Below are 55,502 nucleotides of genomic sequence, written 5' to 3'. Positions count from 1 at the left end.
GCCCGGCGCATTGATCCGCATCAATGCGTCCGCGGAGGCGCAGGTCATCTTTGTGCCGCGTACATGGAGAGGAAAAGTGAGCGAGAGGATGATCGTCTGCAACCAGTGCGGCAGCGTCAACCGCCTACCTCCGGTGCGGTCCGCGACTTCGGCAAAATGCGGAAAGTGCGGAGGCATTCTTTTCAAGGCACGTCCGCAGGACGTGGACGGCGCAATTCTCAGGCGTCATATGGAGCGGACGACCTTTCCCGTGCTGGTGGATGTGTGGACACCGTGGTGCGGCCCCTGTCAAATAATGACCCCCGCCTACGAGGCGGCAGCACGGGAACTGGAGCCGGACGTCGTTCTGCTGAAGCTCAACTCCGACGTCGAGCAGTCTGCCTCGACAGAACTCGGCATCCGCAGCATACCGACGATGGTTTTGTTTTGCGGCGGTAGGGAACTCGGGCGCGTGTCCGGAGCCATGTCGGCCGGGCGGATCATCCGCTGGGTGCGCGAGCGGCTGCCAACCGCGGCAGCCTGACTGCTGCACACGCCCTTGCCCGAGATTCACTTGGCTCGGGCAATTGACGGTGTTCAGAGGACTAAGTCGACTTCGATAGCAAGGCATGCCGGTGCGGCCGCCGAAGCGTCGGCGAGAGGCCTCGCCCGGGCCGCCCGAAAAGTTTGATCTGACGCAAGGCGGGCTCGTTTCCGACGGTCAATATTCTCTGGACAGCTCGGTGCCGACATTTCCGCCGGGTTCAATCTTATGAGGCACGATTCGTTGCGGGCACACCGTGCTTGTAGGACTGGCGCGAAGGTCCACACGTTTCTTGGCGTAGACGCGCCGTCCTTTGACGGCCGATCGCGTCGAACGACCGGTTGCCGATGAGAAAGGACGCTGCAATGCAAGCCCGAGACATCATGACCACGGCAACCTTGACGGTCACCCCACAGACCCTGGTTGCCGATGCCGCCCGCTTGATGCTTGAACATCGCGTCAGCGGATTGCCTGTCATCGACAACGACGGTGCTCTTGTCGGCATTGTTACGGAGCGGGATCTTCTTTGTCGACCGGAGATCGGCACGGCGCCAAGGCACGCAAACTGGATCAACCTGTGGCTTACGGCGGACGAATCGGCAGAGGAATATGCGCAAAGCCGCGGACGTAAGGTCGGAGACGTAATGACCCGGCAGGTCTTCAGCGTTGCACCGGATACTTCGCTACATGACATCACCGCACTGATGGTCCGCGAAGGTGTAAAGCGGCTGCCCGTCACCCGAGACGGAAAAGTGATGGGGATGGTTAGCCGAGCTGACTTCCTGCGCCCCCTCCTCGGCCGCCTCGACAATGTGCAGGGTCCGAGGGCCGAAGACATCACCATCCGCCGAGAGATCCTGCGGGAAATCAGTGGCAAGAGGTGGTCGCCTCGGCCGGTGGTTGACGTCTCAGTATGTGATGGCGTCGTAGAATTGACCGGAAGCGTGGCGAGCGAACGTGTGCGGGCGGCTATCCGAGTGGCCGCGGAGAACACGTCGGGTGTCAAGCAGGTGATCACTCATCTCCGGCTGGCCTCCGACACCTCCGGTGCGGGGGACCGAGATGCGCCATCACATTCTCGATGACGCGAATGCTCGTTTCCGGTTCTTTTTACACTCGTGCTCCACCGGTGATGGTTCTGGGACACGCAGAGCGTTCTGTCATGATGTGTTGATTGCAACTTGCGCATAACGCTACCTCCAAGAACCGAGCATAACGTCGGCCATTGGAGTTGCCACTGCGGCGATCGAGCCGTCGCCTCCGCCCTGTGCCTTGGGGCTGCCCCAGGGGTCACCGCGCCCGGAGGACGGCCCCTGCTGTTTCACCTCATTGATGCGAATCAAAGCGGGACCGATAGGTTTCGCTCAAACCGGATCGATGATCTCGCAGGCAAAAGGCAACTGGTATCCGCTCCTCCGGCCGCGTGTCCCGCGCTTCCGTTGTGGTGCAAAGCAGATAGTATCAGACACAATCCCGTCAGCAGGAGAAAACGATGTACAAGCATGTATTGATTGCAACCGATGGCTCGGAGCTAGCTCAAAAGGGAGTCGACCAGGGACTGGCGCTCGCCGCAAAGCTTGGCTCCAAGGCAACCGTTCTCAGCGTCACCGAACCCTTGCAGCCGGCCGCAGCGCAGGCGGCGGTGGAAGGAGGCATCCACGATCCCGTCGCCCGCTACGATCAGCAGATCGACGATGCCATGAAGGAACGCTATCAGAGCATCGAGCAAGCTGCCTCGCGTCACGGGGCGACCGTAGAACTGATACATGACGTGGACGAATTTCCTGCAGAAGCCATCGTCCGGGTAGCAAGGCTGAAGGGCTGCGACCTTATCGTGATGTCGTCGCATGGTCGGCGGGGCATACAGAGGATGCTGCTCGGCAGCCAGACGGCGGAAGTGCTTGCGAGCACGACGCTTCCCGTGCTGGTGATCAGATAGGGTTTGCCCCGAGCGGGCTCGGCGAGACCATGTCAACGAACGGCCAGCTGCAGGTCCAGCCTGCAGCCCAGCTCTTCATGTCCGAGTATCCGCTTGTTGACCCCGATCAAATCATTGCCGGACGTCCTGGTATAGCCTCGAACCAGAATAGGCATCGTCGGCACGACTCGCTCGGTTTCGGGTCGGCCGTGGGTCAGGAGAGAGGTCAACATGGCATCGGCAAGCGAACTGAGCCCCGGTTTCCGGCATGTCAGGCTGTTGCTGGCACGTGAGCGGGACAATCCGGCCGGCAGCAGGGATGAAGGCTATGACCTGCTCGTGCCCCTGGATGCCGATGGCCGCATAGACGCCGCCGAGTGGAAGACCCAGCAGGCCCGCTGCCGCGTGCGCCGGTTCGGCATTGGCGAGGACGAGCGCATCGGACGGCTGCGGCGCAAGCCCGGCGGCCAATGGTATTTCGACTACGAGGATGGCGAGCGCGACGACGAGATCGGCTTCCGCCTCGGCGAGGAACGCTTCGTCACCGGCGAATATGTCTCGCTAGGCCGCCAGGGCAGGATGCATACCTATCAGGTCGCGCGCGTCGAGAAGCCCTGAAAAACGTTGCGATCGGGCCCTGTGTAGTCCTGCTTCGGCACAGCAGGCCCGACCTTGACGCCGCAGCCACGCGTATCTTTTGCCAAGTGTCAGTGCGACAGAAGGACTGGCATCAACAGGTCGGAGAGCACGCCCTGCGTCGCGCCGCCAAGGATGAAATCGCGCAGGCGCGAATGCCCGTAGCCGCCCATGACGAGCAGCTGGCCGCCCTTCTCGATGGCCGTCTGCTGCAGCGTCTCGGCGATGGGGCAATCCTGCGCCATGATCTCCGCGCCTTCGGCGTTCAGCCCCCGCTCGCGCAAGGCGGTGGCGAGCCGCTCGCCGGCCGCCTTCTCCTTCAGCGGTTTCTCATCAACGACGGTGAGGACGGATATGCGCGCCGCACGCTCTAGGAACAGCCGGGCGTCGGCGACCGCACGCGCGGCGACACGGCTGCCGTCCCAAGCGATGGCGAGATGATCGAAAGGCGAAGGCTCCCATAGCTCCGGCAACAGGATTGCCGGCCTTCCCGAACCGAAGACGACGGCTTCGGCGATTGCGCGCGAGGTCGTGTTGCCGGCCTCCCAGCCGACCAGGCTGAGGTCGCTATAGCGGGCTTGCAGCGCCGCGGCCTCTCCCAGCGCCGCAATCGGGGCGTTGACGACAGCAATCGTGAGGTCGACACCGGCCAAGCCCGACTTCTCCTTGACGAGCGCAAGCAGATGCTGGCCCTGTTGGCGGCTCGCCGCTTCGGCTTGCCGGATCAGTTCCGGCGTGTCGAGCAACAGTTTGGAAAGCGCATTGGACACATCGGGGATGTCGGCATTGATGGCCACCGCCCGGATGACCGCGCCGATCCCGGCCGCCACAGCGGCCGCATGGGCGGCGAGCGCGTCCGCGTTTGCTTCTGGATAGGTGGCGAAGGGAACGAAGGCCTGGAGTTTCAAAGGTGTCTCTCCTCTGAGGAGCACGAGAGTCCGGCTGACCCGGCAGCCGTCATCTCATTTTATATCATGATCGGCTGGGTGGCTGCCTTGATCTCCCTCAAACCGTATGGCCAAGGAATTGAACGATCGCGGGGCTACGCCGCGTCGTCCTCCGTCATCTCTGAAGGCTTTCGATATAGGCAATGATCGCACCGATTTCTTCCGGTTCGGCCCTGAATTCGGGCATGTCCGGATGGCCTACCGAGATACCTTCGGCCAATGCTTCTGCGAGCGCCTCTATCGGGTAACGTTGCGAGAGGTTGCGGAAGGCCGGCGCCTCCGGATGTGCACTCTCGTCGGTCAATGCCACGGCGTGGCACCGAGAGCAGTTCTGCTTGACCGACATCTCGCCGTAGGAGCGCTGACGGCCGTCGTCAGCGCTCGCAGAACCGGCGAAAAGAACGGCGATGGCGGCCACGAGGAATTTGCACATGCATCATGTCCCACGGTAGACGGCCCCCTTTTCCAATGAATGGCATCGCTGCGCCTTGATCTATCGCAAGGCAGCCGCACGGATGCCATCGATTGTGGGAGATGAATGGAGACGATCACTTTGGCGACAGCAACTTCCGGTTCCCGCGGCGCAATGGCAAGGATGGCCCAAGGCAATGCCAAGACGCAGCTCCTATTCTGGATGCCATGTTAGGACCCAGGTGTAGCTGATCCGGATAGGACCACGGGTATATCCAGGGCGCGAAGGCGGACGACCCGGACGCTCTGTTGTCACATGACGATCATAGGGAGACAACATCCCTGACCCCGTCAGTTGGGTATAATTTGACCGACATCAAGGCCACTGCCGCCATTTGGTGATGAGCATAATGAACCGAACAGAGGCCAAGACGATGATCTACAACACAATCATGGTTCAACTCGATATCGATGCACCGGCAACGCCACGGTTAACTTTTGCCTGGGAGCTTGCCCAGAACCTCGAAGCTGATCTGATCGCATTTGCTGCGGCCGAACCATTCCTGGTGAGACCGGCGGACGGCGATGGAAGCATTTCAGCAGAGGCAATGCGCAACCAAGTCGAACAAATCGAAGAGCGACTGAAAACTCTGAAATCCGAGTTCCATGATCTCACGCAAGACAGTAACCGCGCGTCATGGCGGGGCACGGTTGGCGAGCCGACACGGTTTCTTGCCCTCTATGCCCGCGCTGCTGACTTGCTGGTCGTCGGTCCCGTCGGCCATTCACCGAAAGATCGCCTACGCACGATAGATCCGGGTGAGCTTATTCTTTCGGCCGGCCGGCCGGTCCTCTTCGCCTCAGATGGCTATCGGCCGCTGACCGCGGAAAACGTCCTTGTCGCATGGAAGGATTCGCGCGAGGCGCGGCGCGCGGTCGTCGATGCGATGCCGTTTCTGACCAACGCGCGCCAGGTCCTGGTCGCGTCGATTGAGGAAAGTGATCGAGCGCAAACGAGGGAAAGCGCCGCTGACGTTGTGCGTTTCCTGATGAAGCACGGGGTCAAGGCACGTTCGCAAATGCTGGAGGCCGGAGGGGCCAATATTGCCGAAGCGCTGTTGCAGGTAACCGTGGAAACCGGTGCAGACCTGATCGTCTCAGGCGGCTATGGCCACAGTCGGTTGCGCGAATGGGCGTTTGGTGGGGTAACACGCTCACTGCTACAGGACAGTTCAATCAACCGCTTGATCGCCAACTGAAGTCTAAGGATCGATGCGATTGCAACGGAGCCGACGTAAGACTTCGCGCTGTCCACGCAGAGTCCCATTCTTGACCGGGGATCAAAGCGTCCAACCTCGGCGCTGCCCGGCATGACCAGATGAGATACCACTAGCAAGTCGCGATGCAGCTACGATTTCGCGCAGGGCACCATTAGCGCCGGGATGACAAGGTGATCGCCCGGACGCTGTCGTGATCGTTCCGGATCCCGCCGGATCAGCCCGCCCGCTCTCCAAGGGTACGCACGGCCGCAATCCATTTCTTCCGCCTTGCGTCGCTGACGGCCTCCACCAGTCCATAAAGGGTTTCCCGCACAGGGCTGATGCCGACGAAATTGAGGATGTTGCGTCGCATGCCGGCAATGCCATGGCCGAGATACCAGAGCCGGTAGATCGGCGCCGGCATGCCCATGGTGACGAGGACGCGAGCCGAGCGACCCTTCAGCAGGGTCTTGGCGAAGCCGTCCTTGCCCGTTTCCGGATAGGCGAACGCCAGGCCGGGGCGCATTATCTGCTCCAGGAAGGCCTTGAGCAGCGCCGGCATGGTGCCGAGCCATAGCGGGAAGACGAAGACGATGTGCTCGGCCCGCTTGATTGCCTCGGCGGCATCCCGCAAGTCGGGCGGGATCATGCCATGCTGGAATTCTTCCACCGAGCGCAGCAGCGGAATGTCGAGCTTTGCGATGTCGATCTGGCGAACTTCGTGCCCGGCCGAGCGAGCGCCCTCCGCATAGCTGTCGGCGAGTGCTCGGCACAGGCGCTTCGGATTGCTGTCGGGATGACCCACAATGACAAGAATGCGACGCGGCATGGCAATTCTCCAAGTAATGATGTCACATTAGACAGTCTTCGCTTGTGCAAAAAGCCATTCTCCAGTGTCGCCGACCGCGTGACGGCACAAGAAGTGGTACCAAAGCAACGAGAGGTGGACAGCTGACCGTTCCACCTCCCGAACCTGTCGAGTTTCTGCGGACAATCATCAGCCGATGGTAATGCGATCCTCGACGGTGCTGACACCAGGCGCCGACCATGCCGCCTGCTCTGCCGCTCTGCGCTCGGACCAGGCATGCACCCGACCTTCCAACCTGACCTTGCCGCCATCCAGCACATCGACCGTGATCGCCTGCGCCTCGGTTTCCGCATTGCGCTTCAGCGCATCTTCGATACGCTTTTTCACATCGAAAGCGGAGGCGCGCTGCTTGATCCCGATCTGGTTGGATACGCCAATCACGCCGGCAAGATCACGCACCGCATCCGCGGCTGCCATCTTCTGGTACTGCCAGTCGACCGTGCCGTTGAGCGTCACCCAGCCGCTCTGGACTTTTACCTGCACGGCGTTGTCCGGGACGGATGTGTTCCAGCTGATCGTGTTGACGGCTCGCTTGGCGATTTCATCGTCGGCCATTCGGTTGGTGCCAAAGGGGCGAACCTCGATTTCCTGCGCGATGCCTTTGACACCTTTCACCCTGCGCACGACATTCTCGACGGTCACCTTTTGGGCGTAGGTAGGGACGTGCCCGGTCAAGGTGGCGACGCCATTTTCCACCGCCACGCCGATGTCGGCCGCATCGATACTCGGCTCGAATTCAAGCTCGTCGATAATGTATTGTCTCAACGTGATGTCGCTCATGCTCGCTTACCTCACTGCTCGACTCCGCCCGCCTGTAGATAGCATCGACGGGACAGCTGTCATGGTCCTTGATCCGCGTCAAATCGGATGGGAATCGAAGCCCCTGACCGATTCTGGTGAGGTGCCGGATTCTATGAACGCAGGCGCTCGCTCCACACAGGCTTGAGCAACTCAAGCATGACGAGTGCGATCAACCCGGTCACAACAGCCAAGGTTACGTTGTCCCACTGTAAGGGCGCGAAACGGAACAGCGCGCTCAGCGAGGGAATGGACAGGCTCAGCGTCATGATCGCGGCGACGGCGAGCACAATCCAGGCCAGCATGGGATTGGGGCTGCGGAAAGCGGTGATCAACGAGGCACTGAAGGTTCGGTTGACCAGAATCAGACTGACGATCGAAACCACCAGGGACAAGAAGGCGACTGCGCGCGCTTGGTCTTCCGGCATGCCAATCTGCAGCGTCGACACGAAGACGCCGGCGACGAGCACGAGGACCAGCGTGCCCTGCAGCAGGCTCCATCCGATCAGGGCCGGCGAAAACAGTCGATCGTTCGGGGGCCGTGGATGTCGGTCCATCACGTCCTTTTCTTCCGTTTCAGCCTCGAAAGCCAACGAGCAGACCGGGTCGATGATCATCTCCAGAAAGGCAATGTGGATCGGAGTGAAGATAATGGGCAGCCCGAAAATCAGTGGTAACAGAGCCAACCCGGCAATAGGCACGTGGACGGCAAAGATGAAGCCCATCGCCTTGCGGAGATTGTCGTAGATGCGCCTGCCTAAACGGACGGCTTTCACGATGGAACCGAAGTCGTCGTCGAGAAGCACGAGGGACGAGGCTTCCCGCGCGACATCCGTGCCGCGGCCACCCATGGCAATGCCGATATTGGCTGCCTTTAGCGATGGCGCGTCGTTGATGCCGTCTCCGGTCATGGCGACGATATGGCCGTCGGCCTTGAGCGCCTGAACGATGCGCAGCTTCTGCTCAGGCATGGTCCTTGCAAATATGCCCGTGCTGCGCAGGAGGCGTGCCAAATCGGCATAGTCGAGATTATCGAGTTCACGCCCAGAGAGAACCTCCTCGGCGTCGAGGCCCACCTGACGAGCGATGGCGATGGCGGTTGCCGGGTAGTCGCCGGTGATCATGATGATCCGGATGCCGGCCGAACGGCATTGGCGCACCGCTGCGGGGACGCTGGGGCGCACGGGGTCGGCAAGGCCGACGAGGCCGAGGAACTCGAAGCTTAAATCCCGCGGAGACTCCGGCAGGGCGGCTTTCGGACAGCTGACTTTCGCCACGCCCAGCACCCGCAATCCATCAGCCGCCATGGTCTCAGCCGCTTCCTTCACGCCAGACACCTCTTTTGGTCCGAGATGGCAGAGTTCGGCGATGGCCTCGGGCGCTCCCTTGGCAGCGCCGACAACGTCGGAACTCCCTTCGAGAGGGGCCCACACGTTTGTCACCGCGAGAAGCTCCGGCCGGAGCCCATAGGTGCGCACCAGTTTCCAGTGCGGCGACAAAGACGCTCCTGCCATGCGATCGCGCGCAAGATTGTGAAAAGCCTTCTCCATCGGGTCGAAGGGCTCTGGCTCGCTCGCCAAAAGGCCATATTTGACCATTTCACGGAACTCGTCCGCAAAGGGTTCGTGCGGTTTCTCCCGCAGGTGCAGGGCACGCCCGCTTCTGGTACGCAGCGCGGCAACCGACATGCGGTTTTCGGTCAGCGTGCCCGTCTTGTCCGTGCACAACACTGTCGCTGATCCGAGCGTCTCGATTGCTGTAGCCCGGCGGGTAAGGACGCGCGCTTGGGAGATCCGCCAAGCTCCCATCGCCATGAAGACAGCAAGCACCAAAGGGAATTCCTCAGGCAGCATCGACATTCCGATAGTTATTCCGGCCAGGAAAGCATCCAGCCATCCACCGCGGAGCAGTCCGTAAAGCACCACCGCCATGGTGCTGACGATGCCGCCCGCGGCGGCCGAGAGCCACACCAAGCGGCGCGTCTGGGCGCGAAGCCGTGGCGGTTCGGTTTCAAGCTGGTGGAGCGACTGGCCTATCCTCCCGATCTCGCTGCGGGGACCGGTCGCGATCACCTCTCCGAGACCGCTGCCGCTGACCACCAGCGAGCCGGCGTAAACATAGGGCAGACCATCACCGCCTGGACGGGCCCCTGCCGTATGGCTGGCGTGGGCAGCAATCTTGCGCACAGGCATCGATTCTCCCGTGAGCAGCGATTCGTCGGCCAGAAGATTGCGGCTTTCCAGCAGGCGGGCATCAGCGGGGACGCGGTCCCCTTCGCCCAGCAGGACAATGTCTCCGCGCACGACTTCACGCCCGGCGATACGTTTCTTCTCTCCCTCGCGGATGACCAAGGCCCGCGGACTGGTCAAGTCGCGCAACGCCTCGAGGACGCGCTCGGTTCGCGCCTCTTGCACCAGCGTTATCGTCACGGACATGCCGGCGAACACGATCAGGATAAGGGCCTCTTGCAGGTCGCCGAGCAGGAGATAGATCGCGCCGCCAGCTAGCAAGAGGGTGAGCATCGGCTCCCGCAGGACATCGAGTGCAACATCCAGAGGCGTTCGATGGCCCGAGCGGGGCAACTCGTTGAAGCCTTCCGATCTCAGCCGCTCATCGGCTTCTGCGTCGTCGAGGCCGGGCAATTCAGAGCTGAGAGCTCTCGTCATGGCTTTCGGTACCCCAATTGCGCGTTTTCGGCATTGATCGACCTCAAGGCGCGGCTTCTTGAGCACGCGAGCGGCATCGGGCGAGGAGGTCGCAACTCCTGGATCGGGCGGTGGGTCACTCACGGCTGGCAAAGCGGCATTATCGGCAGCCTACGGTTGACGGCACTCACCAGGGACAAAACCCGTATCCACGGTCACTAACCTTGAGAAGGCTGGCGGCCAATGCTATTTTTCGAGTGTCGGTCCTTTCGCAAGGCGTATAGGTCTCCTGCAGCAAGCACCGATAGAATCCACCGGGGTGTCCACCGTCCTGCGTTGGATAGGAACGCCGAATGGCATTCACGCTAGAGCTTGAAGTATGGACAAGCTGATCGCGCGTCTGAATATCGAGCATTTTCAACAGCGTTTGGCCGAAGAGCGGGACGAGGAAACGCGCCGGGTTCTGATGAAATTGCTTGCAGACGAGGAAGAAAAACTCAAACGAATTCTGCGGAGGGAGATCTTGAAGGAGCCTGAGAACAAGGAAGCATAGCTTCAGACAAGATCATGTGTCGACACCGTTCCAATCACGCCAGTGCGTTGGTGAGACCTCGATCTTTTCACTCGTGTTCGCACGCACCCAGCCTTCTGACATGCGCCGACAGGGGAAAACGAGTGCATGTATGCCGTCGCGGTTGATGACGGCCAGTTCCAGGTCCGCGCCGTGGGGGGCGGTGGTTATCAGCTGCCAATTGTGCTGTCGGGTAAACATGGAGGATAGGGGCGCAACAGGTTCGCGAGGAGTCAAATCCATGATTGTTCAATCGATCATGTGCTGTAAGGCCTGCCATTTCATCACCTCCACGGTGCGCAGGCCTGTCAGTCTGATGACGCCTTGCTGTCTGAGCCTGGAGAAGACCCGGGATACGGTCTCGATGGTCAGTCCGAGATAGTCCGCGATATCCATCCGCGACATCGGCAATTCAATGTTGCCCAGGTCATCTTGGCGCTCAAACATTTCCGCCAGGAACGCAGCCACACGCTCCATGGCATTTTGACGCCCCAGCACCAGAAGATGCTCCTGCGCTCTTACGAGGCTCTGGAGAGCCATCGACAGCAATTCGCCGGAAAGTTCATTCTGACGGGACGATGTGCGCAGCACGCGAATGTTCGTGGCGCAAATCGCTTCCGCAAAGAAGTGATGTATGGCATCAGCCTCAAACCCGAACACCTCGCCAGCAAAATGAAAGGCCGAAATCTGGCGGCGGCCGTCGGCAAGCAAGCGATAGACACGCACGGCCCCAAACTCGATCTTGTAGTGACTGTCGCTTCTTTCACCTTGAGCATAAATCTCGGCCCCAGCCGGAAAAAAGGCAACTGCCTGCAAGCTGCCCAGCGATGAGGGTGCTGTTGGGCGAACGATCCGTGGATCGCGGGAATAAGCTGAAGTTCCGGACGTCTCAATCAGTGCCATGACGATCTCCCAATGCTGGTGAGCCATCTTGGCTCAAACGGGCGCGGCCTGGAATCCGGTGACAACCGTAAGGGAATCTACGTAGCGGCTCTTACTCGAGGTCGGTGATTGCGTTCCGCACCGCCTTGATGAGCGGCGCGCCCAAATACGGCTTCATCAAGGGCGTTATGGCAGGTAGCTCGGGTGCTTTGCGGAACTGGTCCACCAGCAGGATGACGGGCTTCGCGAACCGGCTGAACTGCTCCTGGACTTGATCCCAATCTCTGACGGCATCGTCGTCGATGACGGCACACGCCGCTTTATGAACGTAAGCAGACACAAAGGCGTCTTCTGCATACCTGAAGGCATGCACGCTGTAGTCGTCGCTTTCCAATGCGAACACTAACGAATGTCTGAAGCTCGCATCCGGGGCGGCAACCAGGATGAATGTCGTGCCACGCAGAACCATTCGCTCGTTTTCCTGCATGCCGACGCCAGCATCCGCCGATCGGTGGTGGGAGGCATTGCGCAGGATCAAAGGGGAACCAAGCGCGAGGAGAAATCGATGTAAGGCGATGATCGAAGTGCAATCACAAGCGTTATCAGAGCTCGCTGTGGGTTTATTCGGCAAGACCCAGGGCAATTGCCATGCGGACGAGCTCAGGCAGGCTGCGGGCCCGCATCTTCGACATGATGTTGGCGCGATGGACTTCCACAGTCCGCGGGCTGATGTCGAGGTCGTAGGCGATCGCCTTGTTGGGGAGCCCGGCAACGATGGCGTGCAGGACCTGTCGCTCCCTATCCGACAGTTCGCTGAGCCGGGGCCGCAACGCCCCAACGTCCTCGCCTGACCCGGCAATCTTGTGCAGTCTCTCGGCGGCCCGTGTGATCGAGCTGATCAGGACTTCGTCTTCGAATGGCTTCTCGATGAAATCGACAGCACCCGCCTTCATAGCTGCCACTGCCATCGGGACGTCTCCGTGCCCCGTGATGAGAACCGTCGGCACCAACGCACCTATTTCGTTGAGTTTCTCCAGCAGCTCCACCCCATTCATATCCGGCATCCTCAGGTCAGTAACCAGACACGCCTTGCCGACGGCCGATGGCGCGACAGCAAGAAAGCGCGTCGCGCTGTCATGGACGCGCACGGTGAAGCCGGTTGCGGTCAGCAGAAATGCAAGCGACCTGCGTACCTCTTCCTCGTCGTCCACGATGTGAACAGTGTACTCACCGATCTGCATTGTTTGCCTCCCTTGGGGCGACAGGCAGAGAGATGCGGAAAGTCGCTCCGCCTTCGCTGTTAGGGCTCGCCGATATGCTGCCGCCATGGGCTTTGACGATGCGCCTGGAGATCGAGAGGCCGATGCCCATGCCATTGGCCTTGCTGGTGACGAACGGCTCAAACAGGCGACCCGCGATTTCGTCCGAAATCCCTGATCCCGTATCGGCAACCTCAATTACGACGTGGCTGTCGCCGTTGCTGCTTGTCCGCACGGTCAACTCGCGGCGGTCGCCATCGCGCATGGCATCCATGGCATTGCGGATCAGATTGATAATGACCTGCTGAATCTGGACTTTGTCGACCAGCACGTCTTCCGTATCGGCAGCAAATCTGAATATCGACCGCACGCCTTGCTCGTGCGAGCCAATGAGAGCCAGTGCCCCGGCCTCTTCGATGAGCTTGCGGATGTTTACCAGCGACCTCTCGCTGTCCTCTCGCGTGACAAACTCGCGCAGGTGGCGGATGATGCCGCCTGCCCGCAGAGATTGCCGCGCCGTTTCCTCAAGCGCCTGTCTCATCTGGTCGGATGAGGCCCCGGGCGGCCGGTCTAAGAGCCGCACGCAACCTTGCGTATAGTTGGCGATTGCTGCCAGTGGCTGATTGAGCTCGTGAGCCAGCATGGACGCCATCTCCCCAAGCTCGCTCAGGCGAGCCAGCCTTGCCAGTTCGTTCTGAATGCCTTGAAGACGCTCCTCGGACTGTTGGCGCTCAGTGAGGTCGCGAATGAACCCGGTAAAAAAGATTCGACCTTTTGACTGCATTTCGCCGACTGCGAGTTTCATTGGAAATGTCGAGCCATCCTTCCTCCGGCCGACGACAACGCGATCAATGCCGATTATCCGTTTCTCCCCGGTGGTCAGGTATCGGCTCAGGTAACCGTCATGCTCGCTGTGGTATGGTTCGGGCATCAACATGTTTACATTGGATCCGATGGCTTCCCCTTCCGTGTATCCAAACAGCCGAACCGCTACAGCGCTGAAGGATGTGATGAGCCCCTGCTCGTCAATAACCACTGTCGCGTCGGGAACGGTGTCGAGGATCGAACGCAAATGCGCCTCGCTGGCCCTCAAAATATCTTCTGTTTTTTCGAGGGCTCGGCGCCCTTGGTGCAGCATCTCGCCCATCCAGGCGATCACCAGGCCGACGAGAGTGAAAACCGCGACCTGCAGCCAAAACGTAGGATCGGTGCCGACAAGATAGAAAGCGCTCGCCAGCGCGAGGATGAACGCGAACAATCCCGGACCGATGCCGCCCGCAATCGCCGCTACGAGGACAGCGGGAACGAAAAGAATAAAGACGGCGGCGTTTCCGAGGGAACCCTGCAGTGAAAACCTGATGAGAAAGGCAACGGCAACCGCCGCTGCCGCCACCAGATAGCCGATCCACCCTTCAAAGCGGCGCGAGAGGACCGCGTGAAGAAAGCGTCCTTGCAGTCCAGGTATCTCTTGGGCAGGCATAGCCTCTCCCGTCCAGATCGCAGCAGACAGGCCTGCCACGTCGCCAGCGATTGCGAACGTCGGTCGCAACGTATGCCCGCTCCGCATGGCCACGACGTTGTTGGCCATCAAAGATACATCTGAAGAGGTGTGAATAAAAGTTGATGGAGTGCCGCAGATTTGTCCGAGTTACCAATCGAGGGATCGAAAGCCCAGCTCCAAAGCCGTCTACTTCGTCCTCGCCTTGTCCCGACTTGGGAACTTCCAGTGGCTGGCATCCCGCGATGTCGTTCAGGTTCCTTATAGCGACCCGGGGGTTGGCGAAGTTCCCTTCACTCTGCGTTGCGGAGGTGGAAGCATTGCGATCATCGTTTCATCGGTGAGCTGGGGAAAGTCCCGGTAATGGTATGTCAGCGCGAAAAAGCGGGCAGGCTGGCTCAGGCAGACGACCCGGTCCGCCTCGCACGCCAGTTCCTCGACGGTCTCAGGCGGCGCGACAGGAAGAGCTACGACGATCTCGCGGGGCGATCGCCTCCGCAGGGCGCGGATCGCCACCTTCATCGTGGTCCCCGTGGCCGCACCGTCGTCGACGATGAGGACTGTCTTGCCGGCGATCGGAACAAGCGATCGCCCTGCCCGGTATACGCGCCGCCGACGCTCCAGTTCAGGACGCGCGCGAGCGACAAGATCGCGCAATGCGGCATCATCGAGATCGTAAGCTTCCACAATCTCGCGGTTGAGAACGACATCCGGAGGGTCGCCGTCGACGATGGCCGCGACAGCCAGTTCCGGGTTTCCCGGCGCACCGACCTTGCGCACAATGACCAGGTCGAGCGGTGCCTTCAGTGCCCTGGCGATCTCGGCGGCGACTGGCACGCCGCCCCGTGGCAACGCCAGCACGACCGGATCGGCAATGCCGAGCTTCTCCAGTTCGTCCGCCAGCTTGCGCCCTGCATCCTGCCGGTCACGGAACATTGTGTCAGTCCGCCGGCCACAGATCGCGCAGCGTCTTCTTCATCGAGTTCCTGACATCTTCGATCTCGCCAGAGGAGACATGGCGATCAAGCAGCCGGAAGACGGCCATCACGGCCGCATCGGGGTCGTTCAGCAGGTCGTCGGAGAAGGCACCCTGGATGCGCGCGATGAACTCTTCCTTGCTGCGATCCCAAACGGGCGCTTCCAGCGGCTTCCAGCCTTCAAAATAGATGCCGCGGATGAGGGCGGGAAGCTGCGCCGACAGGTCGGCCATCTCTTGCTGCGGCAGCCAGTCCCGGAGCGCCTGCAGAACGCAACGCAAGAGGTGATACGAGCGCCGCTCATCCCAGTTCAGGCCGCCGGCGAGTTCGTTGACCCACTGCTGCGCCTGTTGCGCTGCGTGCGTAAAGTTGGGGATCGATGTGCCACCCATGCGATTTCTCCATGGCTCTGGATCGTTACCGATCCGATTAAAAACAGGGCCCCTCGCAGGAACTCCGAAAGAAAGCACTCGCGACGAAAGCTCATGGCACCGACGCGTCGTACGCCTCGCTGCCATGAGTTGTTCACGCCGACTTGACCGCGATCTTCTTTTCCGCATTCTTCGCCTCGGCGGACTTGGGCAGGTTCACCGTCAGCACGCCCTTGGCGAAGGATGCCTCGATCTTGGCGACATCGATGCCCTCAGGAAGCTGGAAGCTCCTCTGGAACGAGCCGTAGCGACGTTCGGAAAGATAATAGTCCTTGTGCTTTTCTTCCTTCTCCTCGCTCTTCTCCCCTTTGATGGTCAGCGTGTGGTTGGAAAGCTTGATTTCGATGTTTTTTTCATCGATGCCGGGGAGCTCGGCGGTGATCTCGTAGTCGGTGTCCTTCTCGACCAGGTCCACGGCTGGCGCGAGCTGCCACTGTGCGCGGATGCGAGGCGCTTCGAGGCCGAATACTCTCGACGGTAAGCGCCAACTGAATGGGCGGAAGTCATCGAACAGACGGTCCACCTCCCGGCGGAGGCTCTCGAAAGGTGTCCACTCTGCGGCCTCGGTCGGGGACGGAGTTTTCTCGATAGGCAGTTTGGTTGTGGCTTCGGCCATGGCTGATCTCCTTGCTTTTTGACGTTTCTGCAGAACGCCGTGGCTCACCCTCTTGCGCCTCTGAGTTGCCCCAGAAGGAATCAAAGCCGGAGGACGGCGGACCGCCTGCCGGACATCATTGCCGATCCCGGTTCATCGCAACGCCGATAGCTTCGAATGTCTCGTTCGCGCCGCTTCGCCTGGTCAGGTCTGATCCGTCAAGGACTTCAGCAAACCCCTTACGCCAATTCGTCTCATTGATGAGGATCAAATCCCACAAAAAACGTTGCGGCCCAGCCAACTCAAAGATGCTCGCTCGCAAAATCGACACAGGCGGCCGATGGTATCGAGGCCCGCGGTCAGATGACCCAAGCAGCCGCTCGCCCTTACTCAGGATCGTGACCGTAGTAGTGAAGAATGGAAGCATCGTTGTCGTCAATGGGATTGGGACCGACGTGAGGCCCGGCCCAGCCCCAACTGAAATGTGGATAGCCTTGGGCTGATCAAGTTGTCATCCCGAGGCTTTCCGTAGACGGAGCGCCTTGCCTCCGTCGTCATCATGGCCGCCGTCAGAGGCGGCATCTCGGCTTGCTCAGGGCTTCATGGATCGAAAGGAAGCGGACGAATTATACGATGACCCACTCCAGATCATTTGTCGCCTTCCACAGCCATCCTCCTTGCTACTCGCGATGAAGTTGAAGTAGGTCCGGAAGATCGCCGGCAATTTTCTCGACCATTTCGAGCGAGTAGAACCCCTGGAGATACCACCTCCGCCGCGCCCGGCACGTTGTGTCTGGCGGGGACAGTTCACTGAGCCATAACCGAAATTTCGGTTATCACTTCTACAGACAGGACTACTACTCCTGTGCCGGGCATGAGGATGCGCCAGCCCCAGCTGTCGTCGATCCGCATGAAGATGCCGTGCGTGCCGCCGCCTTCAAAGCTCGCGACATCGTATGAATTGTAAGCGGCAAGGTAAGGACGTTGAATGTCGTCGATGCCGAGCGACCTTGCAGGAGTCTCCTCTCTCGGCGGCTGAATTGATGCCGATCAACGCGGCACGCCCCCGAAGGATTCAATTATCTCACGTATATAATGGAAGGTCGGGCAAATGCGCATCCGTTCGCTGAGCACCCTCGAATGCACCAATGTGTTGAACGCTAACCGCCTTGGATGCCTGGGTTGCGCCAAGGACGGGCATCCCTATGTCGTGCCGTTCTATTTCGCCCATCACGACAATCATCTCTACGCCTTTTCCATGGTCGGCAAGAAAATCGGCTGGATGCGGCTCAATCCGCAAGTCTCAGTCCTCGTCGAGGAACACGTGCAAGGACGGGAATGGAAAAGCGTCATTGTCGACGGCCGCTACGAAGAGCTGTCGGACCGGATCGGTCAAAAACGCGAAAGGGATCATGCCTGGTTACTGCTCAGCCGGCATTTCGACTGGTGGGAACCTGGTGCCCTTAGGACTGTCATGCCGCCCCTGTCTGATCATTCCGATCACGTGTTCTTCCGTATCTGGATAGAACAGCTGTCTGGGCGTGAAATCAAGGAAGATGAGTAGACAAGCTTAGGTACCGATTTGATGCAACTCAAAGACCGCATCGGCGTATGTGTTAGTAAGAATACTCAACCGCAGCATGGGGTAAGCCAATGACGATCAAGACAGTGCTCACCGTGACAAGCCCCGACCTCGGGGATGCCGACCTGAAATTGTCGGCCACGCTTTGCGAGGAAATCGAGTCACATCTTGCCGTGTTGATCGTCGCTCTTGCCGCACCGCCGCCGATAGGCGAATACGCGGCCGTAGTGTCAGATGTTTGGCTTCAAGAACGGCAAGCCGATCTTGCGAAGCTCAAGGAGCGTAGCGGTGCAGTATCCACGTGGCTAGCCTCAAGCCGCGTGTCAACCGACATCTCGAGCGAATATCAGGAAATCGCGTGGTCTGACGAAGCGATCGGCCGACGCGCACGCTATGCCGACATCACTTTGCTTGGGCCTGACATGCTGTCCCATGACACGCTGAAGGAAAAGGTGGTCGAAGGCGCGCTATTCCATTCGGGAAAGCCGCTGCTGTTGGTTCCGGACGGCGCTACCGCGACGCTGAAGCCTAAGCGGATCATGGTAGCCTGGGATTCCCGAATTGAGGCATCCCGGGCCGTCGCGCAGTCGCTCGACTTGCTGACCGCCGCCGAAGAAGTTCGGCTGGTGCTCGTCGACCCCGTTGAGGGCGAGGAGGCACACGGCGCCGAGCCGGGCGCGGATATAGCAACCTTTCTGGCCCGCCATGATGTCAAGGTTGCGGTGGATCGCTTGCCCAGCCAAGGCAAAGCGGTTGCATCGGTCCTTCGCCAGTACGTTTCCGACATGGCCGCCGAACTCCTGGTCATGGGTGCGTACGGCCATTCCAGACTGCGGCAGAGGATCTTTGGCGGTGTCACCAGTTCAATGCTCGACGAGCCACCAATTCCGATCCTGATGGCACGCTGAATAGCCAATCTCTTTTAATCATCAGGCAAAGGACATGTGATGGGGAAGTATTCCCGGTAAGCCGGGTCGGCCAGCGAGCCAGCGGCACGTTCCAGTTCCTCTGTCCCGTGCGCGCGGTCGTCAGCCAAGTTCGAACGCGCGGTCATCGTTTCATCGTTTCGGCAGTCGCGGTGATTGATGCGGGTCAATGACATCGGTACTCGCCGTTAGAAAATGATCTCCCGGTCCGAAATCTGGAGATGTTCCATGCAGCGACTAACGAGACGACTGTTCCTGGCCTCCGTGCCTCTTGCCAGCGGGTTGATCTCTCGCGCAAGCCTTGCGGATGTCGCCGGGCTGCCTCCGGCTGCGAAAGGCGATGGCGGAAGCCTAATCGAGGCCTTGTCGCGCCGACGTTCGACGCGGCTCTATTCCGATCAGTCGATCGACGTTGCGACGCTCTCGACGTTGCTATGGTGCGCCTTCGGCATCAACCGTCCGGAAAGCGTCGGACACACCGCTCCCTCGTGGCACACGTCAATGGAAACGGACATCTATATCGCCGACGCTGGTGGGGTCGGGAAATTTGACCCTGCCAGTCATCGGCTTCTGCCCGTATTGGATGAAGATATCCGCGGCAAGGCAAGCCCGCAGCCCTTTGTCGGGACCGCACCACTAGTGCTCGTCTATGTCGCTGATAGGGCGCGCATGTACAAGGCGAGCGATGAGGAGCAAATCCAGGCGGCGCATGTCGACGCGGCGATCATTGCCGAGAACGTCTATCTCTACTGCGCGTCGGTCGGACTCGGCACCTGCCTCGTCGGGGGCGCCGACAAGGCCGGTCTGAAGCACATCCTGCAACTGCGTGATTCTCAGATGGTCACCTTCGTGCAACCGGTCGGCCATCTGAAAGAGGCGGCCGGAGCCGCCTAACCAAAATGTGGGACTCGATGTCCAATCCTCGATGAAACCAGTGGGCCACAACGGCTTGGAAGGATTCGATTCCTGCGAGAACTAGTGAGTTCGACCTTTGGCCAGCCGAAAAGATCGAACAAGCATTCAGCTAAGCGTCTTGTAAAAACTCGCTCAGCAAACGCGCCAAAATTTCCGGATTTTCCCAGTGCAAATTATGACCAAGACCAGGAAAAGACATGATTTTGGAGCCGACGATCCCGCTTTTCAATTGGTTTTGATGTCCGGCGGTTGCGATCAGGTCTTTCTCCCCGCGAAGGATGAGCGTCGGCGCTTAAATATCCCGCAACAGTGGGGCCGGGTCATAGGAAAGCTGTTTATAGTGGATCGAGTACCAGACCCGAGCCGGAACTGAGGCGCATTCTCGGCGAACGTAGGCGAGGAATGTTTCGTCAACGGGTATCGAGACGGAGCACCACTCCCGAATGAATGCACCTTCTGGATCGATAGGATCCCGCAGACCCTGAATGTGCTCCCACAACCACCCTTTCCTTTCCCGTGGGACGGCGGAAGTTGATATCAGGACGAGTTTCCTCATGACGTGCGGCCAGCGTTCAGCAAGAGCTTGGGCGAGCCGTCCCCCGAGCGAATGGCCGACCACATGGATGGGTCCGAGACCGAGTTCCTCGACTAACAGCCTGACATCGTGCGCCATCTCAGGAATAGTGTAACAGCCTTCAGGCTTGTCGGAATGCCCGTGGCCGCGCAGGTCTGGCGCTATTAGCCGAAGGTGGGTGCCAAGATGCGGCACCATTAAGCTCCAACTGCGCGCACATCGGTGAAGCCGTGCAGCAGGAGAACGGGGAATGCGTCGGCATCGCCCAGCGCAAAATACGCGAGCCGAATGCCGCTCGGCAGCAGAATGCTTCGCTTTCGCTCCGCGAAGGTTTCCTAGAACAGTGGTATTACCAAGACCGGCGTGCCTTTCCAGTTCGGCACAGTATTCCGTCTAGCCTCGTGCTTCAATGATCGCCAAGCTGGCTCGCAGCGGCATTCGGTTTTGGATCTTGCGGAGCAGTTCTGCTGCACCGGCACGGTGGTGACAACGACGTTGTCCCACCCGCGCGAAGCCCCTTCGATCTCGGTCCACTGCTGGTCTTCGCCATTCTTTTCGCGATCGTGGCAACGGCCAACGCCATTATAGCTACTTATGTCGGAGCACGGGGCTTGTTGGCAACCTCGGCGATTTCCGGTGCGGTCGATGTCGATGTCGCGGTGCTGAGCGCGCTGAGGTTGGTGGAAACCTCCACAACGGCGGCGATGGCTGCGAACGCGGTGCTTATCGCCCTTGCAGCCAATGCGCTGTCACGGCTCGTCATTGCGGCTGCCTCTGGAAGAGTGCGCTTCTGGATGCCGCTACTCGTCGCCACAGGAATTGCCGCCGGCCTCTCGGCGTTTGTCTTCTCCTTGACCCCAGGCTTCTAGCATCCGTGTCATGGGCAAATCGCGGGTGGGGTCCTCCCTGACAGCGCACGCCGAATAGCGATAGGGAGCAGTTCGTTGTAGTCAGATTACTTCGGCCTCGTAGCTAGCAGATAACTTCAATCGAACCTGCAGGGCCAAGTTATTGGAATGGATAATCCCGACGGCAGCTTCGTCGCAACATCGCCGCAGGCGGCATCGATCTGAGCTTGCTGCAGACCCCTTGCGTCCGAGAGGTCCAGTCCCTCAATCCTGGTCAGGAATAGGAAAGCGCGGTCGAATTCTATTGGGCCTTGGATAATTGCGCTGCTGAGATCGGCGCGTGAAAGATTGGCGAACGAAAATCGGGTGTTCCTCAACACAGCTTCGTCAAAATTGGCGCGCCCGAGTTCGGTCTTTTCGAAATTGGCCTCGGTCAAGCGCGCCCGACTGAAGTCAACGCGCTGCAGTTCTGCACTTTCAAACGAAGCACCTTCCGCAGAGACCTCTGCAAAGTTGGCCCGGTAAGCTTCAACCCGGGCGAAGTTGGCTTTGACAGCGTTTGCGCCGGCGAGCCAGGCGCGCACCAGGGTCGCCTTTTCGAGATTTGCCGACTTGAGGTTGGCGTCTCGAAGATCAGTAAAACTAAAATCGGTGCTAAAAAGGTTGGTGCTTTCCAGGTCGCTGCCACCGAGCATGAGACGGCTCTTATTGCAATGGCTCCAGTCCAGCCCAGCCACTGGCGAGCTCTTGCAATGCGCGGCCTCCGCCGAGCCCGCAAAAATCAGGGTAAAAAAGGCAAGGCCAAGCGTTAGGGTAAGCGTTGCTGGAACCGAAACTTTGCGAGCTGCGGCAGACGCCGAGCCGACAGGGCAACTTCGCAGCATGAGGCGGCCTAAGCCCTTAAGCTTCTCACCATGCATATTCATCGACTGTAGCCAAGATTCCCTTCTAACTCCAAATTCTTCCAGCCTACTGTTGGAAGAATTTAGAATAGAGCATTCCCACCGCCATGGGTTGACTCAGGTCAACTGTCGATATGAATGGGAACCCCTATCTGGCACAAATGGCCGAGGTTCCGCGCAGGCCAATCGAACGCGCTAGGCGGATGGCGATCACCGTATTGCGCGACGAATGTTGCTCTGGCAGCTCGTGCTGCAGCTCGTTCACCATCCGCAGCGATGTGTAAAATGATTTTACCGATGGTGCCAGTTATCGGTTTGCGGATGCCTTTGGCCGGCTTTCCCTGTGTCAATCGACCAAGCAAGGAGCGGGAGCACTTCCGTCGACAGCCAAGGGGCCAGTTCCCCGCGGGGCAGCTGTCGCGCCCGCCCGAATCCAGAGGAGTTCCGCCACGCTCTGCCATTTTGCTGCCGCACCAACTGATCTCGTTCCACCGCCGAGCCGGTGCGTTCTAGCCTGCATTTGCGTCCTCGATCCGCAGGCGTCGCACATAGACCGCTTCTCCTACAAGGAATGCCTCTGATCAAGGGCCGGGAACAGTCAAGGGGGAGGAACGATGCCGCATTAGGTAGCAAACGCCACCAACCCTCAGTTGCCGCTTTGCGTCAAAATATGACTAGCCGCTCCGGGCCAATATATTCCGTTTTCAGGCCCTCAGTGCGCGCGTTATGGACCAGGAGATTCACGCCAGCCAGATCGGTTCGAATATAGCGGCCAGTGTTCTCGAACAGAAATGGATCCGTCCTCTTTTGTGTCCACTCATAAGCACCTCTGGACACGATCTCGACCATCCAGCCTACGCCCTGGGAATATCTCACACGAAAGTCTGGCTGCGTATCTGCTTCAATTCGATGCTCTCCCTGATGGAACCGATCCTTGGGCTTTCGCTGTTCCTTCATAGTACACGTCATCCACTTGCTGTGCTCCGCCCGAAGCTTAAATCACTAAGGTAACTCGTTTGGGCCGTAATTGATCTCCATCAAGCACTGCCTTTCGGGCCTGTAACGCCTCGCCGCCAAGTAGGGTTCAGGTGTCGGCCGAAAACCACCGAGCTATGCAAGCCCGTCGTTTCACTGCCGCGGGTGTGCCGGACTAGCCGTGGTTAGTGCATGGATACAACCTCTTGGCCGAGCTCGCGATTTTTGGCGCTGAATGCGGAATGGTGCGGTGACGGCCAACCAGATCCTCATTCCGTGGACGGCCGCCCGTGGGCCGGCGGGCTCGCACCACGCTGTGGAGGGGCCAGGACATTCTTCAGGTGCCGGCTAAAAAGCTCGGTGACACCCGCGCGGTTCAGATGATCCGTATCGGCGTAGAAACGTGGCTCGGCGATCGCATCCGAAAGGTCAGTAAAATCTGCGCGGTGACTGGCGGCGAGCGTTCGCAGTGCAGCATCGAACTCGGCTTCGCCCTTGAGCAGTGTCTGGAACCGCGAGGGGAGCGGAAACTTGGTAATCGTAACCATCGTCCCATGCGCTTGAGCAAGATCGAGCAGGCGGCCCAAGACCTCCAGGTAACGCGCCTGCTGCCCGGCCCCATCCGGGACATCGTGATAGAGATACTCAACCCGCTTCTTTTCGGCCAATGCCGAAGGTCTGAACACGTGGTGGAAGGACGCTTCGCCTTCCCAGGTGTCCAGACGGAAACGGTCCCGGTTGTTGATCTTGGAAAAGCCGGTCGCGTAATCGGCAGGCGCGCGCGGATCGATGCCTTCATGCCGGACATAGGTCCATAGAAGCCCGATCAGGGCCGGGTGGAACGGCATCCAGCCAAGCAGTTTGGGATCGGCGATGCGCTCCTCGTTCCACACTGGGGACTGGAAGGCAAAACCATCGGCGACATAGAGGATGTTGCGGGTGCGATGCTCGCGAAGGAAGTATTCGAGGACGAAGCGCTGGTGGAGCGGACCAGTGCCGGGGCCAGCCAGATTAAGGATTCTTGTACCGCTTTCCTGCTCCATCATCATGTTGAACCCGTCGAAATCAAGCGGCATGGCATGGGAGGCGCCGAGGATCACCCAGTCGAAATCATGATGGGTTGCAGCGTCGATCTTGAAGACGGGGTTCATGTGGCCGTTGCGGTGGACAAGCCATTCGGCTCCGGCGAAAAGCAGCACGTAAAGGGCAAGCCCGATCACCGTGAAGCGCATAGCCGATCCGAGGTGGATACCTGTCCTGATCGGGATCGTCCGTTCCATCGCCGCCTCAGAACTGCATGTAGATGAACTGCTCGGACTGCCACCGCCCGAGAATGAGAAGGCCGGCAATCCCGGCATACCATGCGCTCCAGCGGAACACCGTAGGGACGGCAGCGAGACGGTCCCGAAGCGGCCGCCTCTCATCGAGGATTTCGACTGCGAGCAGGAGCAGGATGAGGGCAGCCCCAAGCGCATGGTCGGCCGCGAACGGATAGTGCATGGCCAGCGCCGGCAGGCCCGGCAGCGCGTTCCAGATGCGCTGCAGCACCGTCAGCGCCTGGGCCATCGAGTCGGCGCGAAAGAAGACCCAGCTTATGAGGATGAGATGGAAGGTGAACAGGATGCGCAAGACACGCCAGAGCTGGCTTGTGGCAGCAATGGGAAGTGCCGCGCCCATGCGCTGCCAGAAGGGATGGGTTGCCAGCGCCACCCATTGATAGAAGCCGTTGAGCGCCCCCCAGGCCAGGAACGTCCAGCCGATGCCATAGCCCAGGCCGGCATGCCAGAGGCCGCTGACGACGAATACGGCCATCAGGTTGAGGTATCGCCGCAGGGTCCCTGCCCGGCTGCCGCCCAGAGGGAAGTAGAGATAGTCGCGAAACCAGCGGCCAAGCGAGATGTGCCAGCGGGAAGACCAGAATTCTGCCGTCGTCACGGAGAGATAGGGTCGGCGGAAATTCTCCATCAGCCGGATGCCGAAAAGCAGCGACAGGCCGATGGCGATATCGGAATAGCCGGAAAAGTCGCAATAAATCTGAAAGGCAAAAAAATAGACGGCGATCAGAAGCTCCATCGGCGAGGCATAGGGCGCGATACGGAACGCACTATCGACGACGGGAGCGAGATTGTCGGCGATCACCACTTTCTTGAAGAAGCCCCACAAGATGAGCTGAAGCCCGCTTGCGGCAAGCACACCGTCCCATCGCAATTTGCTTGGAACCTGCGGGAGGAAGGCTGGCGCACGCTCGATCGGCCCGGCCAGAATCTTTGGAAACCAGGAGACATAGAGAGCGAGCCGACCGAAGTTCCGCTCCCCTTCGCAGGTACCGCGATAAACGTCGATCACATAGGCTGCCGCCATGAACGCGTAGAAGGAAAAGCCAACCGGCACCGTAAGGCCGAGACGTGGCAGGTCAAAGCCGCCGCCAACGGCGCGTTCCAGTTCTCCCGCCAGGAAGTCGTGGAACTTCAACGCAAAAAGCGAACCGAGGACGGCGACGAGCCCGAAGGCTAGTGACGCCCCGCGCATGAGGGCCGTCGCCGCAGTTGCGATCCCCAGGCCGGCGAGCCAAGCCGCGAGGGCAATTGCAATCAGGAAGGCAAGGTTCGCCACGCCGAAGCTGGCATAGAAGACAAGGCTTGCCGCAAGCAGCCCCAGGGTGCGCCAGCGGCCGGGAAGCATGGCAAAGCCCGTAAGGGTGGCGGCAAGGAAGAGGAAGAAGGAGAGCGAGGTGAACAGCATGGCACTCCTTCCTGTCGAGCCCGCTCCCCGCTCAATAGGTGGCGCCGCCGGCGCGTAGTTCCTCCGGCACGTCGTCGATCGGGATGCCGCCGTTTTTCACCAGATAGTCGGCAAGCGCCTCGCGCTCGGCCTGCGTGGTATCGATCTCGACATGGCTGGGCTTGTTCATGGTGCCGAGCCAGGCTTCGCGGGTGCGATCCTGAGTCACCACCACCGTTATGATGTGGCAGGACTGGCAATATTCCAGCGCCAGGTCGCGCCCGTCGCGGGGGAGCGCCACCCCGTTCGTGTCGATCAGCGTCCCATCGGTTTCGCTGGCGGGCATGGTTGCAGCCAAGTAGGCGGCAAGCGTTTCCTGCTGGGTCGGATCAAGCCCCGCTCCCAGCCCTTCCACATAGGACAGCCACTCGCCCTGGCTGCGGCGGGAGGAAAGGATCTGATCGGCTGAGACCTTCCCGCCACCGATGAGCTCGCCGAGCAGCGTGCGGCCGCCCGGAGGAATGAAGGAGAACAGGTCGTCTTCCTGCGCGCTCACCAGCAGCGGCGCGCCGACCGAAAGCATCAGGGCAAGCCCTAAGGAAACCGTCCTGAACACCGACATTGTCATGATCCTTGTCGTTGGCCGGGGCGGTCGAGCCCAAACCCGGCGGATCTCTTCAAAAGCGCAGCTCCTCCGGCACTTTTTCGTAGGGAATCGGCATGTTGATTGCCGAATAGCGGGCGAAGGTCTCACGTTCGCTGGGGGTCATCGGCAATTCCCGGTGGAACGGAGACTTGAAGACGCTACGCCACCCTTCCGCATCCCGGTCATGCGCCAGATAGCCGGTGAAGAAACCGTGGCAAAACTGGCAATTGGCGATCGCCAGTTCCTTGCCATCAGGCGGCAATGCCTGCGCTAGTTCCTCCATTGTCGTTGCTTCCCGGGCGGCATCACCCGTCACCGGCATGTTGACCGCGAGATAGGAAGCGAGCGTTTCGACTTCTTCTTGCGGAAGAACGGGGGCCTCGGCTGTGATTTCCGCCGTCCACTCGGCTTCGGTTGCCTTGCGGGCAATCGCCGCCTTCAGATCGAACGTATGCGTGCTGGCAAGGCGCAGCAGCGTCTGGCGTCCGCCTTCCGGCATGAAATCGAATTCCGGCTGCGCCAGCAGCGTGCCTGCAAACATCGTGATCATGCTTCCGAGCAGGAAAGCCTTTGGCACGCGGGGCTTCATTCCTGATCCTCCGCAAGCCCGCTCGGAATGCGTTGCGAAAAGGAAAAAACCGGTACGGACAAATGTTCCGTCGCCCTGTCGGCAGGAAAGCCGCTCCCCTGCATCAAGTCCAGAATAGTCGCCGTGGTGTCGTCATAGAAGCGTTCGCCGCAGGCCTCGCAGACGATCGCAGGGATGTCCTTGACGAGCACCAGCCGCTCGCCGTGCCACAAGGCCGATTTCACCAGATGTCGGCGAAGCCGTGTGCTCTCGCATTGCGGGCATCGAGGCTGCACATCCGGGTTTTCATCCGATGCTGTTTCAATGGGCATCGCAAAGTTCCCCTGCCCGGAACCGGGATTGAAGACCCGGTTCCGGTCTGATCGGCCAAAAGGAGGATGGTCAGCCGATCAGCTTGCGTGCTGCGCCGACGATATGATCGGCATTCGGCCGCATCCAGACGAACATCTCCGGCGACGCGGGCGGCGGCGCATCCGGGAAGGCGACGCGCCGGTAACGTGCGCCGTCGACATTCTCCGCCACCCGCGCGATCACTTCCGCCCCGGGGCACAACGTGTAGTAGGACTGGTCGACGGTAAGCAGCCGCTTCGTCTTCTGCACTGAATTGACCAGCGTCTCGGTATCCATCGGTTTGAGGCTGCGCAGGTCGATTGCTTCGACGTTCATTCCCTGCTCTTGGAGCGCCGCCGCCGCCTTCATCACCTCCGGCATGCTCGCGCCGGAGCCGACGATGGTGAGGTCACTGCCTTCCTGCCTGACCACCGCCTTGTCGAGCGGCACCTCATACTGCTCGTCGGGCACCTCCTCGATCAATTCGCGCAGACCGGCCGGATAGAGATAGACGACCGGATTGGGGTCCCTGAGCGCTGACACCATCATGCCCTTGGCATCGGAAGGCGTGGAGGGAATGACCGTCTTAACGCCCGGTATGTGGGCATAATAGGTGTCGATCTCGTAGTCGGAATGCTGACCGGCAAAGCCTGGTGTTTGACCCGTCATCTCCATGACGAAAACCACGGGCATCGAGGCCCTGCCGCCGGTCATGCTTCTGAGTTTGCCAGCATGATTCTGGATTACCTGGAAGGGCATGCAGGCGCCCTGATAGGGAACGTAGGTCGCGGCTCTCGATCCGGCGAGCCCGGCACCGAGGGTAGCGGAAACCATCCAGTTCTCGTCGATGCCGGTGTTGACCACCCGGCTGCGGCCGAATTCCTTTTCCAGGTTGATGACCGGCTTGCCCGGATTGGAGGCGACCGGCGGTGTGAGTTCGAAAATCCAGACCATATTCGGGTCTTCGCGCATCTCATACTGAACGGCCTCGAGGACCGAATACATCCAACTCTTGCGTGCCATTTCTCGTAACCTTTCGAACCGTTGGGGAAGAGAGGTGCGAGCGCCAGCCAGCTAGCCGAACTGGCGTGCCTCTACGGTCCCTTCAACGAAGACGTGTTTCAGCCCGTCTTCCGGGTTGCACAATGGTTGCGCAGCCGCCCAAGCGAAGGCGTCGGCCACCTCCTGCTTGACCGAAGCCTCGATCTCGCTAGCCTTGGCCGCATCCACCACCTTCCAGTCAATAAGGATGTCGCGAGCGATATCCACTGGGTCGCGCTGCATCCAGGCGCGCACTTCGCGTTCCGGCCGGAAAGAAGAAATGGCAAGCGGATCGTAGCCGAAGGCGCCAAGTTCGCCGGGCTTGGCCCCTGGCGCGCCCCAATGGTTGTAGTAGCGGTAGGTCTTGGCTTCGATCAGCGTCGGCCCCTCCCCAGCACGAGCACGATCAACCGCTGTCTTCGCCGCGTTGTAGACTTGGATCACGTCCTGTCCATCCACCACGACGCCAGGAATGCGATAGGTCTGCGCAGCGTCCGCGATATCCTTCATCGGGCACGAATAGGAGTAGTGCGCATACTGGTGATAGAGATTGTTCTCGATCACGTAGATGAAGGGCAGCTTCAACAGGGCGGCGTTGTTCAGCGCCGAATGGAAATGCGGCGTCGCGTATGTTCCGTCGCCGCCGAAGTTCACGACGACCTGGTCGGACCCGCGCGCCTTGATGGCAAAGGCCGACCCTGTGGCGATGACCGGCCCTGGACCGATCATGCCGTCGGCACCCATGAAGCCGACTTCGGGGTCGGAGATATGCATTTCCGCCGCGTAGCCGTTGTTAAGCCCAGTGGCGCGGAAATCCATCTCCGCAACCATCTTCTTCAGGTCGATGCCCTTGGCAAGCGCATGGCCAGCGGGGCGATGGGTGGAGTAGATCAAGTCCGCCTTTATTACGCCGCCCTGATTTCGCAGGGTCGCGCAGATGCCCGTGGCGACTGCCTCCTGGCCGGCGTAGAAGTGATTGTAGCCGCGGTAATTTGGGTCCGTCAGCATCTTGTCGGCCATTGTGCGTTCGTGCCACCGGATGCGCAGGACCGTCGTGTACATATCGATGAGCTGCTGATCCGTGAGATCCTTGGCCCAGAAGCCGATCTCGCCCTTGGCACGAGCAACGCCGCCGCCGAAGGAAACGGCCGCACCGGCCAGTGCGACAATCTTCAGGAAACCCCGACGCGAGGTGTCGAGTGCAGTTCCTGTGCTCTCCACCGCCCGGTCCTGCCCATGGATTTTATTGTAGAGCATGACGGTTTCTCCCGTGAGGCGTTCTGGCCACGCCATAGGCTAGCCAGAACGGGTTTGTGAGATGATCCACCTGTTGCACCGATTTCTCATTGATTTTGGTCAAATCGCTCAACAAAGGGGCACACTGATCCAGCCAATAACGGCATGATCTCTGGGACTGAGAAAACATTTCGATAGATTCCACAACAATCATCGGCCAACCTTCACGTGGTACCGACTGGCTGCCCTTGGGTAGGGAATTTGTTGCACGCGCCCTCGATGCGGCGCGTTCGCCAAAGGCTGACTTAAAGTCGGCTGGCGCTTCCAAGTGCGATAAGAACGCTGGATCCAACACTCCACCAAGAATCAGCTCCACCCCCGCGGAGCGACTGCCAGCCTTCAGGCCCCGAGGAGCTTCCGCCGCTCCTCGAACTCGTCCTTGTCTATCTCCCCACGGGCGAAGCGCTCGGCAAGGATGTCCTGAGCAGTCTTGTCCGGAGCGGTCCGCCCGGCGCCGCTCCGGTCGCCCATCCATCGCGCGGCCATCGCGGCCACTACGAGGACGAGGACGAGCGTCCCGATCATTGCGACAGGACCGAAGAACCACCCCCAGCCCCACATGTGCGGCCCATAGTAGTAGCGCTCCGTCTGCTGCGCGAGCGCCGGGGCGGCATATGTCAGCGCCGCTAGGGCGGCAAAGCCGAAGGTCCGGGTGAGCTTCGCTGTCACGTTCGGCCTCATGGCCTTTCTCCATCCGCTTGTTGCCGTGGCAGCATGCTGGCTAACCGGCGGGGAGAGTGCCTTGATTTCGGTCAATTCCTCGGCAATTGGTGAAGCTTAGCTGATCAGAAGCCAACGGCGCGCGAAAAGCTCATTTGCGACCAGCAACGGGAGGGACGACCCGGCGGCGTAGGCGACGATGCCTTACTCCCACGCCTGGCTCTCAGCAGCTTCGTTATCGCGAATGCCCATGGCGAAGGGTAACGATTGCGGGCCAGGATGGTGGCGCCTCGTTCGGCACGGACCTCGTCTTAGTTGCGTCACTTCTCAGCGGCCCCTCTGGCTCTCTGATGCATCAGCAGCGCCACGACGCATCCGGACAGGAACGTCAGCGCCCCGATCGCACCTATCGCCGAGGCGAGGCCAAAAGAGTCGGCGATAAGACCCGCTGAAAGGGCACCGATCGCGTAACCAAGGTCGCGCCAAAACCGATAGACGCTCAGCGAACGCGCGCGCCAGGAGGGATGCGAAGCGTCCGAGACGGCGGCGATCAGGCTCGGATATACCATCGCCGTGCCCAGGCCCAGCAACAGGCTCGCCGTCAGCCACCATCCGAAGTCTCGAGTGAATGCCGTCAGCAGCAGCGCCCCCGCCTGGATCCACATTCCGGCGACGATCAGCCCCTTTCGCCCCCAGCGGTCGCTGAGCGGGCCCGTGAAGACCTGGAGCATTCCCCAGACCGCGGGATAGACGGCCTTCAGAACGCCGATCCGCTCAACTCCCAGCCCATTGGCGGCGAAAAAGAGCGGAAATATACCCCAGCTCATGCCGTCGTTGAGGTTGTTGACCAATCCCGCCTGCGAGGCTGCAAACAGGTTGCTGTCGCGGAAGGAGGCCAGCGCGAACACTTCGCGGAAGGTCAGCGGTTCGGCTTCCTGCTCATGGCTTGCCGCTTCAAGCCGGACGTGCTCGCGCGTATCTCGCACGAGCAACGCCGACAGCACCGTGCCCAGAACGGCATAGCCGACGCCCAGCCACAGCGGGACAGGGCGCAGGCCATACTGCGCGGCCAGATACCCGGTCAGGAACGCTGTGACGCCGACAGCCAGATAGCCGGCGAATTCGTTCAGCCCCACCGCCATCCCGCGCCCCCTGGGCCCGACAAGATCGACCTTCATGATCACGGTCATCGACCAAGCGAGCCCCTGGCTGATGCCAAGCAGCGCGTTGGCCACGACGATCCAGGTCCAGGAGGGAGCCCACAGAATCATGAACGGCACGGGCAGACCGAAGAGCCAGCCAAGCACCAGCACGCGCTTCCTGCCCCAGAGGTCGGCCAGCTTGCCTGAGACGAGGTTGGCGCAGGCCTTGACCACGCCGAAGCTGACGATGAAAGACACCACCAGCGTCGTGGAGGCGATGCCGAACTCCTCAGTGCCGATCAGGGGCACCACCGTGCGCTCGATGCCCACCATCCCGCCGACGAACGCGTTGATTAGCATCAGCAGGGAGAATTGGCGCCAGTTCTCCCTCAGGCCAAGCCGGATGCTCCCACCCATCGCGGCCGTAGTCTGCAACCTTTGCAACCACGCAAGAGTCCTCGTCCGCGATCTCAGTGAGGCCAGGATCGCAGACGACCGGTGCATGTTTTGTCAGCACAAACCAGGGTGCCAAAGACGGTGTGCGGTCAGTGACGACAAGGAAAACGTATTCATGCGAGTGGTCTGGCACCTTCCCGAGTTCCAGCTCCTTGTCGCAGTCAAAGCCGCAGAACGGGAACTTCGCGTCCACTTCGGCGAACAGAAGGTGTTCGGCGCCCGCTAATTCGGCGAGCGTGTCACCTGCCGAGAAATGGTCGATTTGAAGGTGCGGGTCGATGGCGTAGAAGAAGCGTATAAGCGTGGCCCCGGCCGTCTCCAGGCAGGACGGGACTTCGCCCACCGAATTGACGACTGCAGCAGCGGCCCTGTAGCCAAATCCACTCAGGTGGGACGCAAGCCGCGCCTTCTCTTCTGCGGACCGACGGCGCGGTTTGCGGCGCGACCGCACGGGCTCGGCCGTCAAAATCTCAAATGTTCGATGCTGATTCACACTGTCGTTCATAGGGATTCTCCGCATGACTTATGTGGAGCGCCGATCAAGCCGATCAAAGTTCCAACATACTCGATCGCCTGAACCGATCACAGAAGCGGATACCTATGACCATATCGGAACCGTAACGTGGTTGACTCGTCTTGCCGCTGGCAATCAAGTTTCTGGAATCATTAAAAGAATTATTAAGTTTTGTCGGAAACATCGACACGCGTTTCTGACAGGAGGGGGCGATGACGATCATCGAGAAAGTACGCCACGCGCTAAAAGGCAAGAAGGAAGGAACCATTATCAGCGCTCGACCTCTCGAACGGATTGCCGCTCGTGGCGTGATCGACCAGACTTTGTAGCGCCTTGCGAAGGCCAGCGAAATCATGCGGATTTCTCGGGGAATGTACGTGGTGCCAGTGCGCGGCAAATTCGGATCATATCCGCCGTCGCCGGAGAAGGTTTTTCGTGCTTATGCCAAGGCCAAAAGGAAGCGGGTCGTGCCGCACGGAGCCGTGGCCGCGAACCGTTTCGGGCTGACGACGCAGCAGCCGATCCGCTAAGTATATCTGACATCTGGTCAACCCGGGCGCCTCGACCTGGGAGCCAATCCGGTCGAAGTGCGGCAGGTGTCGGAGTGGCAGACCGTTCTACCTAACCAGCCCGCAGGAGAAGCAGTCCGGGCCTTTGCCTACATGGGCAAGAGAGGAGCCAAGGAAAATGCGGTGAAAATCCGCCGTGAACTTGGGCAAACGGAATGGGCCAAGATCGAGCGGGTAAAATCGAGATTTCCGGAATGGCTGATCAAGGCCGTGGATGAGGCGGAACGCGGTGCCTAAGGCATTTTTTCAGCACTCCCTCAAGGATCGGCGGGATGCCTTCGGATAGGCGTCTATGCACCCAGAGGGAATTGGACAGAGTTAAAAAGGATGGGCCGGACATAGCAGTCAATTCCCTGTCCCACTTTAAAGCGGTGTTAAGCCGTCCAGAGAACATTAATTGGAGCGATGTCTGTCAGCTTGTATGCGCCTCAGGGGCGACGCTTTGTTATCGTACCTGGATGACCAGTAAACATCTTCAATCAGGACATCCACTCTGGTTCCTTCCGCGACGGTCGTTACAGATATTTCTGGGAGGACAATCGGCGGCAACCTCATCAAGTGATGGGCCTGCATACCCGTGTGGCGCTTGCTCACCTGATAAGTAAAATCTGATCACGTCGGCAACGCGCCACGCCGGCTGCGAACTCAAATTTCGCTGCTATTCCAGTGCGTCATGTCTCTCGCGAAGAAGGCCCGAACATCGCGTCATTCGGGCCTTATTCGCATTTGACGTCACGGTGAGCAGACTTCGTGTGTCGGATGAGCTACCTCGACAGAAGCTGCAACTTTCACGTTTCGGATGTTTCCAGCGACTTAACCGAAGTCTCCAGCACGAACCTGCTCGATGGTGATGTTCCAACCCTCTGCAGCGCGTCGCCTGCGTCACCCAGCGGTCCCCTTGGGTCTTCGCCCCAACTCGAGCACGACGCACTTCAGGCCCGGCTGGTCAGGCTGGTGGGCCATCGAGAAACCGAACTCGCGGCACATGCGCAGCATTCCTGTGTTCTCCTCCAGCACGATGCCTTCGACCCGGCCGATCCCCTCGGCCCTCGCATAGGCCACGATCTGCTCGAGAAGCCGCCAGCCGATTCCATGGCCCTGCAGATCGGTGCGGACGAGCAATGCATATTCGCCCCTCTCCCGGTCGGGGTCGCAGGACAGGCGCCCTACCCCGGCAAGCGCGTCGGTTGCCTCCTCCAGCGCCACGAACGCGATGTCACGGTCATAGTCGAGCTGGGTGAGGCGCTTGAGCATCTCGTCGGGGAAGCTCTTTCGTGGTGCAAGGAAGCGCAGCCGGATGTCGTCGGGCGAGACCTTCGCCAGGAAATCGGGATAAAGCTCGATGTCGACCGGCTTGATCGGGCGGATGCGATAGCCGGCACCGCCGCCGATGAATTCCCTGTCCCAACCTGCCGGATAGGGGCGGATCGCCAGAGCCGGATTGGGCCCTTCCTCCTCGACGGTCAACGGGTCGATCTCGATGCGCGCATCGAGCGCGATGGCACCATCGGCATCGGCGAGCAGCGGATTGATGTCCACCGACACGATGCAGGGGAAATCGACGATCATCTGCGAAAGTCCATTGAGCGCCGCTGCAATCGCCTCACGATCGGCCGGCGGCCGGTCGCGAAAACCGGCAAGCAGTTGCCCGATGCGAGTGCGCTTGATGAGGTCGCCGGCCAGCACGTCATCGAGCGGAGGCAGCGCGACCGCGGTGTCATTCATGACCTCAACAGCCACGCCGCCAGCGCCGAACAGGATGACCGGGCCGAAGATCGGGTCGCGGCTCATGCCGAGGATCAGTTCCTGCGCCTGCTTGCGCACCACCATGGGCTGCACGGCGTAACCTTCGATGTCCGCTTTCGGCATCAGCGTGCGGACCCTGTCCCTGATGGAGCGCGCCGCTTCCTCGGCCCGTTCCGCAGTCTCGATGTCGAGGACCACCCCGCCGACGTCGGATTTATGCGAGATCGCCTTGGAGAGCAGCTTCACCACCACCTTCCCATCTGTTTCCAGCAATTTCGCCGCTGCCCGCCTTGCCTGCGCCGGTGACCTTGCAATGATGGTCTGCGGAATCGCTATGCCATAGGCGGCGAGCACGGCCTTGGCCTCCGGCTCGGTCAGCATGCGCCGAGCCTCCGCCGCCGCCTTGCGAAAGATGGCAAGCGCCGCATCGCGATCGCCATCAACGTCCTCGCTGCGGCTGGACGGGACCCGCATCAGCGAAACCTGCGCGCGTGACCAGTCGGCAAGGTAACACACGGCGCGCGCCGCCTGCGCGGGTGTCTCGAAGCTCGGTATTCCCGAACCCTGGAGGATATGGCGTGCGTGACCTGCGGTATGCTCTCCAAGCCAGCAGGTGAGCAGCGGCTTGCCGGCCAGGCGCCCGCCCTCAGCAAGGGCGGCAACGGCCTTGGCCGCCTCTGCTGGCGAAGCGAGTCCGGTCGGGCAATTCAGCACCATCACCGTGTCGACATCGACATCGGCTGCGACGGACGCGACCGCCATCCGGTACCGTTCGGCGGGGGCATCGCCGATGATGTCGACCGGATTGGCCTGCGACCAGGTCGGCGGCAACTCCTTGCCAAGGCGCGCGATCGTGGCGGGCGACAGTTCCGCCAGACTGCCGCCGCCCTCGGCCAGCCGATCCAGCGCGAGGATGCCGGCGCCGCCGCCATTGGTGACGATGCCGACATTGGCGCGCTCGAGCGGCCGGAATTTCGCCGTGATCTCGGCGGCATCGAACAGTTCGGCGAGCCCGTCGACACGCAATATGCCCGCACGCGCCAGAGCGGCATCGACCACGCGGTCGGCGCCGGAGAGCGCGCCGGTATGGGTCGCGGCGGCTCTGGCCGCAGCCTCGTGGCGACCCGCCTTGACGGCGATGACCGGCTTGATACGGGCAGCCGCGCGCGCCGCCGACATGAATTTGCGCGGATTGGTGATGGTTTCGAGATACATCACGATAGCACGCGTCCGGCCGTCGCCGGCCAGCATGTCCAGCCAATCGCCGACATCGACATCGGCCATGTCGCCAAGCGAGACGATGTGCGAGAAGCCGACATCATTGTCGGCTGCCCAGTCGATCAGCGAAGTCGCAATCGCGCCCGACTGCGACAGCAGCGCCACGTTGCCGGGCTTTGCAGCCATATGCGCAAAGCCCGCATTTAATTTCGCCGGCGGGATCATCAGCCCGACTGTGTTGGGACCGATGATGCGGAACAGATGGGGTTTGGCCGCATCGAGCATCGCCTGGCGCAGACCGTTCTCGCGGGTCAGGCCGGCAGTGATGACGACGGCTGCCCGGCAGCCCCTCGCGGCAAGGGCGGCAATGATGCCCGGCACCGTCCGCGGCGGTGTCATGATGACGCCGAGATCCGGAATTCCGGGGAGTTCTTCGATGCTATGATAGCAAGGATAGCCCGCCACCTGCTCGTATTTGGGGTTGATCGGCCAGATATCGCCCTGATAACCGCCATCGACGATATTCTTCATGACGATGCGGCCGACCGAGCCCTCGCGGTCCGAAGCGCCGAAAACGGCAAGGGACCTGGGACGGACGGCATGTTCCAGATTGCGTATGGTCACGGCATATGTCCATTGAGGAGAACCCTCGGGCAGCTTCTGTGCCCAGGCCCAGGCCCTGCGTTAAACGCTGCTTTTGTGATTCCATATAAATGAGCTAAGACCCTTCAAACACAGGCAACGATACGAACGAGCATATACCACGGCAATGCCGAACTCATTGCATGGCCGCCTGATGAAGACGCACTGTCGTACGCTGCCCAGCGCGACGCAGTGAGCCGATGCTCCGCCATCGCCGCAGCACATCGCCCCAGCCCATCTGGGATGACCAATCTTGGCGGAGCTGTCCTTCATTCCAAACAGGCGTCGCGTCCAAGCGTCCTCAAGCGTCTCGCTGTTCAGTCGGGCCGCTTGCGTCCAGTGATCATAGCCTTCGCGAGGTTCTCATGATGAACGAAACTGGCCAGAAGCACGCCGACAATGTGGAAGACCACCAGGCCAAGCGTGATGTTAGCGATCACTTCATGAGCCTCGCCCAAGGCACTCTCGCGCCCGTGCCGTTCGCCGCGGTCCTCTTTGCCATCCACGGCCTGTATTCCCGCCATGGAGGACGTTTGGGCATAAAGCGGCGCCAGCGGTCCTGCACGTTCCTCCTCGGCGTAACGGACGAGTCCGGTCACCACCGTCGCGGCCAGGAACACAAGAAGCGCGATAACCATGACACCACCTGCAGGGCTATGCCCGATATAGCGTCTGGTGCGCGCGCACATGAGATCCCAGAGGTAGCGGGCAGCGGTCATCGGACCGGTCGCGAAGTCAGAAAACCGAGCATGGCGGGACCCGATAAATCCCCACACGATGCGGGCGAGGACCAACGCGCCGACGACATAGCCCGCCCAGACATGCACGGTCATCACGTCTTCCGTGAGATATGCAACGAACCCAAGGGCGACAGTCCAGTGAGCAATCCTGACAAAAGGGTCCCAAACTTGAATTCCGGCACGCATGCTGTCCGCTCCCTTGCTGGAAGTGACTCATAAGAGGCCAACCCGGCCTGTCATGCGTTGACCTGGGACAAATTCGGGTGGCCGCGCTCACCACGTCTCGCTTGGCTGCCCTTCGGCGATTCTACTGGAGCCTTATCCTGTTCCCATCGGCAAGCGCAGCGGGGGGATAGAGGATGACGGTTTCCCCAGGGCGTATGCCTTGAGCTACGGCGGCGACGCGTGCCGAAAGACGCGCCACCTCGAGCTTCCGAACATACGCGCGCCCTTGCGCAACCACAAAGACGTTCCAGGCATCGCCGCGGCGAAACAGCGCTCCAATCGGCACGACGATCGCCTGGTCGGCTTGGTCAACAACGATCTTGACCTCGACACGGTAGCCGTCTCCCAGGCTGGTCCACGTACCGCGCGGCGAACTTATGTCGACGACGACCCAGACGCGCTGTTCTTCAACGCCAAGCGCGGAGATTTTGGTGAAACCCGACGGCTCGACTCGTCGCACAATCCCTTGCAGATCACTGGGGCCGCCCCATCGCTCGATGATCACCTTGTCGCCGTCCTTGATGCGGGCAGCATCGGTCGTCAAGACGTCAACCGCGATTTCAAGATCGCGCGGATCACCCAACTCGAACAATGGCGATCCCTGCAAGACAACGCCCTCGCTTTCCTGAATAATCCTCAGAACGAGGCCGTCGATGGGAGACAATATCGGGAAAACTTCGGTGGGATCGGAATCGTTTGCGGTTTTCAAGGCGGCGCGGGCCTGTTCCAGAACATGGGTCGCCGCATGCCAGCGGCGCTCTGCGGCATAGGCTTGGCGTTCTGCCGAGCGGGACAGGAATTCCTGACGTTCCAATTGCGCCGCCGCCGCCACGTTCCGCTTCGACAGCTCGTTGATTCGCTTCAGATCTGCACCGGCCTGAGCCAGGAGCACCTTGGCCTGCTCATGAAGCGACTTGGCCTCCTCGACTGTCGCCTCGGCGGTGCCGACCTGCGCCTCCAGTTCCAGCCGCACGCGCGGATCAAGCAGAGGCGAAACAGGCGGTGTAACGATAGCCAGCTTCTGCCCCGCCCCCACGGCATCGCCGGCCTTGAGCGCAAGCCTTTGAACGCGCCCGGACAACGGTGCCGATACCAGGTAACGTTCACGTACACGCGTGCGGCCGTCCTCTTCAATCGTGTCTTGGAATGGCGAGTTCACCACCCGAGCCGTCTCGACAAGAATCGGTTGCGGCATGAGCAGCCAGTAGAGGCCGAGCGCCGCAAGCGCCAGCACCAGCAGCGTCCCGACGATGAAAGTCATTCGACGTTTCATGATCAGTCTCGCGTCTTCAGAACAGCCACCAGATCCAGCGTGTCGATCCTGCGGCGGATGGTAATAAAACTGGCAACACCGGCGCCGATCACCAGAAGCGCCGCGAGGGCATAGCTGCCGGGGTCGATCACCGCAGGGACCTGGAACGACTCGCTTGCACGTGCGGACGCAATCACCTCGATCAGATAGCTTCCGACCAGAAGCCCGGCGGGAACAGCCACAACCAGTTCCACGGCAAGCTCGGCGAAAATGACCCCGGATACCTCGCGCCGTGTCAGTCCCACTATCCGGAGGCTGGCCAGTTCCCAGGCGCGCTCCTGCAGGGCGACGCGGGCGCTGTTGTAAACCACCGCTATCGCGATCAGCATTCCAAACCCCGCCAGGATCAGCGCGCCGATCAGCACCATTCCGCCGATCGTCTCGCTGAACAGTGCAAGCCAGAGTGCCTTGACCGAGCTGCCCTCGATCCTCGGCATCGACCTTATCCTGGACCAGATCGGTCCGGATTGATCCGGATCGATCCTCAGGGCCGCGACATTCGCAACAGGCCCCTCCCGCATCAAGCGATTAAGTGCGGCGCGCTCCATTGTCACCGACGTGCCCAAGATATCGTCCGAAATCCTGCGCACGGCAACTTCCCTTACCGAACGGGGTCCCTCGAGCACCTCGATCGTGACATTGTCACCCAGCCTGATATCGAGCTGCCGTGCAATCGTCCGGCTGAGCATGATGCCGTCGGAAGGTACAGCAATCGGCCTGAGCGCACGATCCCTTAGGACCTTGAGCTCGGATGCCGAATCCAGGCCAGTGGCCGAAGTGCGATAGGTTCGATGTCCCGCTCGCAATCTGACAGGCACGATTCTCTGGAGTTCGGCCTTCAGGATGCCGGGGATCGCCTGCAGTTCATGAAGCGCATCCGCCGAGACCGGTTCCGTGAAGGTGAGAAAAGCGTCGCCACGTTCGATGCGTCCGAAACTGACGTCTATCATGTAGTCGATGGCATCGAACCAATAGAGCCCGAACAGAACCAGCGGAATTGCAAAGGCAATGCCAACGGTCGTAAGGAGCGTCCTGACGGGCCGTCCCAGGATCGTTCGCGCGGCAATGATGTATTGAAGCGGAATGCGTCGGTTTCCAATTTTTTGCAGCCAACCGAATCTATGCAGCGCAGGCGGCGTCTCGGGCCGGATTCCTTCGGCGGGAGCAAGCGTAGCGATCCGATACACGGCCGATGCCGCCGCCAGATTCGCGGCCATGAGGCTGACAAGCACCGCAACGACCAGCAGCCAAGGTTCAAGCTGAGCCTCAAGCAACGGAAACCGGAAGAAGGCGCGATAGCTCCCGACCACCGCAATGGCGAACCAGCGTCCCAGCGCCAGGCCTATGGCCGACCCCAGCAATGCAATGGCGGTGACCAGTTTGACATAGTGAAGCGCGATGGCGCGGTTGGTGAAGCCCAGCGCCTTCAATGAAGCGATCTGTCCCCGTTGCGCCTCGACCATCCGCCCGGTGACAACGTTCAGCAGGAACGCCGCGATTCCGAAGAAGACCGAAGGCATGACAACGCTCAAGGTTTCCTGCTCCGCCAGCTCGTCTTCGAGAAAGCGGTGCGATGGCTGGTCGCTGCGATCATAGGCTCCCGTCCCGCCATATGGCTTCAGCAGGCGATCGACTTCTTCCAGGACATGCGGGGTGCTCGCATTGGGCGCCAGCGTCATCGACACGTCGTTGAACGCGCCTTTCATATCGAAGGCGCTGGCCAGCGCGTCATGAGCTGCCCAAAGCACGACGAAATTGCGATCGTCCGGCAGCGGCACGGCAGCGCGTGTCGCAAAGACGAACTCGGGCGACATGGCGGAGCCAACCACGCGGAATGCCTGGAGCCGGCCGTTGAGAACGACGTCGATCGTATCCCCCACCCGCACATTCCGCGCCTCGGCATAGGCGGAGTTGATGATGACCTCTTCCGGATGCAGCGGATCGAGCCAGCGTCCCTGCACGAGATGCAGGCGGTTGAGCAAGGGTTGGCCGGCCGCTGGAAGCGCGATGATGCGCCCTGAGATCGGCAGGACACTGTCCCCACGGATCACACGCACCGCCTTCGCAACGCGCGGCTCCACGATGCCAATGCCTTCGGTTTCCCGCAGACGGTCCGAGACCGCGAGCGGCGCGCGCATCATGCCCACAAAGATGTCGGCAAAGCGCTCGTCGCGATAGTGCGTGTCCATGGCACCTACCAACGCCCGGTAGTTTGATGCCGACATCACGAAGACGGCCACGCCGGCAGCAACCAGCAGAGCAATGCTGAGAACCTGAAGCCGCATCGACCAGAGATCGCGCAGCACCTTGATATCGAGGACGTTCACCACGTCACGTCCTCTGCGTGGATACGCTTCCGGTTCGGTTCCTCCCTCACGATGCGCCCGCCGCTCAGCCTCAACACGCGGTCAGCCATCCCTGCGATTGCCGTGTTATGGGTGATTACAGCAGTTGTCGTGCCCATTTCCGCATTGACCTTGGCGATTGCCGCAAGGACCAGCCGGCCGGTATCAACGTCGAGTGCGCCGGTTGGCTCGTCGCACAGCAGGATGTCCGGCCGTTTGACGATGGCGCGCGCTACTGCAACTCGCTGCTGTTCCCCGCCCGACAACTGCGAAGGAAAGTGGCCTGCGCGGTGGGACAGGCCGACGAGGTCAAGCGCCTCGGTTGGCATCATCGGATCGCTGGCGATCTGCGCGACCAGCCGCACGTTCTCTTCGACTGTGAGGCTCGGTATCAGGTTGTAGAATTGAAACACAAAACCGACATGGTCGCGCCTGTAGGCCGTGAGTTCCTCGTCGCTGGCGCCTGTAAGATGATGGTCTCGCCAAATCGCCGTGCCTGAAGTCGGTGCATCCAGGCCGCCGAGGATATTCAGCAAGGTCGATTTGCCCGAGCCCGAAGGCCCGAGCAGAACGATGAACTCGCCCTGCCGGATATCGAGATCGACATCCTTCAGCGCGACGACACGCGCATCACCCGAGCCATAGACCTTGGTCAACCCCCTGGCCACGAACACAGGGGCCGGAGGTTCTGCTGCTGAATCTCTTATGTCGCGGACTTCCATACGGGCTTCGCTTTCGGCCAGCGTCCGGGATTCGTATAGGCCGCCCATGTTGGCCGCTTTGACCCTTGTCAAGTTCGCAACTGTGGTGAGCAAGCCGGCAATCCGCTCGGAGCAACTGCCGAAGTCCGTCAGTGCTGCATCGAAGGCGCGTGGTCGTATGCCACTTCGACAGACCCCATGCCTGGCGATATCCGGAGCGCGCGCAGGGCGTTTAGGATGACCGCGACATCGATTGCTTCCTGCAGGATGGCACCCTCTACGGGTGTCAGATAGCCAAAGGCGGCCGCGACCATCCCCGTTACGGAAAGGCCCAGGCCCGCAACAACGCTTTCAAGCGCGATCCGGCGTGATCGGTTGGCTATTTCCAGTCCCGCAAGGAGCCGGCCGAGATCGTCAACCATCAGGACGACGTCGGCCGCCTCGGCGGAAGCGGCCGCACCGCGCGCTCCCATGGCCACGCCGATATCGGCAGCCGCCAGTGCCGGAGCATCGTTGACCCCGTCGCCCACCATCATCACAGGCCCGTTCTTGCGCTCCGTCACCACCAGAAGGACTTTCTGGTCCGGCGTCAGCTCGGCACGCACGCCATCGAGGCCGAGCCCTTCCGCGACGGCCTCGGCAACGGCCCGGCGATCACCCGTGGCAAGCAGGATCCGTCTGATGCCGCGGCGACGGATGCCGGCAAGGAACCTGGCCGTTTCCAGACGTAGCGGGTCGGCCAGGACCAGATTTCCGGCGAGTTGGCCGTCTACGGCAACGGCAACCAGAACAGAGCCCGCTTCCGCTCCCTGGTGCGGCTTCCGGGGCGCGCCAATCCTGCGCCTAACGAAACCCGTACCGCCCACCACGACGGATCGGCCGTCCACACTCGCCGCGACACCCTCTCCCGGCACTTCCTGGCTCCCTATCGGCACCGGCAGGACGATGCCGCTTGCGCGTGCCGAGGCGACGATCGCCTGCGCCATAGGGTGCTTCGATGCCTGATCCGCTGCTGCTGCGAGGTAAAGCACTTCGTCGGACGATAGCTCCCCATATGTATCGATCGACACGATCCGCGGACGTCCGTCGGTCAATGTTCCGGTCTTGTCGAGGATCAATGTTTGTGCCTGCGCGAGTGCCTCGAGCGGCTTCGCGCCCTTGATCAGCACGCCATAATGGGCGGCACGCGAAAGTCCGGCGACCAGTGCAACCGGCACCGCCAGGATCAGGGGGCAAGGTGTGGCCACGACCAGAACGGCTACGGCGCGGATCGGATCGTCAGTCATCCACCACGCGGCAGCCGCAAGCGCCACGGTTACAAGGAGGAACAGGAGCGAATAGCGATCCGCCATCCGGGACATCGGCGCCTTTGATTGTTGCGCCTCTTCCACCAGACGGACGATTCCCGCATAAGTGCTCTCCGCCGCGCGGCGGCTGGCGCGCAGGTCGAAGGCCTCGCCCGCATTGGTGGAGCCGCTCATCACTTCCTGATGGCGCATGAGCTTCACCGGCATCGATTCACCGGTCATGGCCGACTGGTCGAGCACTGCCCACTCGCTCTCGACAGTTCCGTCGACAGGCGCGACATCTCCCTGCCGGATCAGGAGCAGATCGTCGGGTACAATTTCGCCGAGCGGAACCTCGTCAAGCGCGCCTTCGCGGTAGCGCGTCGCGCTACGCGGCACGCGTGAGAGGAGGTCGCGCATCTCGCGCCGGGCATGGCCCTCGGCGAAGCTTTCCAGGAAGGTGCCACCGGAATACATCAGCGCGACGACGGCGGCAGCGAGCGTCTCGCAAAAGACCAGCGCCGCCGACATGGAAAGGGCCGCCACGATGTCGAGGCCGATCTCGCCCCTGAAGAGGCTCCTGACAATCTCGGCGATGAGGGTCGCAAGGACAGGCACCACGCCCACGATCCAGGCCATCCCGGCGAGATCAGTGCTTCCTGCGAGCCACAAGCCTGCTCCGACCGCAAGGCCGGCGAGCGCAATGACCAGAACGGCGACCTTGAATCTGGCGCTGCCTTCGCCGCTCATCTTGCTGTCAATCCCCTCTCATGCAGGTCGCGCAAGTTCTGCATTTCTGCCGCTCATGCCTTTCTGAGCTCCGAATTTAGATGATCTGTCAGCCTGATCGCGAAGGCGAGAATCATCAACGTCGGATTCGCATGGCCGCTGGTCGGGAACACAGATCCACCCGCAACATAAAGGTTATGTACGCCGTGGACTTTGCAATTCTGGTCCACGACGCCAGTTTTCGCGTCTGCCGACATCCGCGTCGTGCCAAGCGTATGCGCCATGTCGATGATGACGATATCCTGTGGCCGCCGTTCACGTGCCCAGGTTTCAAGCGTCGGGGCAGGCAGGCCAGCTTTCATCAGGGCTGCACGCGAGAGCTCGGCGATTCTGACGAGTGTCTGGCGCTCGGCATCGTTGATCTGCCAATCGACTTTGGCGAGCGGAACGCCGAACCGGTCACTACGGGAACTGAGGCTTATCCTGCTGTCGGGGTTCGGGATCTGCTCCGAGATTGCCTCGATCCGCAAGCCAACCAGCTTGTGAGGCACACCTTGACTCTGGAACTCACCGGCGACCAGGTTCGGCGACAGGCTGATCGCGGTACTGATCACAAGGTCCTTAAAGGCCTTGGGGGTGCGCGGATCAGACAGCATCTTCATCCCGATACCCTTGGCGATGAGTCCAGAGCCTGCGGCAACCGAACGCAGGTCGTTCCAGACATTCGTACTGCGCCGGCTTACCAGTTGCTTCAATGCGTCCCAGGGGTCGTCGAGTGCGCGCTCGGTCGCAAAATAGATCGCGGCGTTCAGCAGTTCCTCGCGCTCCTGGATCTCCGGGGTCAATGCCAGGCCATGCATGAACATGTGCGCGCGGCCGGTGCCGATTTGCCAGCCCAGGCATGTGTCGATCCTCCTAACGCTCGGCAGCGGACACCGTAGGGCTGAACCTCAGGAGACCAGAACTTTGCTTGCGGACCGTGAAACTCCATCCGCTTTCGGAATTGCGCGGCCGACTGAGGCTGGCCTATGTTCTCGACCTCGTTGAGCCCTGAATGCTCGGTATTTCGAGTTCAAGGCCACTTTCGACCACGAGCACCTTTCTGCCCACTCCAGCGCATTGCGCTGCAATTGTCAGACCCGCGGGGCCGCCCCCGACAATCACGAGGTCCGCTGTCATAACCGAATTGTCGTCGAGTTCTGACAGTTTCGCTAGCTTCACTGGGTCAGCTTCCCCCTGGTGCAGAAAGTCAGTGAACAATCGACTTCAATGGCGGCCACCCGTCCCCAATCTCCTCGCGACGACGTAGTGGATGGCGCTCCAGAGGCTACGCCTTCCAATAGCCAAATATCAATGATCCGGCGGGGAACTTTCGCTCGGAAGAACCGCTTTGAGATACCTCCCGATCAGCAACGCGGCGGGATAGGAAATCTCTTCTTCGGTCAGGGCATGCGCGATCAGCCGCTCGGCAAACCGCGCATATTCCGGCTTATCTTCGGCATTCGCTGCTTCTGCCAGGCATCCCAGCGCTGCAACGATCTTCTCATGCTCGGCGAGCATGGTCGGCAGTTCGGCCTCGAGCCTGTCGGTCAGTTTAAGCGCCTCGACCATACCGGGCTCAATCGTGCCTGTCGACAAAGCCCGCAGCAAGCCCAACGGTGGCAGCGCGTATTCTTCCTCCTTGAGGAAATGGGGATGCATCACCTCGGCTACCGCTTTCGCCGCCTCGCCAGTACGCCCACCGGATTTAATGGCGTGCGCCAATTCGCCGTGAAGTTCCTTATGCTCAACCTTGAGCACGGGCGGGACTTTCATTTCCATATCCTCTCTTTTCTGAGGCCAATTCCATTCTAGCGCGGATTGTCGTCGGTTTGGCCGCGCCAGAAGGAATGAACCTCCTCCATCGCCACTTGGCCGTCGCCGTCTGCGTCAACAGCACGAAAGATCCGGGCGTGGAAATCTTGAACCTCCTGCAGCGACAGCGTGCCATCGCCGTCGGCATCCACGATGGCAAACATCACGCGCATAGGAGCGCCCCGCATCATGCGGCCTTGCCCCCCCATGCACGCGCCCATGTGGTCACGGCGCATCCAGCTTCCATCATCATCATCATCATCATCGCGCTCAGCGTTATTTGCGCTCGTTCCGGTCTCTCGCTGCTGGCGCATCATCTCCTGCATCATCTCACGCATCATCGCCCGCATGCCCTCTGGACCGGGAGCTGTTTGTTCGGCCTGGCTGCTCCCCTGCCCCGAGGACGAGCCGCCGGTTTGTGCCAAGGCTGCTGAGACTGATATCGCAAAAGCGCATGCCCCTGTGAGGCCCACAAGCTTCAACCACCGTGCCATGCCACATCCTCCTTCTTGCCGTGCGATGATTGTAAACTATACCACCGCCCGCTCGAGGCGTTTGATCTCCGTCAACTTTCGCTCTTGGCGGGAGCAAAGATCACTGCAGATGGCCCGATTTGACACGTGTCAAAGCGCCTGAACACGCGGCGTGAACAAATGCACCAACATGGGAGAGCGGAAATGGAGAAGCGTTGGACCGGGGTTGCAATGTTGTGCGGATGCGTCCTGCATGTCGGGACACCGTCCGCCCAGGAGCAGTCATATGGGGAGGCGGAGTATCTGAATTCATGCGCCGCCTGTCATGGCCTTTATGGAAGAGGTGATGGTCCACTGGCCGAGGTTATGACGAAGCGGCCAGCCGATCTGACCGCCCTGGAGACGCAAAACGGCGGTGAATTTCCTTACTATCTGGTTTTTGCCACGATCGATGGTCGTTCAATGACACCTAGTCACGGTTCCCGCGAAATGCCCGTGTGGGGCCAGCAGTTCCTGGAAGACGACTCAAAAACCTACGGCCCGATCGGCGGTGAGGCAGTCACGCAGGAACGCATTCACGCACTGACGAACTACATTGCGACGCTCCAGAGATAAGCGCCGCGATTAGACTGTTGATCGCTTCGGGAAGGCGGGCGAGCATCATATCTTCCTGTGCGCGCACTCCAAGTACTGCGGTGCGATCATCGTCCGACATCTGCCGCAGCAGCATCCGAAAGCTGTGCAGTCCGAAGAAACCGACTTCGATGTTCTTCGCGGCCGCGAGTGCCTTGATTTCCTCGAGGGTGTCCAACAAAGGACGAGAGACCCCATCGACGAGATTGTGAGCGAAGCGCCACCTCTTCATAGTCGGCATGGTCGCGCAGGCGCGGTTGAAATCGGCCGTCATCTTCCGGCAGATGCGAGCGGCATCGATGACGTGGCCGTTCTCGGCACCATAACACTGGAACACATCGTTTCCGAGCGCTCCGTCCATGCCTCGGTCACCTTGCGAGCCATGAGGCTTGATAGGGGTGAAATCGTCTCCGTGGACTCGGAGCATAAATTCATTGAACAGGTCTTGGAAGCGGTCGCCGTGGGTCATCCTAAGCTTCGCGCCGAGGAGGAATTCCCAGTATCCGCCCTTGTCGACCTCCATTTCTTAAGACCCCGAATCGCCTCCCTATCGCGCTAACCATAGGTTGTCGCGGATTGGTTGGTGATCGTGCGCTGGGAGTCTTGACTTCTTGCCATGGAGACCGACCGCCGCCACGGAATATCGCAACTCGCGTCCAACCATATGACGGTGTAAGTCGTCTAACCGAATTTCAGGTTAGACGACTTACACCGTTTGCGGGCCGCCGCCCTCTGCGGCGAGGCACCGCGCTGCCAGGTTCGACGATTTCAGCGACCGACAGGCAGCCTGCCGTTACCAGTCTATCGGCGACCTCGTCGAGCGCCACCCAAGCTCCCAGGAACTCCGTGACGCCACGTGGCACGCTATGCTCGCCAATTGCGCACTATCAAAGGTAAGGCGACCCCAACCATAAGATTCGGTCAATCAAGCGGGCGAGGAACGGCCTCGATCGAAGGCCTGCGAGTGTCACAGGTGCCGCTAGCGAGACCCGGGATCCGATCCGGGCGTGGATTCTGCCCGCGAAGTCTGCATCCATCACTTCGATATCGATTTCGAAGTTCAGCCTCAGAGACCGTGGGTCGAGATTGGAGGAGCCGATAAAGGCCCATGTACTATCGATCGAGAGTAGCTTGGAGTGATCGAATGGGCCCTTTGCGCGCCAGACCCGGCAATAATTCTTCAACACCTGATCGAACTGGGCGGTCATCGCACGATCGACAAGAACCAGATTGCTCTCGCTGGGAACGACAACGTCGATCTCGACGCCGCGGCGGGCCGCCGTCGTCAGCGCGCTGATCAATTCACGATCCGGCAGGAAATAGGGTGACATGATGCGGATCGATCTGCGTGCGACGGAAAAGGCTCCCATCAGAAGTTTATGGTTCGTCTCGATGCTCGCATCGGGCCCGGTTGCTACGGCTCGCATAAGGATGGGCGCGCCGGATTCGCCCGGAGATGCCTCGATGCGCCAGGCTTCGCCGCCCAGCCTCTCGCCCGTTGTGAAACGCCAATCTTCAGCCGCGATGGCCTGGAGGTCGGCGACGACCGGTCCGCTAACGCGAAAATGCGTATCGCAGGAACTATCGGGGCCGAAAAACTCGACGGTGAACTGCTTGCGGATATTCATTCCCCCGACGAAAGCTACAGCACCGTCCACCACCAGAATTTTCCGGTGCGTTCTGAGATTGGCATATGGAAGACGCAACCCCATGATGATGTTGCCGTTGAACACGTCCGTCGCAACGCCCTCGTCGCGCAAATAGCCGACAATGCTGGGAACCGAATATCGCGCGCCCACCGCATCGATCAGCACACGGACATCGATGCCGCGCCGGACCGCACCGATCAGCGATTCAGCGATGCGCAGGCCGATCGGATCCCGGTCGAAGATATAGGTTTCGAGGATCACGCTGCGTCGAGCGCCATCGATCGCCTCGGCCATGGCGGCATATCCCTCGTCGCCGGTTCCCAGAACGTCTATCGAGTTGCCCGTCGTCATGAGGTGACGCGTGACCCTGTCGCCGACGGTCTTGAGAGCGGCAAACCGCTTCCCGAACTTTTCAGCAACGAGTTCGCTGGTCGTATCGAAGCGAGGGTGTGTCAGCAGGTCACCGTCCAGAGGTGCTCGCCCCGAGGCGATCGAGGCACGTCGAATGCGGTTTATGCCCGCGATCGCGTAGATCAAGGGGCCGACCACCGGCGATAGTACGATGACACCAACCCATCCGATGGCGGAACGGACCTCCTCCTTCGTCATGGCCGCATGAACCATCGCGACGATAGCCAACGGCAGGGACACTGCGGCAAGGAGTTGGGGCCAATAGGCCAGGAAAAGGTTCCACATGAGAAGCAGGCACCCGAGTGACAATGCACCAGCGGTGAAACGTCGAGAGCATACTCCATTGAAAAGTACGGTGATCTTGCGGCAGTTCCTGGCATGGTGGAGATGCCAGGATGCGCAATCTTTGCTCACTTTCTGAATATCGCACCCATCGGACAAGCCCTCATTGCGCCAAATCAACGCCCGGTGCCGCTCTAGCGCTTATTCTCCTGCCATCGCAGAACAGGAGACCTCCTATGGATGCCACCCTCCACGCCAAGATCCTCAAGCTGCTTGACGATCATCGCATCCTTACGCTCGCCACCTTGCGCCCCGACGGCTGGCCGCAGGCCACCACTGTCGGTTATGTTAATCAGGGGCTGACCCTGTGGTTCATGACCGGCAAGGACACGCAAAAGGCTCGGAACCTGGCGCACGACAACCGCGTCTCGCTGACCGTGGACCACGATACAGCGCAGCCTGATGCCATCACCGGCCTGTCGATGGCGGCACGCGCCTTTCCCGTTACCGACGAAACAACAATCCAGAAAATACTGTTTGCCGAGCTGCCAAAGAAATATCCCGAATATGGGCCGATGATGACCGGCCTCGACATGTCCGGCATCGCGGTCTTCGAGCTTCGGCCCGAAGTGATTTCGGTGCTCGACTATTCGAAGGGGTTTGCTCACACCGACGAAGTTGCGGTCAGCGCGGCCGATCGCGCGGCGGCGTGACATTAGCCGCCCGCATACTCTCGGGTCCGGAGGAAGAATTGAAGATTTCGTTCCATGCGCGGCGCGGGGAGTGACAGGTTCCTGCCATCTGGTCGAAATGCGTCGGCCGACGCATCCTTATCGATTGCGGCCTTTTCCAGGGCAAGCATGAACTCGGCGAGGAAAATGACCGTCCGCTTCGATCCGGCAGCCGTCGACTGGCTCCTCCTCACTCATGCCATTATTGCGGAAATGCGGCTTCACGGGCGAGATAATCACCACCTTCGCTACGAGGGATCTGACGCGCCTGGTGCTGCTCGACGCTGCAAGTCTGCAGGAAGAGAGGCTCGGCGATAGCATCGCCGAGCGGCATGGCGAGCCAGCGTCGGCTCGCCTCGGCGAAGAGTGTGGCTCCGTGTGGTAAGCTGGACAAGCTTGGCGCGGCGGTGGTGGGGATTGGGGGTGAAGCGGAGGACGCCATCGGCCGCGAGGTCGTCGGCGATTCGCTGCACCGACTGGCGAACGAGGCCCATGTTGCGGGCGATGCCGGATACGGACAGGCCGCCACGCGCCTCGGCGACCGCACCCATAACCTGCCAGCGCGCGCTGGTTAGACCGAGCGGCGCGGGCCAGGGCATCGCCGCTGGCGATCAGGGTTCCGTTAAGGCGAAAGACCTCGAGCGCTAGACGGCTGGCGGGATGGGAAGAAGCGTGGCTGACCATTTTCATAGCGACAGTACACTGACACTTTGACTACAAGCTGTCAGTTAAATGACTTTGGCTCAATGAAAACAACTGCGACATCCGCCAGGATCTCGTTGGGCGATGCTTTGACGGTTGCCGTCCAGCAAACCTGAGGATTTCCATCGTCTGAAATCTACCGACACTTTGACGGTCGAGAACCCTGCACCGGTCCGATGTTAGTGAACGACATGAGGCGAGGTGAGTTCGAATGGCTCGACCTTGCGAGCCACGGCGGCGACAAAATCCGAACGATCGAAGTTGGCGGAACGCGCCCATCCTACAGGGGGCGCTTCAGGTGGCCTTGCCATGCCGCCGTGGCGATTGCGGAAGATATGCGTCGAAGGCGGCCGCCACGGAGCGGACGGCGAAACGATGCTTCTGGTTGACGCGTAAGATGCCCCTTTTGAGCTCGACCAGACCATCGTGGACCAAATCGGACAGCGCCCTGGCGCAGTCGAGGATTGCAGCGATGTCGACACCGTGACGGGCGCAGATCGCCGGTATGTCGGCTTCGAAATAACACATCAGCCGTTCGATGATTTCCGCCCGCAGGCGATCCTCCGCAGTCAGGCGATAAACCTTCGCTGTCGCGAGCCGACCTGACGTCACTTGCCGGGCATAGAGCCCGGGCGCAACTTCATTCTGCACATAGCCCTCAGGGTTCCGGCCAATGGCAGAGGCCCGAACCCGATCAGCGACCGGCAGGTGTCGGTGGTGTAGCCCTGAAAATTCCGATGCAGCGTTCGTTCCCGCCAGGCGTGAGCCAGTTCGTCATCGGGCAGTGCGAAATGGTCCAGTCCGATCTGGATATAGCCGACCGATAACAGCGCATCGGCAATTGCTGCCGCCTGATCCATGCGGGCAGCGCTGCCAGGCAGAGCTGCCCGTCGATCATGCGCTGGTGCTTCTTGAACCACGGGACATGGGCGTAGCCGAATACGGCGAACCGGTCAGGGCGCATCGCCGCAGCCCTGAGTGCCGTGTCGTGGCAGGATTCGACCGTCTGGTGCGGCAGCCCGTAGATCAGATCGAAATTGGCAGCCGGACATCACGTTACGTCATTTGATCTCCCACGTGGTGTTGTGCGGAATATCCATTGCGGTATAGCCACCCGGACCAGCCAGTGCAGGCATCGGCATACAGGCGAAGGGCTCGCTCCCGGTGATACCCTTGTACTTACCGGTGCCGCCCGTGATGATATGGGTGCCACAATCCATGTCCGGCTGCGACTTGTCGATGTCTCGCGTGTCGAAGGTGGAGAAGATCTTGTCACCGTCTTTGTCGGCAAGGACACAGGCACCATCGATGTAGTTCTTCTCCCCCGAAGCAACGCTTACCGCTGTGCAATGAGCCGACATCTTGTCGAGCATCGCCTCTCCTTTCATATTTTCGGTAGTCCCGACCGCCTCCAGCGCGGTGGCCGTACCGAGTCCGGGAATATCAATGCTCATCAAAGGGCGAAAGATGAAGTGCGTCACGTAAGGCGTGGTCCCCTTCTTCTCGATCGTGGCCCCTAGAACGGCCCCGGGGGCCAAGGACATGACAAACCCGGAGAGAAGCGCTGCTGGGAGAGGTATCATTCCTGTGGCGAATGTTGCGATAATGGATTTCATTGGTTCCTCCATTGTGTGTGGCGGTGGAACGAGTCGATGCTCCGCGCCGCCGCAGATTGGAAGCGACTGCTCGCGTTCGAACATGTGTGGTTTTGCCGGGCGCTCGATCCCGCTCAAAAGCGTGCGGTAGTAAGCCCCACGTGCCTGGCATCGACCGCTTAGATGAGGCTGCATCTTCGATAGCAGATGCCCGGACTCCTCCAAGCTCATGTCGCAGCCCACGCATGAGCAACTGCCTCTCGAACCAGGATATCACGATTTCTGGGACGAGCCACGTCCAGAAGTTCGCCAAAGCGTGGCCCTTGGTGGCAAAAGCGCAGGTCCGCAAAGGGCGCATTGCGACAGGCAGGTCCGGGGCCGTATCCAGACAGCCCGGTTCTCGGCGTGATGGGCGGATAACTGCCGTTCAGCAAGCGACGTCGATGCCTTCGAGGATTGGGAGCAGTACAGGCCTACCCGCTTCCACGATGTCATCGCCGCTCATCGGTAAGGCTCGCGCCGGGCATGTCTCCTTCAGGTCGTTGACTCAAATCCTGCTCATCGACGAGACGCTCGCCAATGGCTACGTCGAAGTAGTCCTCGAACGTGAGGGTGTCTGGGAAACTTGGATGCGCGGGTCAGGTCTGATCGACAACATCACCGTATCCGTTCATGTCGGGTTGGTCTGAGCTTGCGAAATGGACGATGCGACAAGGGATCGCCTGCTCGGTTATTGAAACGACCTGAGACAGACCGAAAAGAAGATCGTCCGCGCGTTGAAGCGGGTGCTCAGACCCCCGAGCGCAGGATAGTTGGCCAGACCTCGATTTAACCTGGCGTCTTCGGCCGTTAACCATACCGGCGCCTGGCGCCTTGAGATCTTCTTCAGATCCCGATCGGTTGGCCCCGTTCACGCAAGGGCATGAACGCAAATCGGCCCCCGCAGGTGTTGGACGCACCGAACGGAGGCCTGACCCGCAACCTGGTATGAGGTCTTGGGCTATGGGAATTGATAAATGGCATTTTCGCCGTCCGGAAGGGGACCGGCGGAGTCCAACGGCGCGGCTTTCGGGTTATCAACGCCATTTTCGGCAATCGGCGGGATTGCAGCCGCCGAACACTTCCGGAAACGACATCGACAGGCTGGCCGATGAGGCCATGAAGGCGGCGCGCGCTGGAGAGGCGCGCGACGACAGCACCTTCGGGGATTATGCATCGCTGTTCGGCTTCTTCCGCTCGGCGGTGATGCAGGAAGGCCGGCTGCTGGAAACGGCCATCGAACAGGCTGTGCAGGGGAACCCGGACCTCAAACTCCTTCCGACGAAGGCGGTGCCGATCGTGCCGGCCGCACAGGAGATGCTGAAGCGGACGCCGTCAGACGAGATCAAGGGGGTGCGCTTTCCCTCGCGGGTGCATGCGACGGAATCCTACAAGCCCGACCTGTTCGTGGTGAACAGGCAAACCCACAGCGGACTGATCCTGGATATAAAGAGAAGCCTCGGCTCTTACCGTCCGCAGGAGGTGGACCGGCTGCGGTTCCGGATGCTGGCGGTGGCGGCGATCGCACCGGAATGGGTTGCCGAGCGCCAGGGACCGCTGTTGGTAAACATCGAGACCGCGATCGTCGACGGAGCTGACGAGATGTCCGATGCCGAGTGTGGCGTCTTCCGGCTTTCCGAGATCGACGACCTCATCGAATGCGAAGGTGCCGCCGAATTCGTCCGGCAGGTCCGGCAGGCGTTCTCCGGCCAGGTGCAGGACGAGCTTGCGAGCCGCTGCCGGGCGTTGGTGGAGAATCCTGTCGAGCCTGACAGGATTCCCGCCGTGGACAACGCTGACGAAGACGCTTCGCCACCCCGTACGGAGCCGGCCTCGGTCATTCCGCTGCAGACGGCGCAGCCCCGTTTCGGCTACGCCCGCCTGCACTGACGTCCTGAAGCGACATTCAATCCTTGTTGCCGAGTTCACCGGCCGCCGCCTGCCGCGGAACGGGAGGAGCATGTTCACATGAAGAAGCCGGTCATCCGGAAGGAGCCTGTGCGGCTCGCGGTGGTGGCGCCAGACGCCCGCAAACAGCACGACACGAATCCTGTCGATACTGGCATTGGCGTCGAGGCGTCGACCGTCCGCCCGGAACCTTTGTCGTCCACCCGTGCAGCCCGGATACTGGCACCGACTGTCAGGCCACGCAAGGCGACGGCGTCGCTGCCGCTCCTGATGCTGCTTGGGCATCGCGAATCCTGCGCGACGCTGAGACGTGCAGGCGCCATTGCCTCCTGCGATTGCCGGACAAAGCCGATGGAGGATCCCGCGGTCGCGGTGGGGCTTGCGGTTCATTTTGCCCGGATCAGCCTCGCGCAACGTGTCGCCCTTCCGGAAGTCATCATCGAGCTTCTGGCGCGGCGTGTCGAGGAAGGTGATGCAGCCTGCATGATGGTCGCGGAGTGGCTGGAGACGGCAGGACTCCTGAAGCTCAGACCTTTGCCTGCTTCGGCCAAGAAGAGGGGAAACCGGTGATGGATTCCCGTCTTGCGCAACATCTTCTGCGGCGTCTGCGCCACCAAGCCGGGGCCGATGCGATCGACCGTGCGACCGGCGCCGGGCTTCTGACGGAGCGACGTTTTCGCGTGGCGGGCCGTGGTGTACGCACCTTCGTGCCGGGACCGCTTGCGGCGGGCAGGTCGGAAGCCGAGATCGCCCGCATACTCGAACGGCATGCATTTGCCGGCTCGATCGCGCGCGATGACCTGCCTGGGGATAACGATCCCGCCGCCGTGCCGGAGCAGTCGGCGGGCCATGATCGCAGTAAGTCACTGGACGCCAACGGCCTGTTGCGCGCCGTTCGCCGCTCGGCGGAGCCGCTCGGGGCGGCAGACGTCGCCGCCATGCTGCTTCTCGCCCGCTCCATCACCATGAACACGATGCCGTTGGGCGAGATCCTGGAAGCGCTTCGCCTTCCCGCTCCCATCATGACCATCACCGGACGGGTTGCAGGATTCGAGAAGACATTCCTCGACCTGCTCGAGCAAGGCCTTGTCCTTCCGGGCAAGGTCGCGTCAGGCGAAGGCCATATCCTCTCGCGGGATTATGATATCCGCTTCTCCCACGTTTCGGATGCCCGCTGGCGCGTGGTCGTCTTCGCCGGAACGGAACTCGACCCTGAAGAGCGTGAGAGAACGGCGAGACAGGTCTCGCTCGCGGCGCAGAGCCGCTATCCGATCCTCGGCGTCTCGGAGGACGAAGACCGACTTCCGGCAGTTCTGCGGCAGGCCGCCGGCATCAATCTCGTCTCCGGCCCGCTCGACTTGGGCATCATCCGCGATA

55 protein-coding genes and 3 pseudogenes (2 of these 58 running past the window's edge) are annotated in these 55,502 nt (G+C 60.7%); 17 read left to right on the top strand and 41 right to left on the bottom strand.

All coding sequences use genetic code 11. The features are described 5' to 3' along the window. Positions 1 to 120 carry the 5' portion of an HPF/RaiA family ribosome-associated protein gene (locus ACLKMW_RS08755; protein WP_415724053.1) on the bottom strand. The gene continues 597 nt to the left of window position 1, outside the view, so the window shows 120 of its 717 coding nt (coding positions 1–120); the start codon lies at positions 118 to 120; its stop codon lies off the left edge, out of view. On the opposite strand from ACLKMW_RS08755, the gene ACLKMW_RS08750 reads away from it, so the two are divergent. The 4 genes from ACLKMW_RS08750 (at position 89) to ACLKMW_RS08735 (ending at position 3,059) form a co-directional block, all read left to right on the top strand. Continuing rightward, the gene (locus tag ACLKMW_RS08750; RefSeq protein ID WP_415724111.1) at positions 89 to 523 is read left to right on the top strand and encodes a thioredoxin family protein; all 435 of its coding nucleotides are present in this window, start codon (positions 89 to 91) and stop codon (positions 521 to 523) included. The genes ACLKMW_RS08755 and ACLKMW_RS08750 overlap by 32 nt on opposite strands. A 383-nt stretch (positions 524 to 906) precedes the next feature. Beyond that, positions 907 to 1,608, top strand: coding sequence for a CBS domain-containing protein (locus ACLKMW_RS08745; RefSeq protein ID WP_415724051.1), 702 nt, complete (start codon positions 907 to 909; stop codon positions 1,606 to 1,608). A gap of 407 nt (positions 1,609 to 2,015) precedes the next feature. After that, complete coding sequence (locus ACLKMW_RS08740) at positions 2,016 to 2,462, top strand: universal stress protein (RefSeq protein ID WP_415724049.1); 447 nt, start codon at positions 2,016 to 2,018, stop codon at positions 2,460 to 2,462. Between the two features lie 210 nt (positions 2,463 to 2,672). After that, positions 2,673 to 3,059, top strand: a complete 387-nt coding sequence (locus ACLKMW_RS08735; RefSeq protein WP_415724047.1) for a hypothetical protein — start codon at positions 2,673 to 2,675, stop codon at positions 3,057 to 3,059. Positions 3,060 to 3,148: 89 nt separating this feature from the next. Here the strand turns inward: ACLKMW_RS08735 and ACLKMW_RS08730 are convergent, their stop codons facing one another. Continuing rightward, complete coding sequence (locus tag ACLKMW_RS08730) at positions 3,149 to 3,985, bottom strand: universal stress protein (RefSeq protein ID WP_415724045.1); 837 nt, start codon at positions 3,983 to 3,985, stop codon at positions 3,149 to 3,151. A gap of 154 nt (positions 3,986 to 4,139) precedes the next feature. Further along, entirely contained in the window at positions 4,140 to 4,457 is a 318-nt protein-coding gene (locus ACLKMW_RS08725; RefSeq protein ID WP_415724043.1) for a c-type cytochrome, read from the bottom strand. A 388-nt stretch (positions 4,458 to 4,845) separates the two neighbouring features. On the opposite strand from ACLKMW_RS08725, the gene ACLKMW_RS08720 reads away from it, so the two are divergent. Continuing rightward, positions 4,846 to 5,694 (top strand): universal stress protein, encoded by an 849-nt coding sequence (locus ACLKMW_RS08720; RefSeq protein ID WP_415724041.1) that lies wholly within the window; start codon positions 4,846 to 4,848, stop codon positions 5,692 to 5,694. A gap of 235 nt (positions 5,695 to 5,929) precedes the next feature. Here ACLKMW_RS08720 and ACLKMW_RS08715 read toward each other — a convergent pair whose 3' ends face one another. From ACLKMW_RS08715 to ACLKMW_RS08705, 3 genes are all read right to left on the bottom strand, one after another. Beyond that, on the bottom strand, positions 5,930 to 6,523 hold the full coding sequence (locus tag ACLKMW_RS08715; protein ID WP_415724039.1) for an NAD(P)H-dependent oxidoreductase: 594 nt from the start codon (positions 6,521 to 6,523) through the stop codon (positions 5,930 to 5,932). Between the two features lie 168 nt (positions 6,524 to 6,691). Further along, entirely contained in the window at positions 6,692 to 7,342 is a 651-nt protein-coding gene (locus ACLKMW_RS08710) for a BON domain-containing protein (protein ID WP_415724037.1), read from the bottom strand. Positions 7,343 to 7,473: 131 nt separating this feature from the next. Beyond that, entirely contained in the window at positions 7,474 to 10,026 is a 2,553-nt protein-coding gene (locus ACLKMW_RS08705; protein ID WP_415724035.1) for a cation-translocating P-type ATPase, read from the bottom strand. A gap of 358 nt (positions 10,027 to 10,384) precedes the next feature. Here ACLKMW_RS08705 and ACLKMW_RS08700 point away from each other — a divergent pair, with 358 nt between their 5' ends. After that, positions 10,385 to 10,558: a hypothetical protein gene (locus ACLKMW_RS08700; RefSeq protein WP_415724034.1), complete on the top strand. Its 174-nt coding sequence runs from the start codon at positions 10,385 to 10,387 to the stop codon at positions 10,556 to 10,558. Positions 10,559 to 10,825: 267 nt separating this feature from the next. On the opposite strand, the gene ACLKMW_RS08695 is transcribed toward ACLKMW_RS08700, so the two are convergent. From ACLKMW_RS08695 to ACLKMW_RS08665, 7 genes are all read right to left on the bottom strand, one after another. Further along, entirely contained in the window at positions 10,826 to 11,479 is a 654-nt protein-coding gene (locus ACLKMW_RS08695; RefSeq protein WP_415724032.1) for a helix-turn-helix domain-containing protein, read from the bottom strand. A gap of 91 nt (positions 11,480 to 11,570) precedes the next feature. After that, entirely contained in the window at positions 11,571 to 11,927 is a 357-nt protein-coding gene (locus ACLKMW_RS08690) for a response regulator transcription factor (protein WP_415724031.1), read from the bottom strand. A gap of 151 nt (positions 11,928 to 12,078) precedes the next feature. Continuing rightward, positions 12,079 to 12,693 carry a response regulator FixJ gene (gene fixJ / locus ACLKMW_RS08685; RefSeq protein ID WP_415724110.1) on the bottom strand — a complete coding sequence of 205 codons (615 nt, stop codon included), beginning with the start codon at positions 12,691 to 12,693 and terminating at the stop codon, positions 12,079 to 12,081. After that, on the bottom strand, positions 12,686 to 14,197 hold the full coding sequence (locus ACLKMW_RS08680) for a PAS domain S-box protein (RefSeq protein ID WP_415724030.1): 1,512 nt from the start codon (positions 14,195 to 14,197) through the stop codon (positions 12,686 to 12,688). Before ACLKMW_RS08680 ends, fixJ begins: the two co-directional genes overlap by 8 nt. 279 nt (positions 14,198 to 14,476) lie before the next feature. Then, a complete protein-coding gene (locus ACLKMW_RS08675; RefSeq protein WP_415724029.1) occupies positions 14,477 to 15,151 on the bottom strand; it encodes a phosphoribosyltransferase in 675 nt (224 codons plus the stop codon). Positions 15,152 to 15,155: 4 nt separating this feature from the next. Next, the gene (locus ACLKMW_RS08670; protein WP_415724028.1) at positions 15,156 to 15,584 is read right to left on the bottom strand and encodes a DUF2267 domain-containing protein; all 429 of its coding nucleotides are present in this window, start codon (positions 15,582 to 15,584) and stop codon (positions 15,156 to 15,158) included. Between the two features lie 133 nt (positions 15,585 to 15,717). Further along, positions 15,718 to 16,239, bottom strand: a complete 522-nt coding sequence (locus ACLKMW_RS08665; RefSeq protein ID WP_415724027.1) for an Hsp20/alpha crystallin family protein — start codon at positions 16,237 to 16,239, stop codon at positions 15,718 to 15,720. 1,090 nt (positions 16,240 to 17,329) lie between these two features. Between ACLKMW_RS08665 and ACLKMW_RS08660 the strand changes: the two genes are divergently transcribed. Both ACLKMW_RS08660 and ACLKMW_RS08655 read left to right on the top strand, forming a co-directional pair. Continuing rightward, positions 17,330 to 17,782: a pyridoxamine 5'-phosphate oxidase family protein gene (locus tag ACLKMW_RS08660; protein ID WP_415724026.1), complete on the top strand. Its 453-nt coding sequence runs from the start codon at positions 17,330 to 17,332 to the stop codon at positions 17,780 to 17,782. A gap of 89 nt (positions 17,783 to 17,871) precedes the next feature. Then, positions 17,872 to 18,708: a universal stress protein gene (locus tag ACLKMW_RS08655; RefSeq protein WP_415724025.1), complete on the top strand. Its 837-nt coding sequence runs from the start codon at positions 17,872 to 17,874 to the stop codon at positions 18,706 to 18,708. Between the two features lie 14 nt (positions 18,709 to 18,722). Here ACLKMW_RS08655 and ACLKMW_RS08650 read toward each other — a convergent pair whose 3' ends face one another. Then, the gene (locus ACLKMW_RS08650; RefSeq protein ID WP_415724024.1) at positions 18,723 to 18,902 is read right to left on the bottom strand and encodes a hypothetical protein; all 180 of its coding nucleotides are present in this window, start codon (positions 18,900 to 18,902) and stop codon (positions 18,723 to 18,725) included. Positions 18,903 to 18,954: 52 nt separating this feature from the next. Here ACLKMW_RS08650 and ACLKMW_RS08645 point away from each other — a divergent pair, with 52 nt between their 5' ends. Beyond that, the gene (locus ACLKMW_RS08645) at positions 18,955 to 19,620 is read left to right on the top strand and encodes a nitroreductase family protein (RefSeq protein WP_415724023.1); all 666 of its coding nucleotides are present in this window, start codon (positions 18,955 to 18,957) and stop codon (positions 19,618 to 19,620) included. 313 nt (positions 19,621 to 19,933) lie between these two features. On the opposite strand, the gene ACLKMW_RS08640 is transcribed toward ACLKMW_RS08645, so the two are convergent. Then, positions 19,934 to 20,413, bottom strand: coding sequence for an alpha/beta fold hydrolase (locus ACLKMW_RS08640; RefSeq protein ID WP_415724022.1), 480 nt, complete (start codon positions 20,411 to 20,413; stop codon positions 19,934 to 19,936). 239 nt (positions 20,414 to 20,652) lie between these two features. Here ACLKMW_RS08640 and ACLKMW_RS08635 point away from each other — a divergent pair. After that, positions 20,653 to 21,084: pseudogene (locus ACLKMW_RS08635) on the top strand (DUF4010 domain-containing protein); the annotation flags it as partial. 116 nt (positions 21,085 to 21,200) lie between these two features. On the opposite strand, the gene ACLKMW_RS08630 reads toward ACLKMW_RS08635, so the two are convergent. The 11 genes from ACLKMW_RS08630 to ACLKMW_RS08580 form a co-directional block, all read right to left on the bottom strand. After that, complete coding sequence (locus ACLKMW_RS08630; RefSeq protein WP_415724109.1) at positions 21,201 to 21,983, bottom strand: pentapeptide repeat-containing protein; 783 nt, start codon at positions 21,981 to 21,983, stop codon at positions 21,201 to 21,203. Positions 21,984 to 23,209: 1,226 nt separating this feature from the next. Beyond that, a complete protein-coding gene (locus ACLKMW_RS08625) occupies positions 23,210 to 24,220 on the bottom strand; it encodes a hypothetical protein (protein WP_415724021.1) in 1,011 nt (336 codons plus the stop codon). Positions 24,221 to 24,227: 7 nt separating this feature from the next. Further along, positions 24,228 to 25,682, bottom strand: a complete 1,455-nt coding sequence (locus ACLKMW_RS08620) for an MBOAT family O-acyltransferase (protein WP_415724020.1) — start codon at positions 25,680 to 25,682, stop codon at positions 24,228 to 24,230. Positions 25,683 to 25,713: 31 nt separating this feature from the next. After that, a complete protein-coding gene (locus ACLKMW_RS08615) occupies positions 25,714 to 26,283 on the bottom strand; it encodes a hypothetical protein (protein ID WP_415724019.1) in 570 nt (189 codons plus the stop codon). A gap of 55 nt (positions 26,284 to 26,338) precedes the next feature. Then, complete coding sequence (locus tag ACLKMW_RS08610) at positions 26,339 to 26,896, bottom strand: hypothetical protein (protein ID WP_415724017.1); 558 nt, start codon at positions 26,894 to 26,896, stop codon at positions 26,339 to 26,341. Further along, positions 26,893 to 27,207, bottom strand: coding sequence for a type II toxin-antitoxin system MqsA family antitoxin (locus ACLKMW_RS08605; protein ID WP_415724016.1), 315 nt, complete (start codon positions 27,205 to 27,207; stop codon positions 26,893 to 26,895). Before ACLKMW_RS08605 ends, ACLKMW_RS08610 begins: the two co-directional genes overlap by 4 nt. Positions 27,208 to 27,277: 70 nt before the next feature. After that, on the bottom strand, positions 27,278 to 28,249 hold the full coding sequence (locus tag ACLKMW_RS08600; RefSeq protein ID WP_415724015.1) for an alpha-ketoacid dehydrogenase subunit beta: 972 nt from the start codon (positions 28,247 to 28,249) through the stop codon (positions 27,278 to 27,280). Positions 28,250 to 28,300: 51 nt separating this feature from the next. Further along, the gene (locus tag ACLKMW_RS08595; protein WP_415724014.1) at positions 28,301 to 29,524 is read right to left on the bottom strand and encodes a thiamine pyrophosphate-dependent dehydrogenase E1 component subunit alpha; all 1,224 of its coding nucleotides are present in this window, start codon (positions 29,522 to 29,524) and stop codon (positions 28,301 to 28,303) included. Positions 29,525 to 29,902: 378 nt separating this feature from the next. Further along, positions 29,903 to 30,232: an SHOCT domain-containing protein gene (locus ACLKMW_RS08590; RefSeq protein ID WP_415724013.1), complete on the bottom strand. Its 330-nt coding sequence runs from the start codon at positions 30,230 to 30,232 to the stop codon at positions 29,903 to 29,905. Between the two features lie 311 nt (positions 30,233 to 30,543). Further along, on the bottom strand, positions 30,544 to 31,725 hold the full coding sequence (locus tag ACLKMW_RS08585) for an MFS transporter (protein WP_415724011.1): 1,182 nt from the start codon (positions 31,723 to 31,725) through the stop codon (positions 30,544 to 30,546). Further along, positions 31,655 to 32,326: a hypothetical protein gene (locus ACLKMW_RS08580; protein WP_415724010.1), complete on the bottom strand. Its 672-nt coding sequence runs from the start codon at positions 32,324 to 32,326 to the stop codon at positions 31,655 to 31,657. Before ACLKMW_RS08580 ends, ACLKMW_RS08585 begins: the two co-directional genes overlap by 71 nt. A 350-nt stretch (positions 32,327 to 32,676) precedes the next feature. On the opposite strand from ACLKMW_RS08580, the pseudogene ACLKMW_RS08575 reads away from it, so the two are divergent. Continuing rightward, a pseudogene (locus ACLKMW_RS08575) lies at positions 32,677 to 32,865 on the top strand (DUF6088 family protein); the annotation flags it as partial. 921 nt (positions 32,866 to 33,786) lie between these two features. Here ACLKMW_RS08575 and ACLKMW_RS08570 read toward each other — a convergent pair. From ACLKMW_RS08570 to ACLKMW_RS08525, 10 genes are all read right to left on the bottom strand, one after another. After that, a complete protein-coding gene (locus tag ACLKMW_RS08570) occupies positions 33,787 to 36,492 on the bottom strand; it encodes a bifunctional acetate--CoA ligase family protein/GNAT family N-acetyltransferase (protein WP_415724009.1) in 2,706 nt (901 codons plus the stop codon). Between the two features lie 335 nt (positions 36,493 to 36,827). After that, a complete protein-coding gene (locus ACLKMW_RS08565; RefSeq protein ID WP_415724008.1) occupies positions 36,828 to 37,436 on the bottom strand; it encodes a cytochrome b/b6 domain-containing protein in 609 nt (202 codons plus the stop codon). Between the two features lie 121 nt (positions 37,437 to 37,557). After that, entirely contained in the window at positions 37,558 to 38,736 is a 1,179-nt protein-coding gene (locus ACLKMW_RS08560; protein ID WP_415724007.1) for an efflux RND transporter periplasmic adaptor subunit, read from the bottom strand. A 14-nt stretch (positions 38,737 to 38,750) separates the two neighbouring features. Continuing rightward, positions 38,751 to 41,114 carry an ABC transporter permease gene (locus ACLKMW_RS08555; protein ID WP_415724006.1) on the bottom strand — a complete coding sequence of 788 codons (2,364 nt, stop codon included), beginning with the start codon at positions 41,112 to 41,114 and terminating at the stop codon, positions 38,751 to 38,753. Next, positions 41,111 to 41,854, bottom strand: coding sequence for an ABC transporter ATP-binding protein (locus ACLKMW_RS08550; RefSeq protein ID WP_415724108.1), 744 nt, complete (start codon positions 41,852 to 41,854; stop codon positions 41,111 to 41,113). Before ACLKMW_RS08550 ends, ACLKMW_RS08555 begins: the two co-directional genes overlap by 4 nt. 128 nt (positions 41,855 to 41,982) lie before the next feature. Then, positions 41,983 to 43,869: a heavy metal translocating P-type ATPase gene (locus ACLKMW_RS08545; protein WP_415724005.1), complete on the bottom strand. Its 1,887-nt coding sequence runs from the start codon at positions 43,867 to 43,869 to the stop codon at positions 41,983 to 41,985. A gap of 53 nt (positions 43,870 to 43,922) precedes the next feature. Beyond that, positions 43,923 to 44,714: a GMC family oxidoreductase gene (locus tag ACLKMW_RS08540; RefSeq protein WP_415724004.1), complete on the bottom strand. Its 792-nt coding sequence runs from the start codon at positions 44,712 to 44,714 to the stop codon at positions 43,923 to 43,925. Between the two features lie 160 nt (positions 44,715 to 44,874). Continuing rightward, complete coding sequence (locus ACLKMW_RS08535) at positions 44,875 to 45,027, bottom strand: FAD-binding protein (protein WP_415724107.1); 153 nt, start codon at positions 45,025 to 45,027, stop codon at positions 44,875 to 44,877. A gap of 171 nt (positions 45,028 to 45,198) precedes the next feature. Then, positions 45,199 to 45,663: a hemerythrin domain-containing protein gene (locus tag ACLKMW_RS08530; protein ID WP_415724003.1), complete on the bottom strand. Its 465-nt coding sequence runs from the start codon at positions 45,661 to 45,663 to the stop codon at positions 45,199 to 45,201. Between the two features lie 35 nt (positions 45,664 to 45,698). After that, complete coding sequence (locus tag ACLKMW_RS08525) at positions 45,699 to 46,052, bottom strand: EF-hand domain-containing protein (RefSeq protein ID WP_415724002.1); 354 nt, start codon at positions 46,050 to 46,052, stop codon at positions 45,699 to 45,701. Between the two features lie 327 nt (positions 46,053 to 46,379). Between ACLKMW_RS08525 and ACLKMW_RS08520 the strand changes: the two genes are divergently transcribed. Beyond that, positions 46,380 to 46,790 carry a c-type cytochrome gene (locus ACLKMW_RS08520; protein ID WP_415724000.1) on the top strand — a complete coding sequence of 137 codons (411 nt, stop codon included), beginning with the start codon at positions 46,380 to 46,382 and terminating at the stop codon, positions 46,788 to 46,790. On the opposite strand, the gene ACLKMW_RS08515 is transcribed toward ACLKMW_RS08520, so the two are convergent. Together ACLKMW_RS08515 and ACLKMW_RS08510 are read right to left on the bottom strand one after the other, a co-directional pair. Further along, a complete protein-coding gene (locus tag ACLKMW_RS08515; RefSeq protein ID WP_415723998.1) occupies positions 46,735 to 47,331 on the bottom strand; it encodes a hypothetical protein in 597 nt (198 codons plus the stop codon). The genes ACLKMW_RS08520 and ACLKMW_RS08515 overlap by 56 nt on opposite strands. A 364-nt stretch (positions 47,332 to 47,695) precedes the next feature. Continuing rightward, complete coding sequence (locus ACLKMW_RS08510; RefSeq protein ID WP_415723997.1) at positions 47,696 to 49,153, bottom strand: phospholipase D-like domain-containing protein; 1,458 nt, start codon at positions 49,151 to 49,153, stop codon at positions 47,696 to 47,698. Between the two features lie 233 nt (positions 49,154 to 49,386). Between ACLKMW_RS08510 and ACLKMW_RS08505 the strand changes: the two genes are divergently transcribed. Further along, positions 49,387 to 49,863, top strand: a complete 477-nt coding sequence (locus tag ACLKMW_RS08505; protein ID WP_415723996.1) for a pyridoxamine 5'-phosphate oxidase family protein — start codon at positions 49,387 to 49,389, stop codon at positions 49,861 to 49,863. Between the two features lie 266 nt (positions 49,864 to 50,129). Here ACLKMW_RS08505 and ACLKMW_RS08500 read toward each other — a convergent pair whose 3' ends face one another. From ACLKMW_RS08500 to ACLKMW_RS08490, 3 genes and pseudogenes are all read right to left on the bottom strand, one after another. Beyond that, positions 50,130 to 50,432: a MarR family transcriptional regulator gene (locus tag ACLKMW_RS08500; RefSeq protein ID WP_415724106.1), complete on the bottom strand. Its 303-nt coding sequence runs from the start codon at positions 50,430 to 50,432 to the stop codon at positions 50,130 to 50,132. Between the two features lie 445 nt (positions 50,433 to 50,877). Then, positions 50,878 to 51,628 (bottom strand): annotated as a pseudogene (locus tag ACLKMW_RS08495) (oxygen-independent coproporphyrinogen III oxidase); the annotation flags it as partial. Positions 51,629 to 51,644: 16 nt separating this feature from the next. Continuing rightward, positions 51,645 to 52,199, bottom strand: coding sequence for a hypothetical protein (locus ACLKMW_RS08490; protein WP_415723994.1), 555 nt, complete (start codon positions 52,197 to 52,199; stop codon positions 51,645 to 51,647). Positions 52,200 to 52,666: 467 nt separating this feature from the next. On the opposite strand from ACLKMW_RS08490, the gene ACLKMW_RS08485 reads away from it, so the two are divergent. From ACLKMW_RS08485 to ACLKMW_RS08470, 4 genes are all read left to right on the top strand, one after another. Further along, positions 52,667 to 52,867 carry a hypothetical protein gene (locus tag ACLKMW_RS08485; protein WP_415723992.1) on the top strand — a complete coding sequence of 67 codons (201 nt, stop codon included), beginning with the start codon at positions 52,667 to 52,669 and terminating at the stop codon, positions 52,865 to 52,867. 469 nt (positions 52,868 to 53,336) lie between these two features. Further along, entirely contained in the window at positions 53,337 to 54,107 is a 771-nt protein-coding gene (locus tag ACLKMW_RS08480; protein WP_415723991.1) for a hypothetical protein, read from the top strand. A gap of 78 nt (positions 54,108 to 54,185) precedes the next feature. Next, on the top strand, positions 54,186 to 54,695 hold the full coding sequence (locus ACLKMW_RS08475) for a hypothetical protein (protein ID WP_415723989.1): 510 nt from the start codon (positions 54,186 to 54,188) through the stop codon (positions 54,693 to 54,695). Further along, positions 54,695 to 55,502, top strand: partial view of an AAA family ATPase gene (locus ACLKMW_RS08470; RefSeq protein ID WP_415723988.1) — the 5' end (the start) only. 1,040 nt of this gene lie beyond the right edge of the window; the window shows 808 of its 1,848 coding nt (coding positions 1–808); the start codon lies at positions 54,695 to 54,697; the stop codon falls past the right edge of the window. The genes ACLKMW_RS08475 and ACLKMW_RS08470 overlap by 1 nt, the downstream gene beginning before the upstream one ends.

Source organism: Borborobacter xinjiangensis, from assembly GCF_047739745.1.
In the GTDB taxonomy this organism is placed as follows: Bacteria; Pseudomonadota; Alphaproteobacteria; order Rhizobiales; family Rhizobiaceae; genus Pseudaminobacter.
The sequence above is the reverse complement of the archived record's forward strand: the minus strand, read 5'-3'. Positions and strand labels throughout refer to the sequence as shown.

Excerpts from the sequence above, each read along its gene's own strand:
- ACLKMW_RS08505 (WP_415723996.1), top strand. The coding sequence starts at position 49,387 with ATGGATGCCACCCTCCACGCCAAGATCCTCAAGCTGCTTGACGATCAT.
- ACLKMW_RS08620 (WP_415724020.1), bottom strand. The coding sequence starts at position 25,682 with ATGCTGTTCACCTCGCTCTCCTTCTTCCTCTTCCTTGCCGCCACCCTT.
- ACLKMW_RS08530 (WP_415724003.1), bottom strand. The coding sequence starts at position 45,663 with ATGAAAGTCCCGCCCGTGCTCAAGGTTGAGCATAAGGAACTTCACGGC.
- ACLKMW_RS08680 (WP_415724030.1), bottom strand. The coding sequence starts at position 14,197 with ATGCCTGCCCAAGAGATACCTGGACTGCAAGGACGCTTTCTTCACGCG.
- ACLKMW_RS08580 (WP_415724010.1), bottom strand. The coding sequence starts at position 32,326 with ATGAACGACAGTGTGAATCAGCATCGAACATTTGAGATTTTGACGGCC.
- ACLKMW_RS08515 (WP_415723998.1), bottom strand. The coding sequence starts at position 47,331 with ATGGAGGTCGACAAGGGCGGATACTGGGAATTCCTCCTCGGCGCGAAG.
- ACLKMW_RS08650 (WP_415724024.1), bottom strand. The coding sequence starts at position 18,902 with ATGTCATTGACCCGCATCAATCACCGCGACTGCCGAAACGATGAAACG.
- ACLKMW_RS08645 (WP_415724023.1), top strand. The coding sequence starts at position 18,955 with ATGCAGCGACTAACGAGACGACTGTTCCTGGCCTCCGTGCCTCTTGCC.
- ACLKMW_RS08510 (WP_415723997.1), bottom strand. The coding sequence starts at position 49,153 with ATGTGGAACCTTTTCCTGGCCTATTGGCCCCAACTCCTTGCCGCAGTG.
- ACLKMW_RS08550 (WP_415724108.1), bottom strand. The coding sequence starts at position 41,854 with ATGGAAGTCCGCGACATAAGAGATTCAGCAGCAGAACCTCCGGCCCCT.
- ACLKMW_RS08700 (WP_415724034.1), top strand. The coding sequence starts at position 10,385 with ATGGACAAGCTGATCGCGCGTCTGAATATCGAGCATTTTCAACAGCGT.
- ACLKMW_RS08595 (WP_415724014.1), bottom strand. The coding sequence starts at position 29,524 with ATGCTCTACAATAAAATCCATGGGCAGGACCGGGCGGTGGAGAGCACA.
- ACLKMW_RS08475 (WP_415723989.1), top strand. The coding sequence starts at position 54,186 with ATGAAGAAGCCGGTCATCCGGAAGGAGCCTGTGCGGCTCGCGGTGGTG.
- ACLKMW_RS08665 (WP_415724027.1), bottom strand. The coding sequence starts at position 16,239 with ATGGCCGAAGCCACAACCAAACTGCCTATCGAGAAAACTCCGTCCCCG.
- ACLKMW_RS08735 (WP_415724047.1), top strand. The coding sequence starts at position 2,673 with ATGGCATCGGCAAGCGAACTGAGCCCCGGTTTCCGGCATGTCAGGCTG.
- ACLKMW_RS08630 (WP_415724109.1), bottom strand. The coding sequence starts at position 21,983 with ATGCATGGTGAGAAGCTTAAGGGCTTAGGCCGCCTCATGCTGCGAAGT.
- ACLKMW_RS08610 (WP_415724017.1), bottom strand. The coding sequence starts at position 26,896 with ATGAAGCCCCGCGTGCCAAAGGCTTTCCTGCTCGGAAGCATGATCACG.
- ACLKMW_RS08565 (WP_415724008.1), bottom strand. The coding sequence starts at position 37,436 with ATGCGTGCCGGAATTCAAGTTTGGGACCCTTTTGTCAGGATTGCTCAC.
- ACLKMW_RS08640 (WP_415724022.1), bottom strand. The coding sequence starts at position 20,413 with ATGGTGCCGCATCTTGGCACCCACCTTCGGCTAATAGCGCCAGACCTG.
- ACLKMW_RS08480 (WP_415723991.1), top strand. The coding sequence starts at position 53,337 with ATGAAGGCGGCGCGCGCTGGAGAGGCGCGCGACGACAGCACCTTCGGG.
- ACLKMW_RS08585 (WP_415724011.1), bottom strand. The coding sequence starts at position 31,725 with ATGCTAATCAACGCGTTCGTCGGCGGGATGGTGGGCATCGAGCGCACG.
- ACLKMW_RS08615 (WP_415724019.1), bottom strand. The coding sequence starts at position 26,283 with ATGTCGGTGTTCAGGACGGTTTCCTTAGGGCTTGCCCTGATGCTTTCG.
- ACLKMW_RS08485 (WP_415723992.1), top strand. The coding sequence starts at position 52,667 with ATGTCATCGCCGCTCATCGGTAAGGCTCGCGCCGGGCATGTCTCCTTC.
- ACLKMW_RS08525 (WP_415724002.1), bottom strand. The coding sequence starts at position 46,052 with ATGCGGGCGATGATGCGTGAGATGATGCAGGAGATGATGCGCCAGCAG.
- ACLKMW_RS08600 (WP_415724015.1), bottom strand. The coding sequence starts at position 28,249 with ATGGCACGCAAGAGTTGGATGTATTCGGTCCTCGAGGCCGTTCAGTAT.
- ACLKMW_RS08655 (WP_415724025.1), top strand. The coding sequence starts at position 17,872 with ATGACGATCAAGACAGTGCTCACCGTGACAAGCCCCGACCTCGGGGAT.
- ACLKMW_RS08690 (WP_415724031.1), bottom strand. The coding sequence starts at position 11,927 with ATGGTTCTGCGTGGCACGACATTCATCCTGGTTGCCGCCCCGGATGCG.
- ACLKMW_RS08660 (WP_415724026.1), top strand. The coding sequence starts at position 17,330 with ATGCGCATCCGTTCGCTGAGCACCCTCGAATGCACCAATGTGTTGAAC.
- ACLKMW_RS08625 (WP_415724021.1), bottom strand. The coding sequence starts at position 24,220 with ATGGAACGGACGATCCCGATCAGGACAGGTATCCACCTCGGATCGGCT.
- ACLKMW_RS08560 (WP_415724007.1), bottom strand. The coding sequence starts at position 38,736 with ATGACTTTCATCGTCGGGACGCTGCTGGTGCTGGCGCTTGCGGCGCTC.
- ACLKMW_RS08520 (WP_415724000.1), top strand. The coding sequence starts at position 46,380 with ATGGAGAAGCGTTGGACCGGGGTTGCAATGTTGTGCGGATGCGTCCTG.
- ACLKMW_RS08720 (WP_415724041.1), top strand. The coding sequence starts at position 4,846 with ATGAACCGAACAGAGGCCAAGACGATGATCTACAACACAATCATGGTT.
- ACLKMW_RS08535 (WP_415724107.1), bottom strand. The coding sequence starts at position 45,027 with ATGACAGCGGACCTCGTGATTGTCGGGGGCGGCCCCGCGGGTCTGACA.
- ACLKMW_RS08725 (WP_415724043.1), bottom strand. The coding sequence starts at position 4,457 with ATGTGCAAATTCCTCGTGGCCGCCATCGCCGTTCTTTTCGCCGGTTCT.
- ACLKMW_RS08670 (WP_415724028.1), bottom strand. The coding sequence starts at position 15,584 with ATGGGTGGCACATCGATCCCCAACTTTACGCACGCAGCGCAACAGGCG.
- ACLKMW_RS08705 (WP_415724035.1), bottom strand. The coding sequence starts at position 10,026 with ATGACGAGAGCTCTCAGCTCTGAATTGCCCGGCCTCGACGACGCAGAA.
- ACLKMW_RS08740 (WP_415724049.1), top strand. The coding sequence starts at position 2,016 with ATGTACAAGCATGTATTGATTGCAACCGATGGCTCGGAGCTAGCTCAA.
- ACLKMW_RS08500 (WP_415724106.1), bottom strand. The coding sequence starts at position 50,432 with ATGGGTGCGGTCGCCGAGGCGCGTGGCGGCCTGTCCGTATCCGGCATC.
- ACLKMW_RS08710 (WP_415724037.1), bottom strand. The coding sequence starts at position 7,342 with ATGAGCGACATCACGTTGAGACAATACATTATCGACGAGCTTGAATTC.
- ACLKMW_RS08490 (WP_415723994.1), bottom strand. The coding sequence starts at position 52,199 with ATGAAATCCATTATCGCAACATTCGCCACAGGAATGATACCTCTCCCA.
- ACLKMW_RS08675 (WP_415724029.1), bottom strand. The coding sequence starts at position 15,151 with ATGTTCCGTGACCGGCAGGATGCAGGGCGCAAGCTGGCGGACGAACTG.
- ACLKMW_RS08745 (WP_415724051.1), top strand. The coding sequence starts at position 907 with ATGACCACGGCAACCTTGACGGTCACCCCACAGACCCTGGTTGCCGAT.
- ACLKMW_RS08695 (WP_415724032.1), bottom strand. The coding sequence starts at position 11,479 with ATGGCACTGATTGAGACGTCCGGAACTTCAGCTTATTCCCGCGATCCA.
- ACLKMW_RS08715 (WP_415724039.1), bottom strand. The coding sequence starts at position 6,523 with ATGCCGCGTCGCATTCTTGTCATTGTGGGTCATCCCGACAGCAATCCG.
- ACLKMW_RS08605 (WP_415724016.1), bottom strand. The coding sequence starts at position 27,207 with ATGCCCATTGAAACAGCATCGGATGAAAACCCGGATGTGCAGCCTCGA.
- ACLKMW_RS08545 (WP_415724005.1), bottom strand. The coding sequence starts at position 43,869 with ATGAGCGGCGAAGGCAGCGCCAGATTCAAGGTCGCCGTTCTGGTCATT.
- ACLKMW_RS08750 (WP_415724111.1), top strand. The coding sequence starts at position 89 with ATGATCGTCTGCAACCAGTGCGGCAGCGTCAACCGCCTACCTCCGGTG.
- ACLKMW_RS08540 (WP_415724004.1), bottom strand. The coding sequence starts at position 44,714 with ATGTTCATGCATGGCCTGGCATTGACCCCGGAGATCCAGGAGCGCGAG.